This window comes from Affinundibacterium amnicola (genome assembly GCF_014284275.1).
Lineage (GTDB): Bacteria > Pseudomonadota > Gammaproteobacteria > Burkholderiales > Burkholderiaceae_D > Undibacterium > Undibacterium amnicola.
In genome coordinates, this window is sequence record NZ_JACOFU010000006.1 from 1 (window position 1) to 57,671 (window position 57,671).

A 57,671-nucleotide genomic window follows, 5' to 3' on the forward strand; every position below is an offset into this window, starting at 1 on the left:
ATAACGTTTCTATCACAGTAAAATTGATCAACCCGATCGCGATGGAAGAAGGTCTCCGTTTCGCGATTCGTGAAGGTGGTCGTACTGTTGGTGCAGGTGTTGTTGCTAAAATTATCGCTGGTTAATTGTTTTAAGTAGTAAAAATGAGCTGGATAGTAATTTAAAAATTGCTATCCACTCATTTGTAAAAGCCGTAGGGGTGTAGCTCAACTGGCAGAGCGTCGGTCTCCAAAACCGAAGGTCGTAAGTTCGATCCTTACCGCCCCTGCCACCATCAAGGCCAAAAGGCATCGAAAGTAAAAATCAGCATGTCTAACCAAACCGTTCAAACTGTCAGCACTTCTAATGATAAATATAAAATCATTTTGGCGGTGATTGCTGCCGTTGCTGGTGTCGTTGCATTTTATGTTCTCGCTGGTCAGGCGAAGTATGTGCGTTTAGGTGCTTTATTTGGTGGTCTCGCATTGGCTTTGGTGTTGGTCTTTATTTCCGAGACTGGCCGTGAGTTGGTGTCGTTTGCTAAGGAGTCGACTCGCGAGGCGAAAAAAGTTGTTTGGCCTACGCGTAAAGAGGCTGGGCAGATGACTGCAGTGGTATTCGGATTCGTTTTAGTGATGGCGATTTTCCTTTTTACTACTGATAAAGTTCTTGAATATTTGATTATGAACGTAATTCTTGGGCTTAAATAATGAGCGAACAAACCTCGGAAAAGAATATAGACGGCGCGCCAGAGCAAGACTCTGGTGTTTCTGTCCCTAAGAGTGCAAAAAAATGGTATGCCGTGCATGCCTATTCTGGGATGGAGAAGAGTGTTCAGCGAGCATTGTTGGAGCGTATTGAGCGCGCCGAGATGCAAGATATGTTTGGGCAAATTCTCGTTCCGACCGAAGAAGTAATTGAAGTAAAAAATGGTAAGAAAAGTGTGACAGAGCGTCGTTTATTTCCAAGCTATGTGTTTGTAGAAATGGAAATGACTGATGACACTTGGCACTTGGTAAAAAATACGAGCAAAGTTACTGGCTTTATCGGTGGTAAGTCAAATAAGCCTGCGCCAATTCCTCGTCATGAGATTGAGAAAGTTTTGCAGCAAGTTCAAGATGGTGTTGAAAAGCCAAGACCGAAAGTTTTGTATGAGGTTGGTGAAGTAGTCAGAATTAAAGAAGGCCCATTTACAGATTTTAATGGCAATGTCGAAGAAGTCAATTACGGCAAGTCGAAAGTCAGAGTAAATGTCACTATCTTTGGTCGTGCAACTCCAGTTGATTTGGAGTTTGCTCAAGTTGAAAAAGTCTAAAGAATATATTTAGCGGTTGCACTTTTGTTTGTGTGCCGATAAAAAAGTAATAAGTAGTAAGCGGGGCTGGCACCGCGCAGCAATGTAAAGCTCAGTGAAAAAAAGCGAGGAGCCTCTTAATTGAAATTTTAATTAAAAGGCGCTACCACTCAACCATAGAAGGAGCCATCATGGCAAAGAAAATCATTGGTTTTATCAAGCTGCAAGTGCCAGCTGGTAAAGCAAATCCATCCCCACCAATCGGTCCAGCATTGGGTCAACGTGGTTTGAATATCATGGAATTCTGCAAAGCGTTTAACGCGCAGACTCAAGGTATGGAACCAGGTATGCCAATTCCAGTTGTGATCACAGCATTTGCTGATAAGTCTTTCACATTCGTGATGAAGACGCCTCCAGCAACTTACATGATCAAAAAAGCAGCTGGCATTACTAAAGGTTCTGCTAAACCGCATACAGACAAAGTTGGCAAAATCACTCGTGCGCAAGCCGAGGAAATCGCAACAGTCAAACAAAAAGATTTGACTGCAGCTGATATGGAAGCAGCCGTGCGTACAATCGCAGGTTCTGCTCGTTCCATGGGCATCACGGTGGAGGGTCTGTAATGGCTAAGTTATCTAAAAAAGCAAAATTGCTGAAAACAAAAGTAGATCGTTTGAAGGTTTACCCATTTGATAACGCTATCGCGTTGATCAAAGAGTGCGCAACTGCAAAATTCAACGAATCTATCGACGTTTCTGTTCAACTCGGTGTTGATCCTAAGAAATCTGACCAAGTTGTTCGTGGCGCAGTTGTATTGCCGGCTGGTACAGGTAAGACAGTACGCGTAGCGGTATTCGCACAAGGCGCTAAAGCTGAAGAAGCTAAAGCAGCTGGTGCTGATATCGTTGGTATGGAAGATTTGGCTGAGCGTATCAAAGCTGGCGACATGCCATTTGATATTGTGATCGCTTCTCCAGACACAATGCGTATCGTTGGTACTTTGGGTCAAGTTTTGGGTCCACGTGGTTTGATGCCAAATCCAAAGGTTGGTACTGTGACTCCTGACGTTGCAACAGCAGTTAAAAATGCTAAAGCGGGTCAAGTGCAATACCGTACTGACAAGGCAGGTATCATCCACACAACAATCGGTCGTAAATCTTTCGCTGATGGCGATTTGAAATCGAACTTGTTGGCCTTGATCGAAGCATTGAACAAAGCTAAACCAGCAACAAGCAAAGGTGTTTACCTGCGTAAAATTTCCATCTCATCCACTATGGGTGCAGGTGTGCGCGTAGACCACATTAATTTGTCTGCTTAATTAAGAATCAAGTCCATTCATCTTTTATTTAGATGAATGGCGCATCTTTGGGCTGTTTGTTATTGCTTACTTCGGTAGGTAGTGGCGGGCAGAGTGTCAAAGACCGTTGGGCTTTTTAAATTCGTTTAGAAAGTTAATTGTTGAGAAGTGATTCTTGATGCCCAACGCAGATGGTGTACCCGAGCAAGTTTTGTAGTGACTACTGGTAATCCAGTGAAACTCCTAACTTCGGACGCCGTGTTCGAAACGATATGAGAGAAGTGCATCATTGTGGTGTGCAGACTGAATATCATTAATGGAGGTTGACCGTGAGTCTCAATCTGAATGACAAAAAGGCTGTTGTCGCTGAAGTCTCTGCAAAAGTAGCAAAAGCACAGACTATCGTCGTAGCCGAATACCGTGGCATACAGGTCGGTCATTTGACGCAATTGCGTGCGCAAGCACGTGCTCAAGGCGTATACATGCGCGTGTTGAAAAACACACTCGCACGTCGCGCTGTTGAGGGAACTGCATTTGCAAGCCTCGCTGACGAAATGACTGGTCCGTTGATCTATGCGATCTCGGAAGATGCTGTTGCTGCTGCTAAAGTCGTTAATGACTTTGCAAAAAGCAATGACAAGTTAGTCGTCAAGGCTGGTAACTACGCTGGTAAATCCTTGGATAAAGCTGGTGTTGTTGCGTTGGCAAGCATTCCTGCTCGTGAAGTATTGTTGGCGCAAGTGTTGGGTATGATGCAGGCTCCTGTATCAGCATTCGCACGTGCTTTGGCAGCACTCGCAGCAAAACAAGAATCTGGTTCACCAGCAGCACCGGCAGCAGTTGCCGAAGCAGCAGCTGAATAAGATTTTTCGTCAAATACCGAATCATAGTAATTTAAATATTGGAGTTTCAAATGGCAATTAGCAAAGACGATATCCTGGAAGCCGTAGGCGCGATGTCCGTAATGGACTTGAACGACTTGGTTAAGGCATTCGAAGAAAAATTTGGCGTTTCCGCTGCTGCAATGTCAGCTGGCCCAGCTGCTGGTGCTGCTGCTGCTGCGGTTGAAGAACAAACAGAATTCAACGTAATTCTGGCTGAAGTGGGCGCGAACAAAGTTGGCGTGATTAAAGCAGTTCGTGAAATCACTGGTTTGGGCTTGAAAGAAGCTAAAGACTTAGTTGATGGCGCACCAAAAGCAGTTAAAGAAGCTGTTTCTAAAGCGGATGCTGACGCTGCTAAGAAGAAATTGGAAGAAGCTGGCGCGAAAGTTGACGTTAAGTAATTCTATGCTATACTGGCGGACTTTCGAGTTTGCCTAAGTCAAAGTAAGGAATCTTCTTGCAAGAGAAGGTTCCTCTTTGGCTTCTCTGTCGTTCTCACGGCAGAAATATTTGTAAGTTCGTTGAAATTTCCTAAGCCGAATCCCATAAGGTGAGGGCTGAGACTTGAGGTTTCTTGATGGTTTTTCTTGTAGTGTCATTTACCTGGAAAAAAGTTTTGAAATCTGAATTCTCCATCCTTCCTTGCCACTCACGGAGTGTCCATGCACTACTCATTTACTGAGAAGAAGCGCATTCGCAAATCTTTTGCGAAACGCGCTAACGTCCACCACGTTCCGTTCCTGCTGGCGACCCAGCTCGAGTCATATCATAGTTTTTTACAGCAAGACAAAGTTGCGTCTGCGCGTAAAAATGAAGGCCTTCAATCGGCCTTTACTTCGATATTTCCGATCGTGTCGCACAATGGGTTCGCTCGTTTAGAATTTCTATCCTACGTTTTAGGCGATCCAGCCTTTGACGTCAAGGAATGTCAACTGCGCGGTTTGACATTTGCCTCTCCTTTACGTGCCAAAGTGCGTTTGGTGATTCTGGATAAAGAATCTCCAACCAAGCCTGTCGTTAAAGAAATGAAAGAGCAAGAAGTGTACATGGGCGAATTGCCGCTCATGACCAACACAGGCTCTTTCGTGATTAACGGTACTGAGCGCGTTATCGTATCTCAGTTGCACCGTTCGCCTGGTGTGTTCTTTGAGCATGATCGCGGCAAGACGCATTCTTCCGGTAAATTGCTGTTCTCAGCGCGGATTATTCCTTACCGTGGTTCTTGGCTCGACTTCGAATTCGATCCTAAAGATATTCTGTTCTTCCGTATTGACCGCCGTCGTAAGATGCCTGTCACTATTTTGTTGCGTGCCATCGGCATGAGCAACGAGCAGATTCTCGCAAATTTCTTCGTTTTTGATAATTTCGGCTTACATAGCGATGGCGCGGAAATGGAATTCGTTGCAGAACGTTTGCGCGGCGAAGTTGCGCGTTTTGATATCTCTGACAAAGCTGGCAAATTGATCGTTGCGAAAGACAAACGTATCAATTCTAAGCATGTACGTGAAATCGAATCTGCTGGTATCAAGATGATTTCCGTACCAGAAGACTACTTGCTTGGCCGTGTATTAGCGAAGAATATCGTTGATGCGGATACAGGCGAAGTGGTTGCAAACGCCAATGACGAGTTGACAGAAGAATTGTTGGCAAAATTGCGCGATGCAAAGATCACTGACATTCAAACTTTGTACACGAACGATCTTGATCAGGGTGCTTACATTTCTCAAACTCTGCGTGCTGATGACACTGCTGACCAAATGGCAGCGCGTGTAGCGATCTACCGCATGATGCGCCCTGGCGAACCGCCAACAGAAGATTCTGTAGAGGCTTTGTTCAACGGTTTGTTCTATAACGAAGACCGTTACGATTTGTCCGCAGTGGGTCGTATGAAATTCAATCGCCGTATTGGTCGTGATGAATTGACCGGTGCGATGACTTTGTCGGATGACGATGTCTTGGCTGTTATCAAGATCTTGGTTGAGTTGCGCAATGGTCGCGGCGAAGTTGATGATATCGATCACTTAGGTAATCGTCGCGTACGTTGCGTTGGTGAATTAGCTGAGAATCAGTTCCGTGCTGGCTTGGTGCGTGTTGAACGCGCTGTGAAAGAGCGTTTGGGTCAAGCAGAAGCTGACAACTTGATGCCGCACGATTTGATCAACTCTAAGCCTATCTCTGCAGCGATCCGTGAATTCTTCGGTTCCTCACAATTATCTCAGTTTATGGATCAAACGAACCCATTGTCTGAGATCACGCATAAGCGTCGTATCTCTGCTTTGGGACCTGGTGGTTTGACACGTGAACGTGCTGGCTTTGAAGTACGTGACGTTCATCCAACGCACTACGGTCGTGTATGTCCGATTGAAACACCAGAGGGGCCAAACATTGGTTTGATCAACTCTTTGGCGCTGTATGCACGTTTGAACGAATATGGTTTCTTAGAGACACCTTATCGTAAAGTTATCGACGGCAAAATCACGACGCAAATTGATTATCTGTCTGCGATTGAAGAAGGTCGTTACATCATCGCTCAGGCGAATGCGACGATTGATGGCGCAGGTATGTTGAGCGATGAATTGGTTTCTTCTCGTCAGGCTGGCGAGACAATTCTGGTTTCCCCAGAGCGCGTTCAATACATGGACGTTGCGACTGGTCAGGTCGTTTCTGTTGCGGCATCTTTGATTCCGTTCTTGGAACACGATGATGCGAACCGTGCGTTGATGGGTGCCAACATGCAACGTCAAGCAGTTCCTTGCTTGCGTCCAGAAAAAGCATTAGTCGGTACAGGTATCGAACGCACAGTTGCGGTCGATTCAGGTACTACAGTACAAGCATTGCGCGGCGGTAAAGTTGATTACATCGATGCAGGTCGTATTGTTATTCGTGTTAATGACGCGGAAGCACAAGCGGGTGAAGTCGGTGTAGATATCTACAACTTGATCAAGTACACACGTTCTAACCAAAATACGAACATCAACCAACGTCCTATCGTGAAAGTTGGCGATATCGTTGCGAAGGGTGACGTATTGGCTGACGGTGCATCAACGGACTTGGGCGAATTGGCTCTGGGTCAAAACATGTTGATCGCGTTTATGCCATGGAACGGTTATAACTTCGAAGATTCGATTTTGATCTCTGAAAAAGTTGTTGCTGATGATCGCTACACATCGATTCATATCGAAGAGTTGTCTGCTGTTGCTCGTGATACGAAGTTGGGTGCTGAAGAAATCACACGTGATATCTCTAATCTCGCTGAAAATCAATTAGCGCGTCTGGATGAATCCGGTATCGTTTATATCGGTGCAGAAGTGACTGCTGGTGATACGCTGGTCGGTAAAGTGACGCCAAAAGGCGAAACACAATTGACGCCAGAAGAAAAACTCTTGCGTGCGATTTTCGGTGAAAAAGCATCTGACGTTAAAGATACATCCCTGCGCGTGCCGTCTGGCATGGTAGGTACAGTTATCGACGTTCAAGTCTTTACACGTGAAGGCATCCAACGCGACAAACGTGCTCAACAAATTATCGATGATGAATTGAAGCGTTACCGTCTCGATTTGAACGATCAGTTGCGTATTGTGGAAGGCGATGCTTTCGAACGTTTGCAACGTATGTTGGTCGGTAAAGTGGCTAACGGTGGTCCAAATAAATTGGCTAAAGGCGCAACGATCACTAAGGAATACTTAGCTGAAGTTGATAAGTACCACTGGTTCGATATTCGTCCAGCGGATGAAGATGCAGCACGTTCTATCGAAGCGATTAAAGATTCTATCGCTGAAAAACGTCATCAGTTTGATCTGGCGTTTGAAGAGAAGCGTACTAAGTTGACGCAAGGCGATGAATTGCCACCAGGTGTACAAAAAATGGTTAAGGTTTACTTAGCTGTTAAGCGTCGTTTGCAACCAGGTGACAAGATGGCGGGTCGTCACGGTAACAAGGGTGTGGTTTCACGCATTGTTCCGGTTGAAGATATGCCATACATGGCTGACGGCACACCAGCGGACATCGTGTTGAACCCATTGGGTGTTCCATCACGGATGAACGTGGGTCAGGTTTTGGAGGTCCACTTAGGTTGGGCAGCTAAAGGCTTGGGCTTGCGTATTGGTGAGATGTTGAATGCTAAGGCAAAAGTCGAAGAAATTCGTGGTTTCTTGAAGCAGATCTATAACGAGTCTGGTAAGACAGAAGACATCGATGGTTTGTCAGATAGCGAAATTCTGGAATTGACTTCCAACTTGAAAAAAGGCGTACCTTTCGCGACACCAGTGTTTGACGGTGCGCATGAAAGTGAAATTCGTCGCATGTTGGACTTGGCTTACCCAGACCATATCGCAAAACAACTCGGTATGACGCCTTCGAAGAATCAAGTCACTTTGTACGATGGACGTACTGGTGAAGCCTTTGAACGTAATGTCACTGTCGGTTACATGCACATGTTGAAATTGCACCATTTGGTCGATGACAAGATGCATGCACGTTCGACTGGTCCTTACTCTCTCGTTACTCAGCAACCATTGGGCGGTAAAGCGCAATTCGGTGGTCAGCGTTTCGGTGAGATGGAGGTGTGGGCACTCGAAGCGTACGGCGCGTCTTACGTCTTGCAAGAGATGTTGACGGTGAAGTCCGATGACGTGAATGGCCGTACCAAAGTGTACGAAAATCTCGTTAAGGGTGATCACGTGATCGATGCTGGTATGCCAGAGTCGTTCAACGTTCTCGTGAAAGAGATCCGCTCTTTGGGTATCGATATCGATCTAGAACGTAATTGATCAGCAATTAATAAGTTTTAAATTAGTAAATTGGTAGCAAACCTTCGCCCGAATTCACTTCGGGCGTTGGTCATTCAGATGGGTCTTAATTTTCTGTGCTTTTTGTTCCCGGTAGTAGCGGAACTTGTGTCGAACACGATGTCGATCAGGCTCTCCCGTTATTGCGAACAGGGTTAAACCTAAAGTTAGTTAATTAACTCGTCAGCTTTAAGCGATTCAACTCTTCACTGGAGTGATATACATGAAAGCCCTGCTCGATCTATTCAAGCAAGTTCAGCCCAATGAACAATTCGACGCGATCAAAATTGGTCTCGCGTCTCCAGAAAAAATCCGTTCATGGTCCTATGGCGAAGTAAAAAAGCCAGAAACAATTAACTATCGTACCTTCAAGCCAGAGCGCGACGGCTTGTTCTGCGCAAAAATTTTTGGCCCAATCAAAGATTACGAATGCCTGTGCGGTAAATATAAACGCTTAAAGCATAGGGGCGTAATCTGCGAGAAATGTGGTGTTGAAGTGACATTGGCAAAAGTGCGTCGTGAACGCATGGGCCACATCGAATTGGCTTCACCAACAGCCCACATCTGGTTCTTGAAATCCTTGCCATCCCGTTTGGGTATGGTGCTCGATATGACTTTGCGTGATATCGAACGCGTTTTGTATTTTGAAGCGTATGTAGTCACCGATCCAGGTATGACTCCGCTGAAAAAATGCCAGATCATGTCTGAAGATGATTACGCAGCGAAGTACGAAGAGCATGGTGATGAATTCACCGCGTTCATGGGTGCAGAAGGTATCCGTGAATTGTTGCGCTCTATTGATATCGATCGTGATGCAGAAACTTTGCGTACTGAACTCAAAGAATCCAAATCTGAAGCGAAGATCAAAAAGTATTCCAAGCGTTTAAAAGTATTGGAAGCTTTCCAACGTTCTGGCATTAAGCCAGACTGGATGATCATGGAAGTGTTGCCAGTGTTGCCGCCAGAATTGCGTCCATTGGTACCGTTGGATGGTGGTCGTTTTGCGACTTCCGATTTGAACGATTTGTATCGTCGCGTCATTAATCGTAATAACCGTTTGAAGCGCTTGATGGAATTGCGCGCTCCGGAAATTATTACGCGTAATGAAAAGCGTATGTTGCAAGAAGCGGTCGATTCATTGTTAGACAATGGTCGTCGCGGTAAAGCGATGACTGGTGCGAACAAGCGTCCATTGAAATCTCTCGCTGAGATGATCAAAGGTAAGGGCGGTCGTTTCCGTCAAAACTTGTTGGGTAAACGCGTCGATTACTCTGGTCGTTCCGTTATCGTGGTTGGTCCACAACTGAAGTTGCATCAATGCGGTTTGCCGAAATTGATGGCTTTGGAATTGTTCAAACCATTCATTTTCAATAAATTGGAATTGATGGGCTTGGCGACAACGATCAAAGCAGCGAAGAAACTCGTTGAAATTCAAGAGCCAGTGGTTTGGGATATCTTGGAAGAAGTGATTCGCGAACATCCAATCATGTTGAACCGTGCGCCTACTTTGCACCGTTTAGGTATTCAAGCGTTTGAGCCGGTATTGATTGAAGGTAAAGCGATCCAATTGCACCCACTCGTCTGCGCGGCTTTCAATGCCGACTTCGACGGTGACCAAATGGCGGTTCACGTTCCTTTGTCTATCGAAGCACAGATGGAAGCACGCACATTGATGCTGGCTTCTAACAATATTTTGTTCCCATCAAACGGCGAACCATCTATTGTGCCTTCTCAAGATATCGTGTTGGGTCTTTACTATGCATCTCGCGAAGCCATCAATGGCAAAGGCGAGGGCATGATGTTCCCAGACGTTTCTGAAGCGATTCGTGCTTGGGATAACAAAGAAGTGGAATTGGCGACACGTATTACCGTACGTATTACTGAATATCCAAAAGATAAAGCAACTGGCGAGTTCGTTAAAACAGTTAAGCGTTACGAAACCACAGTTGGTCGTGCGATCTTGTCTGAAATCTTGCCAAAAGGCTTGCCATTCTCAGTCTTGAATCGTCCATTGAAGAAGAAAGAAATTTCTAAGTTGATCGATACGTCCTTCCGTAAGTGCGGCTTGCGCGCAACGGTGGTGTTTGCTGATCAATTGATGCAGTCTGGTTTCCGTTTGGCGACCCGTGCTGGTATTTCTATCTGTATCGATGACATGTTGGTACCACCACAAAAAGTCACATTGTTGGCAGCGGCAGAGCACGAAGTGAAACAAATCGAGCAGCAATATGCTTCCGGTTTGGTGACTGCGGGCGAACGTTACAACAAGGTTGTTGATATTTGGGGTAAGACCGGTGATGAAGTCGGTAAGGCCATGATGGAACAGCTGAAAGTTGAAGCGGTTACTCGTCGTGACGGTACAGTTGGTACGCAAGAATCTTTCAACGCGATTTATATGATGGCTGACTCCGGTGCGCGTGGTTCTGCAGCACAGATTCGTCAGTTGGCAGGTATGCGTGGTCTGATGGCGAAACCAGATGGCTCGATTATCGAAACACCGATTACTGCGAACTTCCGCGAAGGTCTGAACGTTCTTCAGTACTTTATTTCTACGCACGGTGCACGTAAAGGTCTGGCAGATACGGCGTTGAAGACAGCGAACTCCGGTTACTTGACGCGTCGTTTGGTCGACGTTACGCAAGATCTGGTTGTGATCGAAGATGATTGCGGTACAGCGAACGGCGCTTCCATGAAAGCCATCGTTGAAGGCGGTGAAGTTAACGTGCCTTTGCGTGATTTGATTCTTGGTCGCGTTGCAGCGAATGACATCGTTAATCCAGAAACACAAGAAACTTTGTATGCTGCTGGTACTTTGCTCGACGAATTTATGGTCGAAGAAATCGAAGCCTTAGGCATTGATGAAGTGAAAGTACGTACACCATTGACATGTGACACACGCTACGGCTTGTGCGCGATGTGCTACGGTCGTGATCTTGGTCGCGGCTCTATGGTTAATGCGGGTGAAGCAGTTGGTGTTATCGCTGCGCAGTCCATCGGTGAACCAGGTACTCAGTTGACGATGCGTACTTTCCACATCGGTGGTGCGGCTTCTCGTGCAGCGATTGCGTCTTCTGTTGAAGCGAAGTCCAACGGTACGATTCGTTTCACAGCAACGATGCGTTATGTGACGAATGGTAAAGGCGATCAAATCGTTATTTCTCGTTCCGGCGAAGTTTTGATCACAGATGACCACGGTCGTGAACGTGAACGTCATAAAGTACCTTACGGTGCGACATTGATCGTGAAAGACGGCATGACGATCAAAGCTGGTACAGATTTGGCGACATGGGATCCATTGACACGTCCTATCATCACTGAGTACACAGGTCAGGTGAAGTTTGAAAACGTCGAAGAAGGCGTAACAGTTGCTAAGCAGGTTGATGATGTCACTGGCTTGTCGACTTTGGTGGTAATCGATGCGAAACGTCGTGGTTCTGCTGCTGGTAAAACTTTGCGTCCACAAGTTAAATTGTTGAACGAAGCTGGTGAAGAAGTGAAAATTTCTGGCACTGAGCACGCGGTAACAATTGGCTTCCAAGTCGGCGCTTTGATTACAGTAAAAGACGGTCAACAAGTTCACGTTGGTGAAGTGTTGGCGCGTATCCCGACTGAATCACAAAAAACGCGTGATATTACCGGTGGTCTCCCACGTGTTGCTGAGTTGTTTGAAGCACGTTCACCAAAAGACGCAGGTATGTTGGCGGAAGTGACTGGTACGGTGGCGTTTGGTAAAGAAACCAAAGGTAAGCAACGTCTGGAAATCACTGACATGGATGGTCAGAAGCATGAGTTCCTGATCACCAAAGACAAACAAGTTTTGGTGCATGACGGTCAGGTTGTCAACAAGGGTGAAATGATTGTTGACGGCCCAGCCGATCCACAAGACATCTTGCGTTTGTTGGGTATCGAAGCTTTAGCACGCTATATCGTTGACGAAGTGCAGGACGTGTATCGCTTGCAGGGTGTTAAGATCAATGACAAGCACATTGAAGTGATCGTACGTCAAATGTTGCGTCGTGTTGTCGTTGTGAATCCAGGTGATGCGAACTACATCATGGGCGAACAAGTTGAACGCTCTGATTTGTTAGGTGAAAACGATCGCGTTACTGCGGCTGGCGGTATCCCTGCAACCTATGAAAATATCTTGTTGGGTATTACCAAAGCTTCCTTGTCGACAGATTCCTTCATCTCTGCCGCTTCCTTCCAAGAGACCACACGTGTTCTCACAGAAGCAGCGATCATGGGTAAGAAAGATACTCTGCGCGGCTTGAAAGAAAACGTCATCGTGGGTCGTTTGATTCCAGCCGGTACAGGTTTGGCGTATCACCGTGCGCGCAAGATGAAAGAATCTTGGGAAGCCGATGAACGTGCAGCCTTGTTGCAAGCTGAAAAGGAAATCTTCGCACCAGCAGCAGAAGTAGTTGCTACTGATGTGAATACTGATGAAGCGTAATTTGTAATTCAGAGTTACTAAGTCAGACCTGAAAACGGCACCGTGGAATTTCTGCGGTGCCGTTTTTATTTATCTGCTGTCTGTTTAGTCGGTACAAACTTAGAAGGTAGTAGAAATGACGCGATTAGAAGCGAAGCTGATTGAGCAAGCTTTGTATGGCCTTAACCAAGCTAACGATTATCCTGAAATATCGATCGAAGTAGTTGATGAAACTGGTTCGACAAATGCGGATTTAATGTGCAGGGCGAAGAATCTAAATACGCCAACTTTGTTGGTGGCTCGGCATCAGACCGCAGGGAAAGGACGCGCAGGAAGACGTTGGGTATCGACACCTGATGGTGTGCTGACTTTTTCATTGGCGTGGGAATTTGCTGTTGGTGGGCAGGCGTTGTTGGGCTTACCGCTAGCGGTAGGTGTTGCACTTGCTGAACGGCTGATACAACTCGGTGTGCCAGCCAAGTTAAAATGGCCTAATGACATCTTAAAAGATTCGAAGAAATTAGCCGGAATTTTGGTGGAGTCGCAGACGGGCAATCGAGGAACCTGTTGGGCGATCATTGGTGTGGGTTTGAATTTACGTGTTCCAGCGGAATTAGAAAAAGACATTGGGCAAGAAGTTGCGGATGCTGCCTGGCTTGCTCAGATGGATAGGAATCAATTACTGGCCGAGTTGATACAGGCCTTGCAGGTCGCTTTACATGAATTTGCGCTGCAAGGCTTTACGGCTTTCGTTGATCGTTGGAATCATCTACATGCATATGCCCAGCAAACCGTGATGATTGTCGAACAAGCTGAAGTGCTGCATCAAGGACTGGCATTGGGGGTTGATCACCAAGGTTGTTTATTGTTGCAAACGGAACAGGCGCGTTTGCTTATCCATTCAGGTGATGTCTCTTTGCGACCTTTGCCGTAAAATACGATCTCTTGCACTAAGCTGCACTGAGCTGCACTAAAAAATACTAAAGCGCACTGAAACCTTATTGGTAATTGAAAATCATGGATAAACGTCCGATGCTACTGCTGATTGATGCTGGTAATACGCGCGTGAAGTGGGCGTGTATTGATGCAGATTCTGCCAATGATCACTTGCCGTTTCCACCTGCATGGGAGGCAATTGCTTCAGTGACGCATCAAGGCTTTGATCAATTACTGCTCTCGATTCGTCATTATTCGGTGGTGCGCTGCGTGATGTCGAATGTCGCTGGCGATGCGGTGAAGCAGGAGCTCGCACAATTACTCTCGATTTCCTTCCCCGATTTACAGATTCAAAGTTTCAACTCGCAAGCGCAATGTGCTGGTGTCCGCAATCATTATCTGCACCCCGGAAAGTTAGGTTCAGATCGATTCGCATCGATGATTGCCGCACATACCCAGTTTCCCAATAAAAATCTCATTGTTGCCACATGTGGAACCGCAACGACCATCGATGCGCTGACTGCCGATGGAGACTTTTTAGGAGGAATGATTTTGCCCGGCTTGCAATTGATGGCGAATTCTCTCGCCAAAAATACTGCGCAATTACCGCACATAGAGCAACATGCACAACTATCAAATTTGTTTGCAACGGATACGGATCAGGCGATTGCGAGCGGCTGTGTACATGCGCAAATTGGAGCGATACACTGCGCTGTCAAAAATCTTGAACAGCATACTGGCGCGCCCGTGCAGTTAGTTATTTCTGGCGGTGCTGCCGTTTATCTCGTTCCTCACTTAAAGTTGATTGAGGATTTACAATGGCGACATTCTGAAAACCTGGTACTCACAGGCTTGTGGATTGCCAGTCACCTTACTCAAGCTTCCATTCCATCATAGAGACCATTGATTATGTTGCGATTTTTTTTCTGGATTTTTCTGATCTTAAATGCCTTACTGCTGGCGCTCAACTTTGGATTTTTAGGTAATTGGTCCAGCGATGTGCGCGAGCCCTTGCGCATGAAGTATGAAAAAAATGCGGATAAAATCAAGCTAATGAATGCTAATGCTGCGCAAGATAGCATTGAGGCGCATACAAAAAAGATGACACCGGTTTTGGCTTGCCTCGAACTATCCGGATTTAGCGTCGCTGATAGTAAAAGTTTTGATGAGAAAATCAAATCACTTGCGTTGGCCGAACGCCTTACGCGTACCGAGTTAGCTGAGGTGGCAAGCAATATGGTCTACCTGCCTTCGTTGGGCAGTAAAGATGCGGCAGAAAAGAAAGCCGCGCAAATCCGTAAATTAGGTGTGACTGAATTCTATGTGGTACAAGATCAAACGCCATTGCGTTGGGGTATCTCGCTAGGCGTATTTAAGACACCTGAAGCAGCTAAAGCCCACTTGGCTAATCTGGTAAAAAAAGGTCTAAAGGAAGCAAAGCTAGCGCCACGTACAGTGACTGCTGCAAAAATCAATTATCGACTTGAAAATCTTAGTGAAGAAGAAAAGCAAATTCTTGATCAAATTAAATCAGGATTCTCACAGACCCAAAGTCAAGAATGCAAAAATAGTAGCGAGTAAATAGTAGCGAATAAGTTGACGCAACATTTGCATAGTCCAAACTGTCTAATATCCTCAAAAAATCATGATGTCCGCCGCATTCCATTTTAAACAAGGACGTGTTCCTTTACTGGTTTCTATGCCGCATGTCGGTACTGAAATTCCCGATGCCGTGCTAGCGCAATTGAATCCTATTGCGCAGATTAAGGCCGACACTGATTGGCATTTACCTCTGCTTTACAACATGCTCGATGAACTCGGCGTTTCTTATATTCAGGCCAGATATTCGCGTTACGTGATTGATTTAAATCGTCCATCAGATGATGTGAATTTATATCCTGGACAAGACACTACTGGCTTGTGTCCAGTCGATACTTTTTCCAAGCAGCCTTTATACCGAAACGGTGTTGGCCCAGATGCCAACGAAGTACAAGCGCGTGTGCAACAGTATTGGCTGCCATATCATCAGCAATTACAAATGGAGCTTGCGCGTTTACGAGAATTGCATGGCGCTGTTGTTTTGTGGGATGCGCATTCGATCGCTTCGCAGGTACCAAGATTTTTCCAAGGTCAATTGCCCGATTTGAATTTTGGCACCGCCGATCAAAAATCCTGCGATCCCAGTTTGCAGCAAGCCTTATCTGAATTGATGCAGCACAGCGCAACAGCGTATTCCCATGTATTTAATGGTCGCTTTAAAGGTGGACATATCACTCGTCACTACGGACAACCAGTGCAACAAATTCATGCGGTGCAATTGGAGATGAGTCAGTGCGTGTATATGAACGAACGTGAGCCATACGCCTATCGCGCAGATTTGGCCGCTCAAGTGCAGCCTTTGCTGCAACAATTATTAGAAACTTGCCTGAAGTGGGCGCAGCAAACGACGGGAAAGTAAGATGACAGTACAAACATTATTTGCCAAGCAGGCTTTATTGCCATCTGGTTGGACTAGCGATGTCCGTTTGCATTGGGATGGTGCAGGCCATTTATCGCAAATAGAAACGGGTGTCATGCCGTTGTCGTATGAACGACAATATGGGTATGTTTCACCGGGGATGACGAATCTGCATTCACATGCCTTTCAAAGAGCGATGGCAGGTATGACCGAAATCGCAGGTGAAGGGCCTGATAGTTTTTGGACTTGGCGCGATCTCATGTATCGCTATGCGCTGGCGATCTCACCAGAACAAATGCAAGCGATTGCCGCGCAGTTGTACTCAGAATGCCTGCGCCACGGTTATACCTCGGTGTGTGAATTCCATTATGTCCATCGCGCGCCAAACGGTGAATTTTATAGCGACATCGCTGAGACTTCGCGTCAAGTCATTGCAGGTGCGCAGCAAACTGGTATGGGCATCACGATGCTGCCCGTGCTATACAGTTATGCCGATTTTAATCAACAGCCCTTGCGTGAAGATCAGCGACGATTCAATACCAATGTTGAACAGATATTGCGCATCATTGAGGCACTAGAGAAGCAGAGAAATGCACAAACAGAGATTGGTGTTGCGCCTCATTCTTTGCGAGCCGCCAGCACAGCTCAGATCAGTGAGGTTACCGCTGCTTTGCCGGCGGGACGTCCAATTCATATCCATATCGCTGAGCAAATGCGCGAAGTGAATGCTTGTCTGGCAGCGACTGGCAAGCGCCCGGTCGAATTATTATTTGATACGCAAACGGTGGATGAACGTTGGTGCTTGGTGCATGCCACGCACTTGAATCCACACGAAGTGGCGAGTATGGCAGCAAGTAAATCGATCGCTGGTATTTGTACCTCGACTGAGGGTAATCTTGGCGACGGTTTTTTTGAATTGCTTGATTACATCGCAGCCAATGGGCGTTTTGGTATTGGTACAGATAGTCATGCTTCACAGAGCGTGGTGGAAGAAATTCGCTGGCTTGAGTATGGTCAGCGATTAAAAATGCAAGGCCGTAATATTGCCAGTGTTAAGGGACAAAGACGTGTTGCCGATTACTTGTGGCAGCAATGTCTACTGGGCGGGGCACAAGCGTCTGGACGTGCAGTTGGTTCCTTGGAAGTCGGTAAGCGTGCTGATATGATTATTTTTGATGATCAGCATCCGAATCTTCAGTGCAGTGCGGTTGAAGATATTCTTAGCAGTGTGGTGTTTACGGGTAACGATAATTTAATTCGCGATGTGTTCGTCGGTGGAGTGCAGGTTGTGGAAAATGGCAAACATCGAGATCAGGCGAACATCACTGCCAACTACGTTGCTTGCATGCAGCAACTACGTCAGCTATAAAAAATTTGATTCACTTAATACCTGAGCGAATTCAAAAAAAATCATGAAATGGAGCAGCTGTGAAAACTCGTGCAACTAAAAATTTGACAGAACAATTAGCGATAAATTTGTCGACGAAATTGGCTACAGCCTTGCTTAGTGCAGGATTGTTCAGTATGCCCGCACTCGCGAATAATTTGACGGAAATGGCAACCGTCGACACCAATAGTATTGTCACTAGTAAGCTGGCAACTAATAGGCCTGCAACTAAGAGCGCAACAAGCTCGTTGGAAGCACGCTTGCGTCAGTTAGATAGTTTGTTGACGGAGCAGTGGGAATATGGATTAAAAACCAATCCAGAATACGCATCGATGCTTGGTGATAAACGATTTAACGATCAATTACGTGATTTTTCACAAGCTGCGATTGATGCGAATTTGAAGAAGAGCCGTGCATTTTTGGGTCGCTTTCAGGCAATTGATACGACAGGCTTTGACGTTCAACAAAAGCTGAACAAAGATTTGATGGTTCGTCAATTGCAAGAAGAATTGGCCACTGCACGTTTCACGCCTTGGCAAATGCCCGTATTACAAAATTCAGGCTTGCATTTGGATACGCCTGAACTGGTTTCTATGTTGAGCTTTGTCAGCGTGAAAGATTACGAGGATTACATTGCGCGTTTGAATAAGTTGCCAGTGTTGTTTGAACAAACCATGGTGCAAATGCGCAAAGGCTTGAAAAATAAATTGATGCCGCCGCAGTTTTTGTTGCCGAAGATTGCGCGTCAGTGTGAAGATATCGTCGCGATGAGTATGGACACTTCGCCATTCGCTAAACCAGTCATGCAATTTCCTGCAGAGTTTTCAGAAGCGGACAAGCAAAGATTGAAGACTGCGGTGTTGGCAGCGATTCAAAGTAAAGTTATTCCAGCCTATAAAAATTTCGCCAGTTTTGTGCGTAGTGATTATGCGCCTCACGGGCGTCAACATGCTGGTTTGTGGTCCTTGCCGAACGGTGCGGCACGTTATCAATTGCAAGTCAAAACGCAAACGACCACGAATAAAACACCTGAACAGATTCACCAGATTGGTCTGCGTGAAGTAGCGCGTATCGAAGGTGAGATGTTAACGGTTGCGAAGAAATTAGGATTTGCTGATTTGAAGTCTTTCAATGCAGCGATGGAAAAAAATCCAGATTTGCATCCAAAATCACGTCAGGAAATTCTCGATCTGTATAGCAAATATACGGACCAGATGTACGCAAAAATTCCTGAGTTATTTGGACGCTTACCCAAAGCCAAAGTGAAGATCATGGCGGTGGAAGAGTTCCGCGAAAAAGAAGCCGCTGGAGCTTCGTATAATCCTGGTGCTGCCGATGGCTCACGTCCAGGTCACGTCATGGTGAATACCGGTGACTTTGCTAATCGCATGACTTTGTCAATTGAAACCACTGCTTTGCACGAAGGTGTGCCGGGTCATCACATGCAAATTGCAATCGCACAAGAGTTAGAAGGTCTTCCCGCTTATCGCCAGCAAGGTGGCAATAATGCTTATGTCGAAGGTTGGGCTTTGTATTCTGAACGCTTGGGGCGCGAGCTGGGGTTTTTCCAAGATCCGTATAGTTTTTATGGTCATCTGCAAGATGAAATGCTGCGTGCAATCCGCTTAGTGGTGGATACTGGTTTACATTATAAAAAGTGGGATAGGCAGCAAGTGGTCGATTTTTTCCGTAAGCATTCAGGGATAGAAGAAGTCGAAATCCAGAGTGAGACTGATCGTTATATCGTGTGGCCAGGCCAGGCTTTGGGCTATAAAATCGGACAATTGAAGATTTTGGAATTGCGGGATTATGCAAGCAAGGCGCTCGGCAGTAAATTTAGTTTAAAGGAATTTCACGATGAAATTTTAGGTGCGGGTGCTTTGCCTTTAGATGTATTAGAAAGCAGGATTAAAGCTTGGGTTGCGACAAAATCATAGTTGAGAGAAAGTGAATCTGATCATTAGTTAATTTGCATATCACTTAGTAACTGCTAGATGAGTACCTGATAAATGTTAGATAGCTGCTAGATCAGCGCGAGACAAAAGCGGACGATAAGACATGTGGTTTTATCGTCCGCTTTTGTCTTGTAAGTGGGAAATAAATTTCTGCAATTTAAATTGCGCGAGTAGAATCAAATTCCGGCAATTCTTTTCTGACGAACTAGGAGGCGGTATGAATGCATTCGCAATGCCTGTGTATATGTTGGAATTTACACCTAAAACCATCGCTTCTCTGTTGTCGCAAGCCGCGATCGAAGGCTCGCTGGTTGAGTTAGATGTTTATGCCAGAAATGATCTGGCGGTGAAACTCGAAGCTAGCGGTCAACGCGTGAAAGCCACCCCTGAACTGTTTCGGATTACGACGGTGCATAACGGCGTCACCAATGAGCACGATTGGAATTTTACGATCTTACGTGAATCAGCGGATCGTAGTCGCAAGAAAAAGTAATTCCCGCTTACCCTTTCCAACTTCTCTGTAGCCCCGTATCGGTGTGAATCCAGCCACCACGGCTGCTGGCTCGGAAATAGAAACCAACGCCGCCTTGTTTAAAGCTTTGAATCAGCTCGCCTAGTACTTCTTCGTGCAAATCGCCAATTCGGATATCAGCAGCTTTGCCTTCAAGATGTAAGGATTTTCGTGCTGCGGGAATACCATCTTCACGTAATCTTTTATTCGACTCAAGCGTACGATAACCAGATAAAACTTCTAATGGCTTAGTCATGCCAAATCGGGCGATAAAGGCTTGTGTTGCCCACAATGTCTCGAGTAATTTTGGATCAATCGGGGCGGATTTTTTACCATGGACATCGCGCAAAATATGGCAGAACTGCTGATACGCAGAATCGATCATTTCGCCATCTTTCCAATACAAGAGTTTGGTGCGCTCACCACTGGCTGGACGAATCAAATCTAAAGTACGCGGCTTCAACCAAAAGTCGATATCCAGCACCTGTGCGTCAAACAAGTCTGGTGGCGGCGTAAGCTTATTCGTTTTCGTGTCACCGTCTTGCGCTAAGCTGAGTAGGGGGCGACTACCTATCAATAATCCACTCGCTGTCAGTAGCAAGGATTTCTTTAAGAACTGGCGGCGATTGTGCATGATGGTTTGATCAAAAAATTCAGATAATAAATTTTAGCTGGTATCACACACTTTGCGTACTTTACAGTCTCATTTCTTTTTACTATTTGTCCCGTGAGATTCGCGGAAGGCTTTGCTACATATCCTATAATGTGAAACTCGCCTTTTCCTTTTTATGTTTGCACTATGTTGACTTCTCACCAAATCGCTCAATTTCAGCAACAAGGATTTTTGGTTTTGCCAGCCTTTACCGCTGCGGAATATTGTCAGCAAGTGCTAAGCTTTGCGCAGCAACAATTAGACGCTGTCGTTCTACCGATAGAGTACGAAGCGGATACGCGTTATCCTGGTGCGCCAGTGTCGCGTGATGCAGAAGGTGGACAAACAGCTAGACGCTTATTGCAAGCCTATGCACGTTCACCGCTGCTAGCTGATTGGGCTACTCAAGCAGATTTAACGCAAGTGCTCACGCAACTCTTGGGTAGTGGTGTGAGAATGTCGCAAGTGCATCACAACTGCATCATGACTAAACAGGCGCGATTCTCAAGCTTGACTGGCTGGCATAGAGATAGCCGTTATTGGCATTTTCAAAAGCCAGAATTGATCAGCGCATGGCTCGCTTTACGCGATGAAAAAATTGAGAACGGTTGTTTATTGGTGCTGCCTGGTTCACACCGGTGGCAAATTGAAGCAGGGCAGTTAGACGGCGCACAGTTTTTGCGCGCGGATGTACCTGCCAATCAAGCCTTGTTGGCACAAGCGATCAGTGTGCCTTTGCAGCAAGGTGATGTCTTACTTTTTTCTAGTAACTTATTTCATGCCGCAGGGTGCAATCAAACAGGCCAAACGAAGTTTTCTATGGTGTTCACGTACCGCGATCAAGACAACTTACCGATATCGGATTCACGCTCCGCCAGCTTGCCTGAAATTCTTTTGTAAGTTTGCTTGGGTGTTGACTAAAAAAATGAGACAACACCCAATTCCATCAACTATTAGAAATGATAGGCTGCTGCTGCAACGATACTTGATGTACGGGTTTTTTCACTCAAGGGGCTTGATTTCGCATCACCAGCTAAGCGGTCACTAGTCACAATTAAGCTAAGCGAAGTCCTGTCGTTGATCATGTAAGAAACAAATGCAGACACATAGGTATTTTTTAGTCCGGCTTTCGGCGTATATATTTTGTGTGATGAACGTGCAGATTGTACCTGACTGATACCGAAAAATGACTGCATATAATTGTCGTTCGCATAGCTGGCACCAAGACTTGCACCGGCGCTTAGGTTGCGGTTCCAGGACTCGGTAAATCCGGCGCTCAGATCAAATAGCATTCCCTTGTTATCATTTCCGGCACCATAGCGAACAGAGCTGGCGAAATAGGTATCTGCTCCCGGATTGAAGGTGAAGAAAGCACCAATTTCTGGTTTTGCGTCAATGTCCCCCAAACCGCGTAATAGTTTCGCGCGTTTTTCTTTACGTCCGATGTCACCGGTCATGCGTACACCGTAATGAAACTTTGGATCGCCAGAAAAATTGTAACCCAGCCCATTGGATCCACCAGCAAACCAGCCGTTTGCCCATTGATAGTCGACAACAGGAACGATGAGTTTTCGATTTTTAGCAGAGCCTTGATATTCGGGTGTAGAAAGTGCTGCCACACCGAGCATGCCACCGCTTTGCCCGGGGGCTGCGGCATGTAATTGGACCGAGTTAAACATCTGTGCAGAAGCTTGGGTTGCGAGTACGCTAAATACAATACTGGCGGTGCTTGAGAGTAGTCTTAGAGTTTGACGTTGCATGTAATTTCCTGGTGATAGAAGTAATGAAGATTCCTGCCATGCCAGAGCGTCACTGTGTTTGAAGTAGTGTGACCAAAGTTGGCAAAGTAAATTGTAAAAAACAGCTGTGCAAATTGCATTAATAATGAGATGAACAGAATTGTTCGTGTCGTCAATTGAGAGAAAAACGGCGTGAGCTGATTCTTTGTCAGTTGGGGTTGTGCTATCAGTCTCAATAGCATCAATGTGGAAATTGCGCGCTATACATAGATCGGGGAATAGGTATTTCATGGTCAAAAAAATGCGCCATGTCGGCGCATTTTTCTTCGAATAACAGTAAAGTGACCTCACCTAACTGCAGCTATCCAGTAGACGCAAGCTTTATCATGGTGATAAGCATGGCGACTAAGCACGGCAATTGCTTGCTATTGCTGGTTACGACCGCTTCGCTATTGCAATTTCTTGAACTCCACCAAAATTTCCGCACAGTTCTTTGCGCTTTTCACCACGTAGTCTTGATCAAAGGAAATGCTCTTTTGTATCGTGTCTAGTAACAGTGCACCTTGATCATCGCCATCGGCAATTTTTCTCATTGCCAGTGCTAATCCAGCGGTGTACAGCATATGGTTGTTACGCTGAAAGCTGACCGCATCGAGCAAAATGAGATTCACAGCGTTTAAGGCTGCAAGATAAGCCATGGAATCGGCGTGTGGCGTAGTAGCCTTCAAGTCTTCTTCGTCTATTGAGTTGGACTCAGGTTCGGACTCATTGAGCGAAGTCATGTTAACTCCCAGATTTAGCCGCCTTTAGCTGCGCTAATTCTGCGGCTAAAGCATCCATTTTCGCTTGCATTTGTTCTTGCACGCTATTGCTGTTTGACTCAAAGCTCGCTGCGCCCGCCTTACTTGATTCAAACAGTTTTGTGACCCCCAAGGTTGTCGCTGCTTGATAAGTAACATTCGCTTGTTGTTGCGCGTAGACTGCATTAGCCGCGGCCATTGCGACTGAGTTGCCAATGGTTTGATAGAGACTACCCATCGCCATTGCAGGTGCTTCACCGAGTACTTTCACATTGGTTTGCGTGATGGCATCGGTGATTTGAGGATTAACGATATCGCCCATAGGAATTTCCTTTTTAGAGTTGATCTGACATCTTCATTTGCTACGGAGTTTGATTGTATGAATTATTATGAGAAATTGCACGAATTAAATGCAAACTTAAAGTGCAAGTGATTCTCTAGTTGAATATAATATTATTATTTTTACTTAATCAAAATGAAAGGTGACGTGATGACCTTCGAGATTGCTCCTGTCGGCTTGAGTGCTTATCTCGTATTAGTGGCGATTGCTGTGTTTGTTGTTTGTGTTCCTTTGTTTTGGTTGAATAAAGAAGGGATGGCATTCGCCATGCAAAAATCCCTTATCGGACTCGTACTAGCTTCCCCGGTTATTCTCGGAATTGCTTACACAATGCATGACAATGCCTTCGAATTAAGCGGAAAGAATATTCAGGTTCGAGCAGACTCTTTTTATCATTACACTCGCAGTCTTGATGAGTTTGATTTAAGTCATGCACAGATCGGTTCTTATGAATCGATTCCCACGGCACAGCTGAAATGGCGCCGGAATGGACTGGGATTGCCGGGAGTGAGTGCAGGGCATTTTTCTACGCAAGATGGAAAGGCAATTTTCGTGGCTTTGACGGATCGTTCTCAGGTACTGTATTTGCCAGCGAAGTCAGGTGCGTCATTGCTGGTGAGTGTGCAGAATCCAAATGCGGTGCTTGATGCTTTAAAGCGTGCAAAGTCAACTTCTTAGCTTCGCGTGTCAAGCTTATATTGGTGACCTCAAAATTTTTGCGCAACTCCATGAAGTGAAGTCATTTCGCAAAATGGCAACGGTCTGCGTGCGTTATTTGTGCAAGTTCAACATGTCGATAAAGTTGGTAGACGCTTGCGTAAAGAGTACATCTAGCCTTTGAAATTTACTACTAGATAGTCCACAGCTTCTGCATAGTCTGAACGGTATGATGGGGAATGGATCAATCATCAACTGAGCTGGTGTCGACATAACGCGGATGGGATTAACTTTAACAGTCTTCGCATCATCTCTACGTGTCCACAACTGTCCGGTATTTCTGATACGGACAAGTATTAGTTTTCTTGGTCGGATATATTGTTGAATGAAATCAATTGCTTACACATATCCTTTAGTTGGCACACTTTCTGCTGAAGGCTTGTATACATTCTAAGTCGAGGTAAGCAGCATGGTGATGCGTTCAACAGTAGTTCAGATTTCAATTCTGCTTTTCAGTTGCTTATTTGTGTCAGCAATTGTAATTGCTCAAACCACGGATCAAGTCTCACCTTCGACTGAGCAAATTGATGCCTATGTTCAGCAAGGGATGCAGCAACTTGCTATTCCAGGAGCTGCACTTGCACTTTTTCGTCATGGCAAAGTCACCCATGTGAAAGGCTTTGGACGTATGGATAGCACGGGCGCTATCGTCACCGCGCAAACACCATTTCAAATCGGGTCTATTAGTAAGTCATTCGCCGCGCTAGTGGTTTTGCAACTCGCTGATGAGGGGCGATTATCACTAGACGATCCCGTATCGACATATCTTTCCTACTTTCAGACGAATGATAAAACTGCTTCCGACCAAATCAGCATTCGCCATTTACTCAATCACCGTAGTGGTCTGTCTATGCTAGAAGGAAATCGTAATCAAGACACGACTTATCGTGGCGCTGATGCGATGGAGCGTGTCATCCGAGATTTTAAGGACGTGCAATTGTTTGCAAAACCCGGCGCTCGATTTCAGTATTCAAACGCAAACTACATTTTAATCGCTCAATTGATTGAATCAGTAGAGAAAATGTCGTATGAAAAAGTGGTGAAAAATAGGATTTTTGCGAAGCTTGGAATGAAAAATTCCTACATACAGATGGCTAGCGATTCTGTAGAAAGGCCGGCATTGGGTCATACGCAATGGTTTGGTTTTACTGTTGAAAAGAATTTCATAGCAGGAAGATTGATGATGGGCGCTGGTGGTGTAACTAGCAGCGCTGAAGATTTGGCCATCTATCTTGTCGCCATTTTTGAAAATGACCCACGGATCATCTCAAACACACTGGCTAAGGCATTAGCCAAGGAACGAAAAGGTGGCTATGAGTTTGGTTGGGAATTTGATACGGTCGCCGGACAAAGAATTATTTTTCATGGCGGATTAAATCCCGGTTTTCTGGCGATGGTAAAGTACAAGCCAAAAACGCGCGAGGGTGTGCTTATTTTGACCAATATGAATGGCAGTCATGAGGGCAATTTTATCTATGGCGTGACCGATTACGCTCTGGGACTTCCACCTACCGATATCGCTCCGTCAAATATGGCACTGCTAAGATTATGGGGCACGCTGGGTCTGATGTGTTTGTTAGCAGTCGGTTTTGTATACTCGGTGGTTAAATTAATTAAGCACCCATCTAAGCACCTACCCAAATCTCACTCGGATTCCGTCGTTAAACGATGGTTAAGAATAAGCGTTCCTTCACTTTTCTTAGCCGGACTAAGTTACTTTCTAGCCTTTGTCGTTCCGCAGTTAAGTGGAGTAAACCTGACTGCCGTAGGCATGTTTTACCCCGATCTTCACTTAATGATGGCTATATCGTCAGTGATCGCTTTGCTATGGGCGCTTGCTCGAACCGTGCTTCTGATACGTCAGTGAGCCACTAACCATTTTCTTTGTATTTAGTCTTGCAAAGAAAGGACCCTAGCTTATGCCTTGAATTAATGCCGTCAGATTATTGGCATAGTGTTCGGAATGCGATTTTATGATTGGCAAGGCTCGCTGCGCGCCTTGCAACATGAGTGCCTTTCCCGCATGAGGAAAAGCGAGCAGGGCATCCTCAATAATGCTCTTGGTTATTGATGACTTACGAAGAAATTGTGTTGCTGAGTTAATCTCACCGCGAATCAAGCTTAGCACTGCTTTTGATGAATAATTTTGTTTGTTTGCTGATTTTAGTCGTTAGATTTTCAATTTCATCGTGACATGAGAGAATGTATTTTTTATTATTTTTTGGAGAAATACAGTGCATTTCGTTCTTATTCTCTTGGGTATTGTAATTTCGCTTGTTGTAGTTTCGAAACTGATGAGGCAAGCCGCTGCAAACTCGCCACTTGCAGAACTAACGCCGAGTCAGCGAACTGCTCTACAAAACACCTCTCCGATTTCCATTGCTTATCTTGCCAGTGGAAAACTCTTTTATAAAGAGGCAAATGCTGGCGTTGAGCAGGTGCAAAGTCCTTATGTGCAAGAGATGATCGATAAGATGGAGCGCAATAAAGAGCGGCACGCTTGGAAAGAAAATACCAGCTTTAGTGTATCTGCGAACGGCGGCATGCGGCAGTTTGATAAAGACAATCCACACATCGTTGCGACTTCGATGTTGTTTACGAGTTCAAAGGATCTTCTTTATTTTCTAAAAGATGATGTGATGGGTGGCTTGTTTTCTATGGATTTGCAGACATACGAGGAAAAACGTATTTTGCATAAACAGAATTTGTCTTTGAGTGACCTGAGTTTAGACACCTCGGGCGAGAAAATTTTATGCACGTCCAACTGTAAAGATGGTTCAACGAACATAGCGATCATCAATCGTGACGGAGGCCAATTTACTTCACTGACGGGAGGCGATACTCTAGACAGTGCACCTGCATGGATACCCGGTGTAGAAAACCAAATTCTTTATCAATCCGCAGGTTTGGCTCGCGCGCCGAGCGGTTATATTGCCGCAGTAGGAAATTCTTGCATACAGATGTTGGATATGAAAACCAGCAAGGTGACACCTGTGATGGATGATCCGCAGTTTGATTACCTTCATCCACGTGTTTGCTTGAAAGGGAACTTGCACTTTATACGTCGACCATACGAGGGGCAAAAAACTGATGTAAGCGCTGTGATCTTGGATACGCTATTTTTCCCTTTCCGTTTACTGCGAGCCGTATTTCATTACCTGAACTTCTTTTCAATGATGTATAGCCGTAAGCCCTTGACCAGTGCTTCAGGGCCTGTAGTTAATGCCGACTTGAAAGAAATAATATTGAAAGGTAAACGCATTGACGCTGAAAAAGCCTTGCGTAGTGCAGGTATGGTACATGGCGTTCCTTCGCTCGTTCCTAATACTTGGCAATTGATTTCTCGTGATCGGCAGGGTCACGAGCAAGTACTGGCAACCAATGTGGTTGCTTACGAGATTACAGCCGATGGCAATATAGTGTATTCCAACGGCCGTGGCGTGTTCTTGCTAGCGAAAGCTAGTCAGGCGAGTTTGATTATGAAAGCAGATTTGATTGAGGAGCTGGCTGTCAATCTGATGTAGTAGTTTGTACCACTTGTACCCATCCAGAATTTCGATAATTCGAGCGGATACAAGAGTTCGAACATAATTAGGACTCTAACATCTCCAAGCTAATCAACTCCTGAATACTCTGCCGACGACGTATCAAACGCAGCTCATCACCATCGACCAGCACCTCAGGAATCAAAGGTCGTGAATTGTAATTTGACGACATGCTTGCGCCGTATGCGCCTGCGTCATGGAAGACGATCAGATCGCCGACTTCACACGAAGGCAAATCTTGATGCGTGACTACACCACCTTCTTCTTGGGTAAACACATCACCCGATTCACATAAAGGACCTGCGACCACGGTTGGGTGTAAGGAACCGGTGCGCAATTTACCGTCGGTGGTATGAGCACTGATGCGATGGTAGCTGCCATACATGGATGGACGCACCAAGTCATTAAAGCCTGCATCGACGAAGATAAAGTAATTACTGCCAACTTGTTTTTGCGCGCGTAGTTCTGAAATCAAGATGCCTGATTGTGCGACTAAAAAGCGACCTGGTTCGATTTCCATACTGATCTTGTGACCAAGGTGCGCTTCGATTTGTTGTCGTGCTTTGTCCCAGATCTCAAAATAATGTGCGGTATCGACCTCCGGTTCGCCAGCTTGGTAGGGAATCGATAAACCACCGCCAATGGAAATCGCTTGTAGGTCGAGTGGACAAGCTTTGACTTGATTGATCATGGCATCGCAGACGCTTTGTAAGTGATCGTAATCCACACCTGAGCCTATGTGCATGTGCAAGCCGACTAGCTGCAAGCCATATTGTTGAATCAGAGCATAAGCTTGCGGAAGTTCTTCATGCCAAATGCCGTGTTTGCTTTGCTCTCCACCAGTATTGGTTTTGCGACTGTGTCCGTGACCAAAGCCAGGGTTGATGCGTAACCACACAGGATGCCCCGGCTTGGCTTGTCCAAGTTGCTCCAGCATTTGAGGTGAACCGCAGTTGACTGGAATATTCAGTTCTACCACGCGTTTGAGGGCTTGGCGATCGAGTAAGTCGGCGGTGAACACAATTGGTGCATGTTCATGCTTTGTAGTTGGGTCAAAGCCTGCGACCAAGGCGCGTTCAACTTCACCAAGAGAAACCGAATCCACCAATACGCCTTGTTCCCGCATCAAACTAAGGATATGGATGTTGCTGCAAGATTTTTGTGCGAAGCGGATCACATCGAATTGGCGAAGCTGTGCAATCTGTGCACGTATCATCGCTGCATCATAGGCCCAACACGGGGTTTGATAATTTTTCGCGATGTGTTGAATTTGTTGTGCGCTGATGGCATTCGGCATGGTTGTCTTTCGAAGAATTTTGCATTTGAGAAGCATTACTGTAGCGCGTACAATGCAGAAACGACATGGGGATTTAACGGAGAAACTGGGCTTTCACCATGTATTCAACAGAAATCAAGAGGTTTGGCTTATGAATCAAAAAATTGACCAATTTGACAAAAAAATCCTGCAACTATTGCAAGAAGATGCCCGTATGTCACATGCAGAAATTGGACGGCAAGTCCACCTGAGCCAGCCAGCGGTATCTGAGCGCATCAAGCGTTTAGAAGGCAATCGCGTGATTCGCGCTTATCGTGCAGATATTAATCCCAAAGCTTTGGGGTATGACATCACAGCGATGATACGCGTTTCAACCCAACAAGGCCGCCCCTATGCCGAGTATGTGGCTAACTGTCCTGAGATTATTGATTGTTACACTGTCACTGGTGAAGATGGTGCGGTGATGCGGGTATTGGCAACCGACGTCGATCATCTGCAACGGATTATTAATGAGCTCAATGCCTTCGGATCGACTTCAACTGCCATTGTGTTGACCACGCATGTGGCGGGAAAATCGATTGCAGTGCCAAATGTGGAATGAACGGTTTTAATTGTCCACAGCTGTCCATGGGCGCATGTTTGGACAAGTGCGGACACCGCTTTGTATTGAACACATAACCGCTAAATCTATATAAATCAATGCCTTAGAGCGAAATTTTCCTGTGGCACGCTTCCTGCTAAAGAGTTAAACATTCGATTAACTTTAGGCAGGAACCACATGATTCGAGATACCTCAGGTCAAGACGCAATGATTGCAGCGCCACCAGTATGGCGTCGAAAAAAAATATGGATAATCAGCTTATGCGCTATCGCTTTCTTGATCATTTGTTTTGTCCTCTTACGTGCTTATGGCAATAGTTCCAAGTCGATTAGCAGCGCGCGCATTAAAGTAGCACAAGTTACTCGTGGTACCTTGGTGCGCGATGTCGCTGTCAATGGCCGCATGGTTGCAGCGATCAGTCCCACCTTATATTCCACCGCATCTAGTACGGTGACTTTAAAAGTCAAAGCCGGCGACATGGTGAAAAAGGGCGATATCGTCGCCGAACTGGAATCGCCAGATCTGACCAGTTTGCTCAAGCGTGAGCAAGCGATTTACGATCAACTGGAAGCCGAAGTCGCCCGTCAAAAAATCCTCGCACGCAAACAAAAACTGATTGCACGTCGTGATGCTGATCAGGCAGAAATAGAACGTGTCACCGCGGCGCGCACTTATGAACGTTTCGAAAAAGCCGGTCCGTCAGGAGTCATTTCTAAGATCGACTATATGCGGGCTCAAGATGCTTTAAAGACGGCGGAAATCCGTGCGAAACACGCAGAAGCGGCGACTGGTTTAGAAAATGAAGATGTGGATCTGAATCTAAAAACGCGTATGGCACAGTTAGAGCAGCAACGCTTACTGCGTGATGATGCCAAACGTAAGGTGGAAGAACTTAAATTGAAAGCGCCAGTAGACGGCATGGTAGGTACTTTATCTGTTGCCAACCGCAGTGTGGTTGCCGCCAACACCGCGTTAATGACCTTGGTCGATTTGTCTCAACTCGAAGTGGAATTAGAAATCCCTGAGACCTATGTCGCTGATTTAGGTTTGGGTATGACGGCAGAAATTACGATCAATGGCGTAACCACAAAAGGAAAATTATCCGCCTTGTCACCTGAGGTGGTGAAAAACCAAGTATTGGCGAGAGTGCGTTTTGATGGTGTTCAGCCGTCTGGTCTGCGTCAAAGTCAACGCGTTTCAGCACGCTTATTGATTGAAGAAAAACCGAATGTATTGATGCTAGCGCGTGGTCCTTTTGTGGAAAGCGAAGGCGGTCGTTTTGTCTATGTTGTGGAAAATAATATCGCGGTACGTCGTCCATTTAAATTAGGTGCGACCAGTATTTCTGCGGTAGAAATTGTAGATGGTTTAAAGCTAGGCGATAAGGTCGTCGTTGCTGGTACCGATCAGTTTGAAAACGCAGAAAAAGTCTCTTTGAATAATTAATCTTTACAACCGAATTGAATAAATAAAGGAACTACCATGTTACACATGAAAAATCTGAGCAAAGTTTATCGCACGCATATGATAGAAACCCATGCTTTGCGTGGCTTTGAAATTCACGTTAAGCAAGGCGAATTTGTTACTGTGACTGGGCCTTCAGGATCTGGCAAAACCACCTTCTTGAATATTGCTGGTTTGTTAGAAGATTTTACCGGCGGTGAGTATTTTTTAGATGGTGTTAACGTGACAGGTATGAACGACAACGCCCGCACGCGTTTGCGTAATGAAAAGCTGGGATTTATTTTTCAGGGCTTTAATTTAATTCCTGATTTGAATTTGTTTGATAACGTCGATGTACCTTTACGCTATCGTGGCTTTGCAGCAAAAGAGCGAAAAGAGCGGATCGAAGACGCTTTAGCGCAAGTGGGATTGGCTTCGCGCATGAAGCATTATCCCGCCGAGCTGTCAGGCGGGCAGCAGCAACGTGTGGCGATTGCGCGTGCCTTGGCTGGTTCCCCGCGACTACTACTTGCCGATGAACCAACCGGTAATCTGGACACACAAATGGCGCGTAGCGTGATGGAATTGCTGGAAGAGATTAATGCCAGAGGCACGACGATTTTGATGGTCACCCATGATCCTGAATTAGCACTACGTTCACAACGTAATGTTCATATCATCGACGGTCAGGTTTCTGATCTGGTGCGTAAAACACCGAGCTTGGTGGTAGAGCACCACAATGTTGAAACTAATTTGCATATTGCCTAAGTCAGATAGGAACCATCATGTTTCGATACTATTTTCTACTTGGCTTAAAAAGCCTACGACGCAATCCTGCACTCACGGCCTTAATGGTACTAACTTTGGCAATTGGTGTTGCTGCCAGCGTCTCAACTTTGACGATATTGCACGTCATGTCTGGCGATCCAATTCCACAAAAAAGTGATCGCTTATTTACTGCCATTCTCGATCCGGGACAAAAGGAAGGCTATACGCCAGGTGATGAGCCGAATGATCACCAATTTACCTATAAAGATATCAGTAATCTACTGCTTAGTAAGCAGGGTGAACGTCGTGCGGCGATGTATGGCATTGAAGCAACCGCAGAGCCAGCACGAAAAGATTTGGGTGCTATTTCTATGGAAGGCTTAGCCGTGACTGCGGATACCTTTGCGATGTTTGAGATTCCGTTTGTCAGTGGACAAGGGTGGCAAGCGTCGGAAGATAAAAATTCTGCTGATGTCGTTGTCTTAAGCAAAAAAATGGCAGAAAAGTTTTTTGGTGCCGTCAATCCTGTAGGACAAAAGCTCCGCATGTTGAAAGGTGATTTTACGGTGATCGGCGTCAGTGACGATTGGGCACCAAAACCAAAATTCTACATTTTCAATGGACGTGAAGGCGCCTTCACCGAAGAGCCAGATTTCATACTGCCTCTGAGTAATGCCATACGTCGCGAAGTGGCGCACTCCGGCAACATGGGCTGCACCAGCAATTCCGAACCTGGTTGGGAAGGAAGATTGAAATCCGAATGCACATGGTTTCATTTTTGGTTTGAATTGAAATCACCAAGCCAACGTGCTGATTTGCAGAACTATTTGGACAGCTATGTGGCGGAGCAATTTAAGTTAGGTCGCTTCCAACGTCAGGCAAAGAATCGTCTATTTAATGTGCGTGAATTTTTGGTTGAAATGCGCGTGATTGGTGACGATAGCCGCCTCTCAGCTTGGTTAGCATTTGGTTTCTTGATGCTGTGTTTGGTTAACACGATAGGTTTATTGTTGGCGAAATTCTCGGTGCGAGCATCCGAGGTCGGCGTAAGACGTGCACTGGGCGCTTCACGTAGAGAAATATTTACGCAGTTTTTGATTGAGACGGGGGTAGTTGGTTTGGTGGGTGCTTTGTTAGGCGTGTTGTTGGCGATGGGCGCACTTCAGCTAATTGCTTTGCAATCGAAGGCGCTCGCGGTAGTCGCACACATGGACTGGGCGATGTTGGGTTTGACCTTCTTAATGTCGGTCAGTGCGGCCTTATTGGCAGGTTTGTTGCCAACTTGGCGCGCTTGTCAGGTCACACCGGCAATTCAACTTAAATCGCAATAAGCGTCATCAAGAGGGAAGCATAAAATCATGAAAATATTATTTGAACTACGCCCCATCTTTTCCGCATTGTTGCGCAATAAGTTGGGGCCAGTGTTGGTAGCAATGCAGGTCGCATTGAGTTTGGCGATACTTGTCAATGCGATTTATATCGTTAATTTACGTCTGGAAGTTGCCGCTCGTCCAAGTGGCGTTGCCGACGAACTTGAGGTTTTTAGAGTCAATATTAGGAATCAAATTCTAGGTGGGCATGAAGATCAAGTGGCATTGCAAAAGCGCGAGACAGACACAATACGTGCTGTGCCTGGAGTCGTCTCTGTTGCGCGCACTAGCTCTTTTCCAGTCTCTCGTTCCGGCAGCAATACCTCGGTAGCGGTAGATCGGAAACAAGAGGTTCCTACTGCAGTCACTGGTATGTATGTATCTGCGGATTCGCTGGTCAAAACTTGGAAATTACGTTTGATAGAAGGCAAAGATTTTCAAGCCGATGACTTTGTTGATTTGAACCCGAATATCAGTAAAGAATTCGTGAAAAAAGTCATCATCAGTAAAGCGCTGGGAGAGAAGTTGTTTCCAGGCCAGACTAGCTTTGTCGGCAAAGAATATTTTTTCGGAACAGGTAGCGACGCCAACGGTGTCACTATCGTGGGCGTGGTTGAGACTCTACAGACCTCAGGTGCTCAGCCTGGTCAACGAGGTGAAATGACAACCTTGTTGCCAGCGCGTTTATCCGGACAAATCTGGGACGGCTACGCGGTACGTGCAGAAGCGGGACAACGTGATCGAGTCATGAAGGAAGTGGAAGAAGCACTGCGTAAAGCTTCTGCTACACCGGTGTATGTTAAAGCTACAAGTATGGAAAAATTCCGTGATGATCGCTATCGCAGCGAAAAGGGTTTGGCGTGGATGTTGCTCGCGGTAAGTGCTTTATTGGTGGTGGTGACTGCCAGCGGTATTGTCGGTATGAGCACTTTGTGGGTGGCTCAACGTCGCAAGCAAATTGGTATTCGTCGTGCTTTAGGTGCTCGTCGTATTGATGTGCTGGCCTATTTTATTGCGGAGAATTGGTTGATTACGACTAGCGGTATTGTGTTTGGTATCGCCTTGGCTTTGGGTTTAAATTATGTGTTGGTCAGCCAATTTGAATTGCCAAAGCTGCCGTTTAGCTATCTCTTATTGTCGCCAATCGTATTTTGGATTTTGGGCGTGCTTGCTGTGTATGCGCCTGCGTGGCGTGCAGCGAGTATCTCGCCCGCAACCGCAACCCGTGGCGTGTAAGCTGTGAGTTAAAATGTCATTCGTGATCCATATTATCTTCAGTAGGGTTTAATTACTGTGGCATAGCGCTGTACTTCGCTGTATATCGGCATTTCGTATTAAGCGTGTGCAGATAAACATGGATCGCGTTCCCTCGTTTTTGTTTAAAATCGAATCTCAAGTTTCAATTGCCGCATTTTTTTCTGGATCAGCATGCCTACCGTTTTAATTATTGATGACAATCCCAGTATCGCCATCGCTTTGGATGTTCTGCTGTCTTTGCACGATATTCAAAGTCTGAGTGCAGAATCGCCAGCACAGGGATTAGCGATCTTGCAGGAACAAAAAATTGACTTGGTGATACAAGATATGAACTTTACCGAAGACACCACTTCGGGTGAAGAGGGGATTGCCTTGTTTCAGAAAATTCGTGCGCAGCATCCAGATTTGCCTGTGATTTTACTGACTGCCTGGACGCATTTAGATGTGGCAGTGGATTTGATTAAAGCGGGAGCGGCTGATTATTTGGCGAAGCCATGGAATGATCAACGTTTGATTGCCACGGTAAAAAATCTGATTGAACTTGGACAGGTGAATCGCGCTTTGCAGCAGCGCGTGCAACGTGAACGCAAGCAGAAACGTGAGCTCGAAACGAAATATGATTTGCGTGATTATGTCTGGCAAGACGCTTTAACAGAGCGGGTCTTAGGGATGGCATGTCAAGTGGCAAAATCTGATGTTTCAGTTTTGATCACCGGTCCGAATGGCGCTGGCAAAGAGCGCATCGCAGAAATTATTCAAGCCAATTCAAAAGTGAAAGATGGGCCATTCGTGATACTCAATTGCGGTGCGATCCCATCTGAATTAATCGAAGCCGAGTTGTTCGGTGCTGAGGCCGGTGCGTACACTGGTGCAAGTAAAGCGCGTGAAGGCAAATTCGAGGCGGCAGATGGCGGTACTTTGTTTTTAGATGAAATTGGTAATTTACCTTTGGCGGGCCAAGTGAAGTTACTACGCGTTTTAGAGACGGGGCGATTCGAACGTTTGGGTTCAAATCGGGAACGGCAAGTCAAAGTGCGGGTGCTGAGCGCGACGAATGCGGATCTATCGGCGATGATACGCGCAGGGCAATTTCGCGAAGACTTGTTTTATCGTCTTAACGTCATTCAGTTAAATTTGCCTGCACTCGCCGAGCGCCCTGATGATATTTTACCGATTGCCCGAGAATTCTTGGAAGAGGGAAAATGCTTGAGCTTAGCCGCGCAGGCGAGTTTGCTGGCGCACCAATGGCCAGGCAATGTACGTGAATTAAAAAATGTGATGCAGCGAGCATGCTTATTAGCCAGTGGCGAAGAAATACAAGTGCAGGATTTGGGTTTGCCAGCAGCGATGCATGTTAATCCTGTCAATGATGTGGAACCAGATCGCGAGACGATTGAAGCTGCTTTGAGTAAGGCGAAAGGTGTTGTTGCACAAGCTGCAGCTGAATTGGGCTTAAGCCGCCAAGCTTTGTATCGTCGTATGGAACGTTTGAATATCTCTCGATCGTGAGATTGTCGATGTAATGAGTGCCTTCGTGCGAAACACTGATTAGTTGAATATTCGCTGACGACATCGCATAATCTGTCTTCTTTCACGCCTTCATCTTATGAATCTGCCGCCTGCAAGTAAGACTACAAGTAAGACTACAAGCCAGCTTAAAAGCCAGTCCAAAAGTACGCCATCACTTCCCGTACGCGGTTGGCGTTGTTCGCTAGCTGCACGCTTATCCATGTTGGTCATCATGATCACTGTATGTGCTTTAGCATTGGCAGTGAGCTTGATGCATTTCTTCACGAACGATGCCAGCTTGATTGTTGGCGCTTGTTTGCTATTGTTAATTCCTATCGCGATTATGTTGGTGCGAGCACAGCTACGTCCGGTGCTGGAATTGTTTCGCGCGATGAGTGGCACCGTGCTGAGTTATCAAGATCGTGATTTCTCATTTGGTTTGAATTGGCAACGCAATGACGAATTAGCCGATTTGGTCGATGCACATAATGAACTCGGCAGCGTGTTGCGTGAGCAGCGATTGGATTTGGTGCAGCGAGAATTGCTACTAGATAGCATGCTGCAGAATACCCCGGTTGCCATGGTCTTGTTGGGTCAGCGAGGACATATCGTATTCGGCAATATCACCGCCAGACAGTTGCTCAATCATGGGAAAAAATTAGAGGGGAATAGCCTCGAAACCATACTGCAACAAGTATCACCGTCTTTGCGCGAAGCAATGGCACAGGGTGGGGATGGATTATTTACAGTCAGTAAGCAAGCAGATCCACTGGATGCGGCCATCGCTAATGAATCGGATGAAGATGAAATCTATCATTTGTCACGTCGTCATTTTATCTTGAACGGAATAGAACATGAGCTGCTATTAATTCGCCATTTGACAGTGGAGCTGCGCCGTCAAGAGGTACAGACTTGGAAAAAAGTCATACGCGTGATTAGCCATGAACTGAATAATTCTTTAGCCCCAGTTGCCTCCCTCGCTAACTCCGCTGGTGCATTGATTAGTCGCGGTCAATATGAGCGCCTTCCGCAAATTATGAAGACGATAGAAGAGCGCGCCCAGCATTTGGAAAGTTTTATCCATGGCTATGCACGTTTCGCCAAATTGCCTGCGCCACGTTTAGAAAGCGCACATTGGCCTGAATTTGTTGAACGCTTGCAGTCGCAGTTACATTTTCGTGTGTTGGGCGATTTGCCGGATGCCATTGCACATTTTGATCTGGCACAGATGGAACAAGCCTTGCTCAATTTATTAAAGAATGCGATGGAATCGGGATCTCCCGCAGATGGCGTGACTTTGGAGATTAAGAACATTGTCGACGGTGTTCGGATTGAAGTGAGCGACCAAGGTGCCGGCATGAGCGATACCGTGATGTCGAATGCTTTAGTGCCTTTTTATTCCACCAAACGTAATGGAACCGGATTGGGCTTAGCATTGGCACGTGAAATTATCGAAGCACATGGCGGCCGTATTATGCTCAATAATCGTGAGGGCGGCGGTTTAACAGTGGCATTGGTTTTGCCTGTTTAGCTTTTGTTCTTGTTTTTGAGCTAGCAAAGCGCAACCCGCAATCAGTTTGATGGCTTCTTTGTCGATACCGCTCGTGTCGCTACACGCTACTCTGCGACATAATTCATAATTACCATGCCGGAATCTTTAGCATAGCCGCTGATTTCCTTTGTCCTACTTTCTCACCACTTCATATCCATGATCGTTCTTGCGTTCATCATCAATGCCTATCTGTTGGGGTGTCTGAACGCTAGTTTTTATCTGGCAAAATGGTTGGCGCGTGTTGATATTCGGACACTTGGCAGCGGTACTGCGGGCAGTCGAAATTTGTTACGCCAGTTCGGCTTCAGCTATGCGATCGTGGCATTTTTGTGGGACGGCGGAAAGGCCTTTGTAGCGATTAAGCTGGTGTCATTGTTTGGTGATCAGGCCAACTTACTCACACTCGAATTGCTTGTGCTTTGCAGCGTGATTATGGGTCACGTATGGCCAGTGCAAATGGCTTGGCGTGGAGGAAAAGGATTGGCATGTTTGATCGGCGGCTTGCTGGCGTTTGATCCGATATTACTCGTGGTGTGCGTCATTCTCTTTTTGTTGTTAGGTTTGACTTTACGCTTGTTAACGCAATGGCAGAAACCCGACATTGCAGTTTATCTCTGTCTATTTTTTATCCCATTCGTATTTTTCCTAAAACAATGGATATTCTTGTCGTCGAGTTGGCGCTCCTTGATTCTGCCGGTTGCTTTGCTTGGACTCGGTTGCGGCATCGTCTTGTTCGCGCATCGCCGAAATATTCAAATGACCCTTGACCATCATGTGGATGAGGGTTAGACGAAGGTTTAATAATCGCCAAATCTTTGCGTTTGTTCGGTAGGTAATTTTTTCAATAATTCTAACCCTATGATTTTTAGCTAGGTGAGGCCAATGACACAATCTGCATTTGAATTAAAGATCGCCGATCAAGTACATGAATTTGAACAGATACACCGTTTAAATTATCGTACTTTTGTAGAGGAGATTCCACAACACGCGGCAAATGCCGAGCGTCGCTTAGTGGATCAGTTTCATGATGAAAATATCTACTACATCGCTTTGCAAGATGGTCGCTTGGTTGGCATGTTAACAGCACGTTCCGCACGTCCTTTTTCGTTGGATAAAAAGATTGATAATCTGGATCAGTTCTTACCTGCATTAGCATCTGGTGAAAAGCAAAAAATTTGCGAAATTCGCTTACTAGCGGTTGAACCAGCTTATCGTCACACTAGCGTGTTTGCGAAATTATTTCGCTTTGTTTTGGAAACCAGTTTACGAGAAGGCTTCACGCTGGCATTGGTATCAGCAACGGTGTTGCAAAAAAAATTGTATGCGAATATGGGATTTACACCATTTGCCGATTTAGTTGGTAAGCCCGGTGCGATGTATCAGCCCATGTATTTAGTCTTGTCTAACGCATTGCATATGCAAAAGCGTTTACAGCGCAATCGTGTGCAGAATGATTGCGTACAAACAATTGCCACGCAAGCGTCCAACTTTCCCACGTCATTGAGCTTTTTGCCTGGGCCAGTGGAAATACACCCTCAGGTGCAAGCTGCATTTGCGCAAGCGCCGATATCACATAGGGCGGAAGATTTTCAAGAATTGTTGCACGCGACAAAACTACAGTTAAGTCAATTAATGGCGACGCGCGAGGTCGAGATTTTCCTTGGTAGTGGAACTTTGGCCAACGATGTTGTTGCTGCGCAGATTAAGCGTTTGGCTAGTGCCGGCGTGATTCTGGTGAATGGCGAATTTGGACAACGATTATGCGACCATGCCGAGCGATTTTCGCTTTGCTTTACGACGTTTCATGTTGAATTTGGCAGGAGTTTTGAACTCAGTAAGTTGCGTGATTATCTCAAGGCGAATAATCCGGCATGGTTATGGATGACTCATTGTGAAACTTCTAGTGGCATTTTAAATCCGCTTGGCGAAATTCAAGCGCTGTGCGATGAATTGGAAATTAAACTATGTGTTGACTGTACCAGTTCGGTTGCTTGCGTTCCGGTCGATGCTAGTCGCGCTTATCTTGCAAGTACCGTGAGTGGAAAAGCGATTGGTGCCTACCCTGGATTATCCGTCGTCGCTTATTCACATGAGATCGAGAGCGATCAACAAATTCCGCGTTATCTAGATCTTGGTTATTACCGTGCCCAGGGCGGTGTTCCTTTCACGCATTCCTCTAATTTACTGGCAGCGCTACACCAAGCTTTGTGTTTGTTGGATACCAACCGCTATGATCAAATCGCAATTGCATCAGCACATATGCGCACTCAATTGCAGGATGCGGGAATTCAATTATTAAACCCTGCGCGAGAAAGCTCCCCGGCGGTTTTGACTGTGCAATTAGATCCTAGCGTCTCGTCGATCACTTGTGGTGATGCGATGGCAGATCGAGGCTTCTTGTTGAGTTATCGTAGTGGCTATTTGGTCAAGAGAAATTTACTGCAAATTTGTTTGATGGGACATACTAATCAGGCGCAACAAGATCAATTGCTTAAGCAATTGATGGCTTGCATCCGTTCTTGTTCTGTATCTTGTTCTGCATACAGCGAAGTATAAAATGCCAATTACCATCGTCGCTGATAGTGGTATCTGACGACGGTCAAAGTTTGCCTGTTAAAATGCCATTTTTTTATTGCCATGAGTACTTGCTTCTTGGTGATCGTTTCTATTTTTGTATAAGGTGAACATATGGGCAACAGACTTTCAAAAATCGCCACGCGCACCGGTGATGCTGGCACGACTGGATTAGGTGATGGCTCTCGCATCGATAAAGATGCTTTGCGCGTGCATGCCATGGGCGATGTCGATGAATTAAATTCTCACATCGGCGCATTGATTTGTGAGGATATTCCTGAAGCGATGAAGCAGGAGCTATTTTCTATACAGCATGATTTGTTTGATATGGGCGGCGAATTGTGTATTCCTGGTTACACCATGATTACAGAGACACAAGTATTGCGTTTAGATGCCTTACTTGCCAAATACAATGCTGATTTACCACCATTAAAAGATTTCATTTTGCCAGGTGGATCGCGCGCAGCATCGATGGCGCATGTGTGCCGTACAGTCTGTCGCCGTGCTGAACGAGCAATCGTTAGTGTTGGAAAAGCGGAACAAATCAATGAAGCGCCGCGTCAATATATGAACCGTTTATCGGATTTGTTGTTTGTCCTATCACGCGTATTAAATCGTTACGCTGGTGGTAGCGATATCTTGTGGGAAAAAGAGCGTCAACGCTAGTTTAATTTTGCTGCCTGTTTTATGATGACCATGTAATGTTGATGTGCGTCGTGGGAATGTAAAGCGGAGGTCGATTATGCCAAAATGGTTAGAGCAGGCAGCTAAAAATGACTTAGAGATTCTCGAAGATGGTCAATGCCAGCTTTGTGGTTCTGATACTTTGCATGGCATTACTGAATGCGTTTCCACAGCAGGGAAGATCACGCATAAGATCAGTCAGGAAAAAGGCATACAACATATGACGATTTTCTTATGTGTTGATGCCCACGCTTTACAGCACACGCTAATACATGGGCGTTGGAATAATCACTTTCATCTGGCGCGTTTGCATTTAATACTGCATGATCAAATTCAATGGAATTACGATCTCACTAATGTGTTGAATGAAGTCTTAGATGCCTACAAAACACTGCATCCTGATGAACGTATTATCGATCCCGACGAGATTCACCGTTCCACAATCACAGTCATTGATGTTGATGCTAGTCATGATGAAGACGAATATATTGCATTGGTCTGGCAATGGGCAGAGCAAGTGTATACATCTTTTGCTGACAGTCATCCGATAGCACAGCGTTTAGCGGATTTGTTTAGGGATAGATGCGCAGAATCCGTCAGCAGCCAGATTGTTAATCAAGAGGCCTCATGATTGACTTTTTTTGCACGGGCACATCTGATGTTTCTTATATTCTGAACTCTTTTTGCATTAAGCAATTTCTCTTAAATCTGTCGCTTGATTAGCGGCAGGCATTCCTATTTTGCATACTGGTATTCATGCGTTTTTTTAAACCTCGTAGCACCTTTCTCGATCTTCCGGCGCATAGTTTATCGCCAGACGCAATTCAAATTCTTACGCATGCGGCAGACTTTAAGGCCTGTCTGTTAGAGCGTATCGCCGCGGCGAAACACAGAATTTACTTATGTAGCCTCTACCTGCAACACGATGAAGCTGGGCAGCAAATATTGGATGCTTTATACGCAGCAAAACAGGCGAATCCAGTACTAGAAATCGCGGTTTTTGTCGATTGGCATCGAGCACAGCGAGGGCTGATCGGAGAACAAAAAATTCCAGGTAAAGTCGCTGGCAATGCAGCATGGTATCAATCGCAAAGTGCTTTGCATGATGCCAGCATTCCGATTTACGGTGTGCCGATTCAAACTCGCGAATTGTTTGGTGTCTTGCATTTAAAAGGCTACGTGATTGATGATAGCGTGATCTACAGTGGTGCCAGTATTAATAATGTGTATTTGCAGCAGTCGGACAAGTATCGGCATGATCGGTATTGGGTGATTCAACATGCCGCATTGGCGAACAGCATGCTGTCTTGGATGCAGCAATACTTTTTGTCGTCTACTGCGGTTCATCGTTTAGATCAAAAAACACTGCCAGCCACGCGCGCGATCCGCGCTGATATCAGAAATCTACGCGAGCAATTGAAATCGGCTCCGTATGTGCTTCCGGGTGATACGACGGTGAAAGCAGGTCAGCAACTGAATGTGACGAGCTTAGTGGGTGTCGGTAAAAACAATTTTCTGAATCGTCAGATTTGTCATTTACTCGCTGCCGCGCAATCGGAAATTATTATCTGCACACCTTATTTCAATTTTCCTATCGCCATTACGCGAGAAGTTAATCGCGCACTCAAGCGCGGTGTGAAAGTACGCATCATCATCGGTGATAAAACTGCGAATGATTTTTATATCCCGCCTGAACAAGGATTCAAAGCGATTGCCTGTCTACCATACTTGTATGAAATGAATTTGCGTCGCTTCGCCAAGAAACATCAAGCCGATATTGATACGCACCGTTTGCAAATTTGTTTGTGGAAGGATGTCGAAAATACCTACCATTTGAAGGGTATATGGATCGATGATTTGTATACGCTAGTGACCGGAAACAATTTAAATCCACGGGCGTTTCGTCTTGATTTGGAAAACGCTTTGCTATTGACCGACCCGCAAGCAGAGTTACTGCCACAACGTCAAGCGGAACTGGCTAGCATCATGCAGCATACTAGCCAAATTCAACATTATCGTGATTTAGAAAAATTGGCAGACTATCCCCCCAAAGTACGTCAATTACTCGGACGTCTAAGCCGTGTGCGTTTGGATCGTCTGGCTTATCGGGTGCTTTAATGATTGCATTGAGTTAGTTTTTTTCGAGCCCGATGATTTCATAATGAAATACTTTGGCGATAATTTGCCAACGTTCATCTAAAAAAATTAAACTCAAAAAATCACTATAAAACTTTTCTGCAATTGCACATTCCACATGCGCGACAGCAGTGGCGTGGCCTGCGGTTGTGATACTGATGATGCGATCATGTCTTGCCTCATCACGGCTGGCGGGTGAGATGCGCTGTGCGACTATCGGAAAGTACTTTTCCATATCCAGATGCAGTAAGCTTCCGCTGGTAGCGCAGTAATAATTAGCCGCTGGATGAAACACCGCCTTTAGTTTATCTGTATCGCAAAAATACAGTGCATCAAAATAATCGTTAAGGCATTGGATGATCGCTGTGTGTGCTATGTGTGCTGTTTGCATATGTGCCTCACAATCAATTCGGCTTCTTTCTAAGCTCAGTGACCGGAATGCCGCCTACCCCCCAGTTGTCTGTGTGGACTTCCTCAATAACGACAAATGTAGTGGCCGGATCTTTATTCAGGATGTTAACCAGTAACTCGGTTGCACCATGGATGAGAGCAGTTTTTTGGGCGACGCTGACGTTTTCATCGGTAACTTGTATCAGTACATACGGCATGTTGACTCCAGTTGCATAAAGATTGGTTTAGTGGGATTGAAAGAAACCGCGTTTGCTGAATATCGACTATTTATCTCAAACCCTCAGCCTGAAGGGCAGCACTTACATGAGGACGTTGTTTGACTGTATCTAGGAAATGTTGTAACGGAGCTAGATCTGCCAGCTTGATATCGACAAATTGAGCCCAGCCACACACCACAAATAAATAGGCATCTGCGATTGTGAATTGCTCGCCAGTCAGGTAACTGTTGTCTTTTAGTTGTGCCGATACCCATTCCATTTTTTTGCGTAAGCCATTGCGGACGATATCCTTATTGACTGTGTCGATGACTGGATGAAACAAAATCGAAAATGATTTATGTAACTCTGAGGTGATGTAGTTTTGCCACTCTAATACGCGATAACGTTGCAGTGTGTTTGTTGGCGGGAGAAGGCTGGTGTTTTGCGCTTGTTCAGCAAGATATTGTGCAATGATCGGACCTTCGCTTAGACGCTGTCCGTTAGCGAGCTCAAGTAAAGGTACCTGTCCCTTGGGGTTAATTTCATAATAGCTTTGTCCATCTGTGGTTTGGTGGCTGGCAAGATCGACCTTGTGTAAATCAAATGCTGTGCCAGTTTCACGTAAAATGATATGCGAGACCAAGGAGCATGCAGCTGGTGAGTAATAGAGTTTCATAACATTCCTTTTCTTGAAGAGTTCTTTTAGATCATCTGTGTTTCTATCAACATGGATAACTGACGCAGATCGTAAGTGAAAAAGAACAGTGCTTGAACTGTCTTCATAGAAGGACTGTTGTTACATCGTGTAACTCTGCTTAAATGTAAACTACAGGTACTCGACTTGAATAATCGGAGCAAATGATGCCCTTACAATTTAGTGATGTGATGCTTGGTAGCATAGAGTTGTTTTGTTTAGCGGCGGAATACGAGAGTTTTACGGAGGCGGCAAACCATGCAGGCTTAACGCCTGCAGCAGTGAGTCGTAATGTATTACGCCTAGAACAAAGGCTAGGTGTGAAATTGTTTGTTCGTACCACGCGCAAAATACGCTTAAGTGAAGCAGGTCGTAATTATTACCTACAGTGCAAGCACGCCTTGCAGCAGATTGTCGATGCAGAGAGAGAGGCTAGTGGTCAGCAGGTTATTCCAGCTGGCATATTGCGAGTTAGTATGCCGACACCGTTTGGGCATCATTTTCTTTTACCTTTAATGCCAGCTTTTCTTCAAGCATATCCGCAAATCCAGTTAGATCTGCAATTGAGTAATTGGAATGTTGATTTCACTTCAGAAGGTTTTGATCTGGCTATACGAGTAAGAGTGCCACCTGATTCTGGCATGATTGCGCGTAAATTAATCGACGCAGAACTGGTCGTTGTGGCTGCACCTGCGTATTTGCAACAACATGGTGCACCAACTAGCTTAGAGCAATTGGCACAACATCAATGCATACAATTTATCTTGCCAAGTATAGGTCAAAATGTGATCTGGCAATTTAAGCGCGATGGTCAAGAATTAGATTGGCCTACGACCGGTTCGTATTCAATTTCTGATGATATTCTTGGAACGGTGAGCTTAGCCAAGCACGGTGCTGGTTTAATTCAAACTTATCGGTTCGTGGTAGAGGCTGAATTACAAAGCGGGCAGCTTTGCGAAGTCTTGCAGGAGTTTGGAGGACGTTCGCGTCCATTCTCTTTACTCTATCCACGCCATCGACATATGCCAGCGCGATTAAGAGTATTTATTGACTTCTTGATGAAGGCATGTGAGACGCTAAGAAAGGAAAACACCAGCACTTGACACGCAGGTGCTGGCGTATGGCTTGAATCGCTTGAAGCTTAATTGACTAAGCAATGCAAGTTCAATTTAATTGCGCAAAGTACGATTAAATAATTCCAGAGTTCTCGACCACGCTAATGCAGCAGCAGTTTGATCAAAGCGCGGTGTCGTATCGTTATTAAAACCATGTTCTACACCTTCGTAGACAAAGCCTTGATATTTCACGCCAGCGGCTTTTAGCGCTTCTTCATGTTTAGGCCAGCCAGCAACCAAACGTGTATCCTTGCTCGCATGATGCACTAATACTTCGGCTTTAATGTTTGGCACCGCATCCAATGCTGGAGCGCCGCCATAGAAGGGAACCGCAGCGGCCAGATCAGGAATTTTAGTCGCCAAAAAGTTAGCGATAGCACCGCCATAGCAAAAGCCAACCACGCCGACTTTACCGTTACCGCCAGCGATGGTTTTCAAGATGCCAGCCGCGGTGATGAAATCTTCACGCGTTTTCGCTTGATCGAGTTTTGGAAACAGTTCGCGCGCTTTATCTTCGGTGCCTGGATAGCCGCCCAATGGAAATAAAGCATCTGGCGCAAAGGCGATAAAGTTCTCTAATGCGACGCGACGTGCAACATCTTCAATGTGTGGATTCAAGCCGCGATTTTCATGCACTACCAACACTGTCGGCAGTGGACCTTTGGCGTTGGCAGGTTTGACTAAATAACCGCGTAAAGTACCATAGCCATTCGGCGATGGATATTCAACATAAGTCGCAACGATACGCGCATCATCAGGTTTGATTTGTTGCGCCATGGCGAAGTTTGGACTTAATGCCAGCAATAAGCCTTCCGCGGTAACCGCGCCCGCTGCATATTTACCGGCTGAACTTAAGAAACCACGGCGGCTGATTCCACCATGCACATATTGATCAAATAATTTCAGTACTTCTGGGTGAAAATCTTTGGCACTTTGTTTGGGAAATTCTTGTGACATTCTTACTCTCCTCTTCAGTATTCGCATGGTTTGTTGAACGCGAAATTGGGTTCGCGCTCGTTACAATACACAGAAACATCCAAGCTTGCTTGGGAGTATGTGGAAATTGTTGACGAATATGAACAAGTCGACATCATTTCTCTGGATTGGATGTCGACTTCTGATCTGGCTTCCCAAACTTTACTGAATGCTAAGGAAGTTGTAGTGCCTTCGCAATTTGTTTCCAATCGAGATATTTGAAATTTTGTGCACCATCAGGCAGACGCTTATGGCCGTCTTGTACGATCAAAATACCATCTTCATAGTTTGTCCCGAAATTCGCTGAACTCACTTCTAAACCATCGGTCTCTGAACTACCATCGATATCTTTTTCGATATTGAAACCAAGTCGAAATTTTCCACGATAGCGAAATGGTGCCTGTGCATCATAGATGATATAGCTATTGTCGCCTTGACTGGAAACGATGAGGTAAGTCGCGCGCTTGCCGTGATATAGCGCTAGCCCTTCGACATCTGCGTGTAAGCGGTCGCCAACTTTGGCGATCAATTTTAGTGGGCTAGCTTGCGTAGCGTCGGCATTGGTCAACCACACGCCACGTTTTTCTTCACCGATAAATAGTCGCGCATTTTTGTCGTCCACAACGCAGCCTTCGGGTTGAGTTGCAAGCTTCAATTGACGCAATTTCGTGCCTTGGTATGTGCCGTTTTTTCTCTCGATGCGCCAGTGTTGAACTAGACCGTCTTTGTCATTGACAAAGGCTTCTAGTCCTCCGTGATTCGGTTGATAGAGGCAGGTTCCGTAAATATTTTCTAGACCTGTCGCGATGCGGCTTACTTCGCTCACCGTGCCGCGACTATCGATATCGAAGATGACCAAACTAAGGTCGTCCCTTTGTGTAGCGATAGCGATATCACTAACGCCATCGTGCCACTGAATTTGTTGTCGCACATCGACGTTGTTCAAGCGTCCAACTTCCAGTAATTGTGTTTGCTTACCTTGTAAGTCATACACTAGTAAGCCTTGTTTTTTATTGGTGCCAAGTACACGACTTAGTTGACTATCGACCGGATGGCGCCAGATTGCGGGATCATCCGCTGCGTCACCTAGACGTTGCATTTCTTCGGTTTGTGCCTGAGGAATCAACACTGGAATAATCTCTTGTGAAGTTTCTTTTTTGCGCGATAGGCTAGTGACGTGCATCCAAGTTTTCTTGTTGTCATCGCGTAGGTAGAAGTTAGTTTTGCCGCCTAATTCAAGTGCGCGCAAATTGCCTGTTTGTTGTGGCCAAGCCGCAAGTTTTTTGTTTGAAAAGTGCTTTGTGATTTTCCAACCTTGTTTGATTGGCGCTGATAAAAAAATGTTTTTCCCTGCTTCATCTAAGACGGCGATTCCACTGGAGAAAACATGCATCGCTTGCGCACCCTGTTGCAATTGACCGTGTGGCTGGCGTAATTGCACTGCTTGACGTGCGGCACTGCTTTCTGATTGCGCTGAGTAAGCCCAGACGCCAAAATCTTCTTCGTTCACGAATAAAGTTTCGGTTTGATCGTCAACTTCACAAGATTTCGCATTTGCAGGCAAAGCCAGATTGCGCACTAAACGTGGCTGGCTGCCCTCCAGTAGCCACTGTTGTGCATGGCCACTTTTCGCAATCAAGAATAGGTGCATGAGTTGTTGTTGATCGCGAAACAAGCAGCTTGCATCGAGTGCAGCAGTCGCTACTGGTAAATTCGTTTGCAATTGAAACTGGCCTTGTTGAATCCGAATCGGCAAGGCATTTTGAGTATCGCTATTGATTAATACTGCTAAGGCATGATCGTTGTTTTCGCGCAGATCAAAATGTTTCGCACGCACTTTCATATTCGCACGTTCCATGCCGGTTGGTGATAATAGACGTAATGTTTTTTTGTCTAACACCAACCAATCACCGTTCGCGAGGGAGCGGAAATCAAGCGAGCTTTTCACAAAATCTGGTAATTGTTTTACTTGTGTGCTTGGATTGGCGCTAGCGAAGTTACTTATTAAGGCAAATCCTGCTAAGACACTAGCTTGCACAGCGCGCCGCCATTGTGTCTGAAAAAAAATTAAGTTTTGCATAGATGTACTGTATTCGAAAAATAGGTTAATCGCCTATTCAAAAAATTAGTGAATAGGCTGTGGCTCACTTGAGATGGCAGTTTAGAAATTGATCTTCAAACTTGCCTTGTAAGTGCGGCCATACTGCTCATATTGGGCATTCAAAGCTTTCGTTCCCAGATATACATAGTAGATTTCATTGTTGAGATTATTCGCTTCAAACACGATCTGATAGCGACGATTGATTTGATATGACAGTGAGAAATCAACTTGCTTTTGCGTATCGACCATACGATCCTGATCGGCTGCCAAGATGTCTGATCCTACTTCTAACAAATACGGTGATTTGTAGTTAAGCGCCAAACGTGTGCTGATCGCACCGTCTTCATAGCCGAGCATCAGATTGCCAACGCGATCTGATTGCCCTGGTAATTGAATGCTGCGGGTTTTGTAACTATTGCTGGCTTTGTCGAATCGTCCAATGCTAGCGTCGGATTTACTCATGCTCAAGTTGGCAGAGAAGATCAAATGATTGAACGGTGCTGGTAACATGCGTAAAGACTGGCTATAGCCGAGTTCCAAGCCATGCACTTTTGCTTTATCACCATTGGCATAACTAATCGCACTGGTATAGCCAGCCCATGGTGCCGTGCCCGCCAGATTGGTGGTGTAAGTAAAGTTCTTAATGTCTTTGTGAAATAGATACGCAGAGACGCTGCCATCGTCTTGCAAGCGGCGTTCGATACCAAAATCGAGATTGCTTGCTTTCATAGGATTGAGCAGAGGATTACCAATTTGTGCCTCGGTACTACTGATTAAATTAACTCCTGGTGCTAGCTGACTAAAGTTGGCACGTACCACGGCATTCGTCCACGCAGCACGCAAACTTGTTTTGGCATCGACATCGTAGCGACCTTGTAGAGTCGGCAACCAATTATTGTAAGAACGTGAACTTTGATTTGGCGTGGCGACACCAGCGACAATCTTATTCCCCGAAGCATCGAATTGCGTGCGTTCTAATCGTGTTCCGATCAATAGGCTAAATTTGTCAGAATGAAAACCGTTTTGAATATAGGCAGCATCGATGTTTTCATCCATAGAAAAGTCATTGATCGCTGATTCCACAGTAGAACGGGCGGCGGCGCGATTAGCATTCGCCACACGCGCACGTAAGGCAACAGGATCTAATCCTAAACCGATGCGTCCGAGTGGATAAGCTAATTCTTGTCCAACAAAAGACGACATCGAAGTTGCACCTGCACCCCAATAATTCGCTGCGCTTGCACTACTACTGTAGGCAAATTGCTCCGTATCATTTTTCTTATTGCGCTGACTGGTTTTGAGACCGAATTTTAGCTTCGCATCCCAATCGCCTAGATCGAAGGTTTTGCCGAGATCAACGCGAGCATGATGTTCTTTGTCATCAGAAAAACGCGTTTGAAAAGTCAGTGCATTCAAAGCGAATTTGCTAGGATCGTAGGCACTGGCTGGCGTATTGAGTTTCGGTAAATTCGTTTGTGTAAAACTGATGTCATTGAAGTTAGACGTGCCGCGGAAGCGTGCATCGTTCAAGGCATCTGGCGTGTCATCAGAGGCGGTGCTTTGCGCAATATTCGCTTCGAGTTTCCAATCTTGAATATGCTGTTCAGTGCCCAATAAGAATGAGTTAATTTCTTGTGCGTACTTGCGTTGACGCAGACGGCGTTCTAACCGCGCGGTGGCAGGCACACCTTCAGTTAAGGCACCGCCGCTGACATTACTCACCGTTAGGCGATCACGTACTTCGTCATCACTAAATTTACTTATGAAACTGCGCATGAAATAATTGCTCTCAGTATTTGGTCGCCAATCTAAATTGAGTGCAAATGCTTGACGTTCACGCACTGGCAAATAGTCGCGTAATTCGAGGCCAGACAAACGACCATTACTCCATGCGCCGCCAGTCTCCAAATTGTCGGAGCCGAATTCGCGCTTCTCCATGCTCAAACCAGCGGCAATGCCGAACTTGCCATCGAGCAGTCGATCGGTAAATAAGAGTCCGACGTTGGGACTAGTTTTTTTGATGTTTTCGTCATAGCTGACACCCGCATTCAATGACATCACTTGTTGTGGTAAGTCGAAACCGGTGAGTGCTTTCACCTCGACCGTGGCACCGAGTGAATTGGCATCCATATCTGGGCGCAAAGTTTTGATGACTTCCAAAGTGCGGATAATTCCTGACGGCAGCACGTCGAGCGCAACCGCGCGGCGGCTTGCTTCTGGTGAAGGTACCAGTGCACCATTGATCGTGATGGCATTCAAATCCGGTCCCAGACCTCGCACGGTAATGTAACGACCTTCGCCTTGGTCACGTTGTACGGATACACCGGGTAAACGTGCTAATGCTTCCGCGGCATTTTTATCAGGTAAAGCACCGATATCGTCGCTGCTAACCACACTCACGATGTTGTCGGCTTTTTCCTGTAATTCTAATGCTTTGCGCAGACTGGCACGTTGCCCACTGATCGTGATGCTCTGTGGTTCTGCACTGTTGTTCGTGCTGACTTGGGTTTGTGCTTGTGCGTGCATCATGCAGAGCACGCCGAAAGAAATCGCGCTGAGTTTGCCTGCTATTGCGACATGATTGGAGGTGTTTGTAAGCTTGGTTGTGCGAGCTGTGGAGGCTGAATATGGGCTAGTTGTTTGTTTCATGATGAGCGGGCTGGTTGATAGGATGGAAAAGCCCGCAGTCTAGAAGCCAAATATGTCAGTTGCGTTACAGCAGATTTTTGTGTGCAGTTGCAAGTCCGATCGATAGGGTATTACGCGATATTCAAGCAAGTTTCTGAGCTGAAATGACCAGCCGCTAATGGGCCTTTTTCTATGCGTGATTCTTGGGGCAGGTAGCGACTGACACAGTTTTGCGTCATTCCTAGCGATGTCACAATCCCATACAATTTTCTGTGAGCTGTTTGCACCTGTGTTGTTTTTGTTGTGTAGATTTTCAAGCGATTAAATAATTTCGACGCAATTTCCGACGATGTCATTTTCTCGTCATACACAAGGTTTAGTCTCGCGCGATTCGTCCAGATTGGATGCTGATTGCCCCTCATTGTCCCTCATTGTCCCTCATCGTCACTCATTGCCATTAAGATGCTATCTCTCCATAAAACACCACTTGCCCTATTATTGTTCACGACATTCGTGACATTTTTTGCTTATAGCAGCATTGGCATAGCAAAACCCATCGATACGATACAGTGGCTTGATGTCATTGCCGAAGGCGGCACTGCCTTGATGGCGGGCTTGTGGCTATTGATGACCTTGAGCAGCAGACCACGCGGCAAGGTGACGTACTTATTAGCCGCTGGCATGGGATTGATTATGCTAGGTGCCTGGGCTGATTGTATGGATGAATTTTATCGGGTCGGCAAAGAGCAGGGCTGGGATCACTGGTTAGAAGCGGTATTCACTTTAGGCGGGATGTTGGTACTAACAGCTGGATTGTACTTTTGGCGACATGAGCAGCTTTCACTGAATCAGCATTTACAAAAACGTGAACGGCTGTTCCGCGATCATCGAGCTTTTGATCGGCTTACGCAGCTCGTGGATGCAAATTATCTTCGTCGTCTGATTGCGATGGAGCAGGAGCGTCATTCTCAGGTGTCGAATTGCGTCGCGCTGCTGGATATTAATTCCTTCCATGTATTGAATCGTGATCACGGTGTAGAGGAAGGTGACCGCGCCTTGCAAGCGGTCGCTCATATGCTGTTGCTCAATTTATCGAATCAAGATGTGTTGTGTCGCTACGCTGGCGATCGTTTTGCGATTTATATGCCAGCGACTCAGCTTGCCGATGCACAGAAAAAAATAGACCATTTATGCACGATGGTAGCGCAAATGCATTTTTACACGCATAACCAACAAGTTCAGATCAGCTTACGGGCGGTATGCAGCGAGGCGCTTGAAGAACTTGATGTGTTGCTGGCTCGTTTAGAACCATTAGATCAAAAAGCTATGTTTAGTGAAGCGACAGAAACGGTCGTTAGCTTGGCACGCACCACGGTCTTTAGCTAGATAGCAGACATTCACGTGCGCTATTTTTCTAGTAACGACCCCTGCCTATTTGCCCAGCATCATACGATGCAGGCATGGCAGAGCGCCCAGCGTTTTGAAGTGGATTTAGATGGCGCGCGTAAGGTGAGTAAGTTGTGTGCAGAAGACTTTGTCCGGCAAGAACGCAAGGTCAGTCCTGAACAATATTTAGCGTTATTACAGTATCTAGCACGCTCTTCGCAAAGTAAGGATATTAGCTTTGCTTTAGGTCAGCACATGTTGCCCGGGCATTTTGGTAGCGCTAGTCAAGCGCTATTGCACGCCCAAAATTTACGTCAGGCCTTGCAGATACTCGTGCAATTCAAGTCAACTTTATGCCCACTGTTAACACCCAGAGTGAAGGAAGAAAATGGGCAAGTGATTTTGTATTGGATGGATCAATGGGGCGCACCTGGCATGTTGCCGTTTTTGGTTGAAATGCACATGACCGCAGTGACGGCGATGTGTCGCTGGTTAAGCGAGCAACGTCTGCCGTGGCGATATTGCTTCAACCGTAGTCGCGCAGCGCATATTGAACAACATCAAGTACATCTTGGACATGATCTGCGTTTTGATTGTTACCTCGATGCGATGATTATTCCCAGTGATTTTTTAGATATCCCATGGCCGCGCGCCAATGCTATCGGCGCTGAACTGGCAATTGCGCAAGCGAATGCAGAATCGGTGCAACGGGCACCAGCACAAAGTATTATCCCGCAACTGTATGACTACCTCGCGGCGAACCTACGATGTACACCCAGTTTAGAAAAATCTGCCCAACATTTCGATTGCAGTATTGCGACCTTCAAACGTCATCTCGCCCGACACGGTACACACTTCCAAGCGGAGTTAGATCAAGTTCGCACGCACATGGCGCTGTATCTGTTTCATTTTCAAGCAATGGATAACGAAGGTGTTGCCACTTATCTTGGCTTTCATGACGCGACGAATTTCCGACGATCATTTAAACGCTGGACAGGGCAAACACCTAGTTTGTTGCGATTGGCGTTGGGGTGATGGATTGAAGCGGTAAAGCGTCTGCAAAATTCTCAGGTTAGTGACATGGGTCTATTGCTTGGATTTTGCCACTAACCTGATTCTTTTCAAGTTTAGCTTACAATTTTCCACTCAAAGTAACACCTATCCAACGTGGTATCGCAGGAGTATAACTATTCCAAGTGCGCAAAATATCCGTCTTATCGTTGAAGGCATTTTTGACGACCAGACTGACATCAAAGGATTGGTTTTTGCTGCCAATGCCGATGGCCAAATCTGTCAAATAGCGCGCGGGAATTACGCTATAGCTGGATAAGGCATTGTCTGAGTTGTACTTGCTGCTGTATTGGGTGTTGGCACTGGCGTGAAATTCTTTGTTGCCAAAAATGGGCAAGCGATAATCAACACCGATATTGAAACTCAGTTTAGCCGCGCCAGGCAAGGTTTCGCCGCTGAGGCTGCGGTAAGCCGCGGCACCGCTGTAGCCATTCTCTGCTGGTTGGGCAGAGTTAGGGAAATCTTTAAACTTTGCGTCATTGTAGGCGGCAGAGAATCGGAGTGTGGTGTTTTGTATGCCGGAGTAAACCCCGTCAATTTCCAATCCCTGCGCTCTGACTTTGGGGGCATTGCCAGTGGCAGAGGTGTAGTAATTTTGTCCGTCATTATTCAAGTTGGTGGTGTAGACATCGAGCACGCGCACACCTTGTTGATAGTCTTTAATGTCCATCACAAATAAGGCCGCGTTCAAGATTAAATTGCCATCGAATAGAGAAGATTTTGCACCTAGTTCAAAGGCATTGGTTTTTTCCGCTTTGACTTTGTTGGAAACGCCATTAGTGACCTGTGAGATACCAGCTTTTTCACCGTACTGCCATGAAAAGTACGAAGTCAGATTGTCGTTAACGCGATAGGATGGGCTCAACACGAATGAAGGCAAGCCACCTTGGAATGGCTCAGCATCGATCTCGTTAAAAATGACGCCGATCTGCGATTGACGGATAGCCTTTGCTGCTGCGATTTGCGCTTTTTGCGTCGCGCTCAAGTTGTTATAAGTTGCGCCCGCATCACCAGCGATCGTGCTACCAAAGTATTTATTCGCGACTCGGTCAGCCAATGCCAACTGGGCTGCGCTGTTTCCGCTTGCTAATACGCCAGCGCTATTTGAATTGAAACCACCTAACTGCACGCCGTTCACCGCGACAGGATTGAGTTCTGGCGCATTGCCTTGATCGCGAATAAAGGTACTGGCTTTATTACGACGTTTTTCATAGGTATAGCGCGCACCCGTGGTGACGGTCAACGCCTCATTAATATGCCAATCCGCTTGAGAGAAGAGTGCGGAACTCTTATTCTGAATTTTTTGTAAGCCGGTAGGGCTGTTAAACGCCATTTTCAGACCAGCCAATGAGTTTTGCAAAAGATAGCGTCCAGCGCCATCTTTATCCAAAGTCGTATATTGCGCATTCGAAGCAAACCAAGCACCGGCGTCATTGCCCCAAATTTTTTGGTATTCAGAGCTATTATCAACCTGCAGCAAAAATACGCCGGCCTGATAGTCAACGAAGCCACCTGGTTGTGAGGTCAAGCGAATTTCTTGACTGCGTTGTTTATAGTCATTCCAGAAACCACCCGAGTTGCGATGGATATCGAATGGTGTACCTTCATCATTGACGGCGTTGAAGTGATAATCCTTGTAAGCGGTAATCGAGGTCAGCGTATGGGTTCCCAGATTCCAATTTAATTCGGCGGTGGCACCATTGCTTCCGGTAACCAAGGCGCGCGCAGCATCATTAGAGACTGCACCCTGACCAGCGCCGTACAAATAAGTATTGTCGTAAGTGTAGAGTGGATCTTGATTGAACCAGCGGCGATTGAGTCGTGTCTTCGCATCGGTCGCTAAAGTATTCACACTGCCATTTGCATAGGTGCTTGGCGTTGGTGTGTTTAATACACGTCCGTTGGTCGCTTCACCACCGCGTGGCTGGGCATCAAACGCAAGGCGTGCGCTAAAGTCTTTGTTCGGTGTGATGAGGAATTGCGCACGCCCTGAAACTCTATCTTTATTCGTATAAGTGAAGTCTCTGTTGTATAAATTGTCGACATCGCCACGCGCCTTGCTGACACTTAAACTACCGCGCCAAGCCAGCAGTCCATCAATAATGGGACCACCCGCTGAGAAGCGTCCCTGTACCGTGTCTAATTGACCTAACGTGACTGCGTAGCTGGCGTCAGGTGTAAAGGAAGGGCGACGGGTGCTGACGTTAATCACACCTACGCTGGTATTTTTTCCTAACAGCGTACCTTGTGGACCACGCGTAACCTCGACAGCTTCCACATCAGTGAAATCATAGCTAGAGGAAAGTGCATTGTAGGCATAGTTAACGCCATCGACGATTAGACCGACGCTAGGATCTTGTGCTTCGGTTTGACCTTGTTTGCCAATACCACGAATCGACAAACTACTGGTACGTTGATTCCCTTGATTCCACGAGACATTCGATACCCGTTGTGAGATAGCGCCGATATCGGTGGCTTGCAAGCGATCAAGTTCTTTACCAGTCACCACGGAAACGGACAGCGGAACATCTTGTAGTCGCTCGAGGCGGTTGCGGCTGCGCACGGTGACTGCACCCAAGAGTTCAGGTTCTTCCGCTTCTGCTTTGGTATTGGTATTCGGTGGCGTCGTCGTTGTGCTTGGCGATGTGTTTGCCAGATTGTCAGTCGTGCTGTTGGCGGTTTTGTTGAGTGCTTGCTTTGCGATGATTTCTTTCAAGCGCGCGATTTCCGCTTGTAGTTCGGCCACGCTTGCTGTGCTTTGCTGCGCAAAGGCGCTACCGCTGCTGAGCAAGGCCAAACCGGCAAACACAGCGGCGATAGGTCTTAAGGTAAATGGCGCTCGCTTGCCTAGCGATGTTCGTGGGGATGCAATGGATGTGGTGGTGATAATGCGGGAAGACATAAATACTCCAGTTGAATAAATAAGATACGCTTGGATAAGTGCTAAAGAAAATCCTAAGTATTGCAACTAGCATGCCACCTAGCTTCCTACCTCAGTTTTTGGCGAAGAGTTCGACTGCCTATTTCCGTCGATTTTTATCTATGAGATACAGTCAATTTGATGGTGTTGAATTAAGCTGGATAGTTGGCAATCTTCTGTTGTGGTTGGTGCTCGATACGCCATATTGTTTGATTGAATTTGAACAGTTTTTTCTGTTGAGTTTTGCACACTTAGATAAGACATGTTTGGAAAACGACATAAGAATTGCGTTTGTCATTTGATTTCTAAATATGCTTTTCTGTATTTGGCAACACTAAAAATTGTTGACGTTGAAAAAAGAATGCACCTTGAGCTTATTTGAAAATCACCCATCGATAACAAAAAAATCGTGGTGCTTGGTCACGCTGCGGATTCTCGCGCAGGTCTAGAATTTTCCTGTGGAGAATGCGCCATGAATTTTCATTTCTTATTTTATTCATGACATTACGCTGTTGCGTTTTCAACAGAAAATGCGTGAAACGTGCTGGCATACTTTCTGCTAAAGCTCCTCTTACACAAGTTGTGCAAGTTTTTCCATATCGTTGAGAGGATGCCCCATGAGCAGTTTAACTTTTGAAAGTGCCGGTGTTTATCATCGCCGCGCTGTCGTCAGACGCCAATACCAGGCCCATCAAAAAGTGGCGACGAAACAGAATGTCACAGCGGCAGCAGTTGCTCTGATTGATGCATCCACTGCACGCCGTCAAGCGGAAGCTGATGTGGCAAGCAAGTCCAAGCGCTCGCTCGCTATCTTAACAAGCGCAATCTTCGCTTTGCATGCGTATGGCTACTATTGGATCAGTCAGCCAGGTAATAAAGAAGCCTTGGCAAAGTTTAGTCCGATGACGATAGAGATCGCACCACCACCGCCAGTCGAGAAGCCCAAACCACCGGAGCCAAAGTTGGTCAAAGTCGTGCCACAAAAAGCATTGCCGATTCCAGATCATGTACCTGTCGTGAATACACCCGCTGAGACTGTTTCTAGCTCAGCAAATACGGTCGCCGTGGCGGTAGCGCCACCGCCTGCACCACCCGCGCCTCCGCCAGCGCCTGAGCCTGTTACAGAGCCACGTGGCTTCGCTGGCTACAAGAATAATCCTGCACCGAATTATCCAGCGGTCGCACAGCGCCGTGGCTTGGAAGGCACAGTCGTGTTGCGCGTCAAAGTATTGGCAACGGGTTTTCCTGATGATGTGCAAGTGTCGAAATCAAGTGGGCACATCGTGCTCG

Annotated in this window: 49 protein-coding genes and 1 tRNA gene (1 of these 50 running past the window's edge); 37 read left to right on the forward strand and 13 right to left on the reverse strand. The window is 46.0% G+C overall.

Features of this window, described 5'->3' with window-relative positions:
• The 17 genes from H8K33_RS14175 to H8K33_RS14255 form a co-directional block, all read left to right on the forward strand.
• Positions 1–125, forward strand: a 125-nt coding sequence (locus H8K33_RS14175; protein ID WP_463315754.1) for an EF-Tu C-terminal domain-related protein, incomplete at its 5' end; no start/stop codon positions are given.
• A 70-nt stretch (positions 126–195) separates the two neighbouring features.
• Positions 196–271, forward strand: a tRNA-Trp gene (locus H8K33_RS14180).
• Positions 272–308: 37 nt separating this feature from the next.
• The gene (gene secE, locus H8K33_RS14185) at positions 309–689 is read left to right on the forward strand and encodes a preprotein translocase subunit SecE (protein WP_186891707.1); all 381 of its coding nucleotides are present in this window, start codon (positions 309–311) and stop codon (positions 687–689) included.
• Positions 689–1,294, forward strand: a complete 606-nt coding sequence (gene nusG, locus H8K33_RS14190; protein WP_186891708.1) for a transcription termination/antitermination protein NusG — start codon at positions 689–691, stop codon at positions 1,292–1,294. The genes secE and nusG overlap by 1 nt, the downstream gene beginning before the upstream one ends.
• A gap of 170 nt (positions 1,295–1,464) precedes the next feature.
• Entirely contained in the window at positions 1,465–1,896 is a 432-nt protein-coding gene (gene rplK / locus H8K33_RS14195; RefSeq protein WP_186891709.1) for a 50S ribosomal protein L11, read from the forward strand.
• On the forward strand, positions 1,896–2,591 hold the full coding sequence (gene rplA / locus H8K33_RS14200) for a 50S ribosomal protein L1 (RefSeq protein ID WP_186891710.1): 696 nt from the start codon (positions 1,896–1,898) through the stop codon (positions 2,589–2,591). The genes rplK and rplA overlap by 1 nt, the downstream gene beginning before the upstream one ends.
• A 308-nt stretch (positions 2,592–2,899) precedes the next feature.
• A complete protein-coding gene (rplJ, locus tag H8K33_RS14205; RefSeq protein ID WP_186891711.1) occupies positions 2,900–3,433 on the forward strand; it encodes a 50S ribosomal protein L10 in 534 nt (177 codons plus the stop codon).
• A 50-nt stretch (positions 3,434–3,483) separates the two neighbouring features.
• Complete coding sequence (gene rplL / locus H8K33_RS14210) at positions 3,484–3,855, forward strand: 50S ribosomal protein L7/L12 (protein WP_186891712.1); 372 nt, start codon at positions 3,484–3,486, stop codon at positions 3,853–3,855.
• A 261-nt stretch (positions 3,856–4,116) separates the two neighbouring features.
• Positions 4,117–8,223 (forward strand): DNA-directed RNA polymerase subunit beta, encoded by a 4,107-nt coding sequence (gene rpoB, locus H8K33_RS14215; RefSeq protein WP_186891713.1) that lies wholly within the window; start codon positions 4,117–4,119, stop codon positions 8,221–8,223.
• Between the two features lie 241 nt (positions 8,224–8,464).
• Complete coding sequence (rpoC, locus tag H8K33_RS14220) at positions 8,465–12,694, forward strand: DNA-directed RNA polymerase subunit beta' (RefSeq protein WP_186891714.1); 4,230 nt, start codon at positions 8,465–8,467, stop codon at positions 12,692–12,694.
• Positions 12,695–12,809: 115 nt separating this feature from the next.
• Positions 12,810–13,607 (forward strand): biotin--[acetyl-CoA-carboxylase] ligase, encoded by a 798-nt coding sequence (locus tag H8K33_RS14225; protein ID WP_186891715.1) that lies wholly within the window; start codon positions 12,810–12,812, stop codon positions 13,605–13,607.
• Positions 13,608–13,690: 83 nt separating this feature from the next.
• Positions 13,691–14,506: a type III pantothenate kinase gene (locus H8K33_RS14230; protein WP_246443625.1), complete on the forward strand. Its 816-nt coding sequence runs from the start codon at positions 13,691–13,693 to the stop codon at positions 14,504–14,506.
• Positions 14,507–14,518: 12 nt separating this feature from the next.
• Positions 14,519–15,190, forward strand: a complete 672-nt coding sequence (locus tag H8K33_RS14235; protein WP_186891716.1) for an SPOR domain-containing protein — start codon at positions 14,519–14,521, stop codon at positions 15,188–15,190.
• A 64-nt stretch (positions 15,191–15,254) separates the two neighbouring features.
• A complete protein-coding gene (hutG, locus tag H8K33_RS14240; RefSeq protein ID WP_246443627.1) occupies positions 15,255–16,067 on the forward strand; it encodes an N-formylglutamate deformylase in 813 nt (270 codons plus the stop codon).
• Position 16,068: 1 nt separating this feature from the next.
• Positions 16,069–17,436, forward strand: a complete 1,368-nt coding sequence (locus H8K33_RS14245) for a formimidoylglutamate deiminase (protein WP_186891718.1) — start codon at positions 16,069–16,071, stop codon at positions 17,434–17,436.
• Between the two features lie 59 nt (positions 17,437–17,495).
• Positions 17,496–19,391 (forward strand): DUF885 domain-containing protein, encoded by a 1,896-nt coding sequence (locus H8K33_RS14250; protein ID WP_343043828.1) that lies wholly within the window; start codon positions 17,496–17,498, stop codon positions 19,389–19,391.
• Positions 19,392–19,626: 235 nt separating this feature from the next.
• Positions 19,627–19,902 carry a hypothetical protein gene (locus H8K33_RS14255; protein WP_186891719.1) on the forward strand — a complete coding sequence of 92 codons (276 nt, stop codon included), beginning with the start codon at positions 19,627–19,629 and terminating at the stop codon, positions 19,900–19,902.
• Between the two features lie 7 nt (positions 19,903–19,909).
• On the opposite strand, the gene H8K33_RS14260 is transcribed toward H8K33_RS14255, so the two are convergent.
• Positions 19,910–20,554 carry a YcbK family protein gene (locus H8K33_RS14260; RefSeq protein WP_186891720.1) on the reverse strand — a complete coding sequence of 215 codons (645 nt, stop codon included), beginning with the start codon at positions 20,552–20,554 and terminating at the stop codon, positions 19,910–19,912.
• A gap of 165 nt (positions 20,555–20,719) precedes the next feature.
• Between H8K33_RS14260 and H8K33_RS14265 the strand changes: the two genes are divergently transcribed.
• Positions 20,720–21,472 (forward strand): phytanoyl-CoA dioxygenase family protein, encoded by a 753-nt coding sequence (locus H8K33_RS14265; protein WP_186891721.1) that lies wholly within the window; start codon positions 20,720–20,722, stop codon positions 21,470–21,472.
• A 53-nt stretch (positions 21,473–21,525) separates the two neighbouring features.
• Here H8K33_RS14265 and H8K33_RS14270 read toward each other — a convergent pair whose 3' ends face one another.
• The 3 genes from H8K33_RS14270 to H8K33_RS14280 all read right to left on the reverse strand — a co-directional run bounded on the left by H8K33_RS14270 (position 21,526) and on the right by H8K33_RS14280 (position 23,433).
• The gene (locus tag H8K33_RS14270; protein WP_186891722.1) at positions 21,526–22,332 is read right to left on the reverse strand and encodes a MipA/OmpV family protein; all 807 of its coding nucleotides are present in this window, start codon (positions 22,330–22,332) and stop codon (positions 21,526–21,528) included.
• A 428-nt stretch (positions 22,333–22,760) separates the two neighbouring features.
• A complete protein-coding gene (locus H8K33_RS14275) occupies positions 22,761–23,093 on the reverse strand; it encodes a hypothetical protein (RefSeq protein WP_186891723.1) in 333 nt (110 codons plus the stop codon).
• 1 nt (position 23,094) lies between these two features.
• Positions 23,095–23,433 (reverse strand): RebB family R body protein, encoded by a 339-nt coding sequence (locus H8K33_RS14280; protein ID WP_186891724.1) that lies wholly within the window; start codon positions 23,431–23,433, stop codon positions 23,095–23,097.
• 168 nt (positions 23,434–23,601) lie between these two features.
• On the opposite strand from H8K33_RS14280, the gene H8K33_RS14285 reads away from it, so the two are divergent.
• The 3 genes from H8K33_RS14285 (at position 23,602) to H8K33_RS14295 (ending at position 27,692) form a co-directional block, all read left to right on the forward strand.
• Positions 23,602–24,129 carry a PH domain-containing protein gene (locus tag H8K33_RS14285; RefSeq protein ID WP_186891725.1) on the forward strand — a complete coding sequence of 176 codons (528 nt, stop codon included), beginning with the start codon at positions 23,602–23,604 and terminating at the stop codon, positions 24,127–24,129.
• 454 nt (positions 24,130–24,583) lie between these two features.
• Positions 24,584–26,035, forward strand: a complete 1,452-nt coding sequence (locus H8K33_RS14290) for a serine hydrolase domain-containing protein (protein WP_186891726.1) — start codon at positions 24,584–24,586, stop codon at positions 26,033–26,035.
• 427 nt (positions 26,036–26,462) lie between these two features.
• Positions 26,463–27,692, forward strand: a complete 1,230-nt coding sequence (locus H8K33_RS14295; protein ID WP_186891727.1) for a TolB-like translocation protein — start codon at positions 26,463–26,465, stop codon at positions 27,690–27,692.
• Positions 27,693–27,759: 67 nt separating this feature from the next.
• Here the strand turns inward: H8K33_RS14295 and lysA are convergent, their stop codons facing one another.
• Entirely contained in the window at positions 27,760–29,010 is a 1,251-nt protein-coding gene (gene lysA / locus H8K33_RS14300) for a diaminopimelate decarboxylase (RefSeq protein WP_186891728.1), read from the reverse strand.
• A 130-nt stretch (positions 29,011–29,140) separates the two neighbouring features.
• Here lysA and H8K33_RS14305 point away from each other — a divergent pair, with 130 nt between their 5' ends.
• The 12 genes from H8K33_RS14305 to pssA all read left to right on the forward strand — a co-directional run bounded on the left by H8K33_RS14305 (position 29,141) and on the right by pssA (position 42,865).
• Positions 29,141–29,590: an Lrp/AsnC family transcriptional regulator gene (locus H8K33_RS14305; protein ID WP_186891729.1), complete on the forward strand. Its 450-nt coding sequence runs from the start codon at positions 29,141–29,143 to the stop codon at positions 29,588–29,590.
• 177 nt (positions 29,591–29,767) lie between these two features.
• Positions 29,768–31,036 carry an efflux RND transporter periplasmic adaptor subunit gene (locus H8K33_RS14310; RefSeq protein WP_186891730.1) on the forward strand — a complete coding sequence of 423 codons (1,269 nt, stop codon included), beginning with the start codon at positions 29,768–29,770 and terminating at the stop codon, positions 31,034–31,036.
• Between the two features lie 36 nt (positions 31,037–31,072).
• Complete coding sequence (locus tag H8K33_RS14315; RefSeq protein WP_186891731.1) at positions 31,073–31,801, forward strand: ABC transporter ATP-binding protein; 729 nt, start codon at positions 31,073–31,075, stop codon at positions 31,799–31,801.
• 17 nt (positions 31,802–31,818) lie between these two features.
• Positions 31,819–33,132, forward strand: a complete 1,314-nt coding sequence (locus tag H8K33_RS14320; RefSeq protein ID WP_186891732.1) for an ABC transporter permease — start codon at positions 31,819–31,821, stop codon at positions 33,130–33,132.
• A gap of 27 nt (positions 33,133–33,159) precedes the next feature.
• Positions 33,160–34,407 carry an ABC transporter permease gene (locus tag H8K33_RS14325; protein ID WP_186891733.1) on the forward strand — a complete coding sequence of 416 codons (1,248 nt, stop codon included), beginning with the start codon at positions 33,160–33,162 and terminating at the stop codon, positions 34,405–34,407.
• A gap of 192 nt (positions 34,408–34,599) precedes the next feature.
• Positions 34,600–35,937, forward strand: a complete 1,338-nt coding sequence (locus tag H8K33_RS14330) for a sigma-54-dependent transcriptional regulator (RefSeq protein ID WP_186891734.1) — start codon at positions 34,600–34,602, stop codon at positions 35,935–35,937.
• Positions 35,938–36,034: 97 nt separating this feature from the next.
• Complete coding sequence (locus tag H8K33_RS14335; protein WP_186891735.1) at positions 36,035–37,468, forward strand: sensor histidine kinase; 1,434 nt, start codon at positions 36,035–36,037, stop codon at positions 37,466–37,468.
• Between the two features lie 177 nt (positions 37,469–37,645).
• Positions 37,646–38,278 carry a glycerol-3-phosphate acyltransferase gene (locus H8K33_RS14340; protein WP_186891736.1) on the forward strand — a complete coding sequence of 211 codons (633 nt, stop codon included), beginning with the start codon at positions 37,646–37,648 and terminating at the stop codon, positions 38,276–38,278.
• A gap of 93 nt (positions 38,279–38,371) precedes the next feature.
• Positions 38,372–40,045: an aminotransferase class V-fold PLP-dependent enzyme gene (locus tag H8K33_RS14345; RefSeq protein ID WP_186891737.1), complete on the forward strand. Its 1,674-nt coding sequence runs from the start codon at positions 38,372–38,374 to the stop codon at positions 40,043–40,045.
• 132 nt (positions 40,046–40,177) lie between these two features.
• Positions 40,178–40,729, forward strand: a complete 552-nt coding sequence (locus H8K33_RS14350) for a cob(I)yrinic acid a,c-diamide adenosyltransferase (RefSeq protein WP_186891738.1) — start codon at positions 40,178–40,180, stop codon at positions 40,727–40,729.
• Positions 40,730–40,805: 76 nt separating this feature from the next.
• Positions 40,806–41,378, forward strand: a complete 573-nt coding sequence (locus tag H8K33_RS14355; RefSeq protein WP_186891739.1) for a DUF5946 family protein — start codon at positions 40,806–40,808, stop codon at positions 41,376–41,378.
• A gap of 125 nt (positions 41,379–41,503) precedes the next feature.
• The gene (gene pssA / locus H8K33_RS14360) at positions 41,504–42,865 is read left to right on the forward strand and encodes a CDP-diacylglycerol--serine O-phosphatidyltransferase (protein ID WP_186891740.1); all 1,362 of its coding nucleotides are present in this window, start codon (positions 41,504–41,506) and stop codon (positions 42,863–42,865) included.
• A 13-nt stretch (positions 42,866–42,878) separates the two neighbouring features.
• On the opposite strand, the gene H8K33_RS14365 is transcribed toward pssA, so the two are convergent.
• The 3 genes from H8K33_RS14365 to gstA all read right to left on the reverse strand — a co-directional run bounded on the left by H8K33_RS14365 (position 42,879) and on the right by gstA (position 44,167).
• Positions 42,879–43,274 (reverse strand): nuclear transport factor 2 family protein, encoded by a 396-nt coding sequence (locus tag H8K33_RS14365; protein ID WP_186891741.1) that lies wholly within the window; start codon positions 43,272–43,274, stop codon positions 42,879–42,881.
• Between the two features lie 13 nt (positions 43,275–43,287).
• A complete protein-coding gene (locus H8K33_RS14370) occupies positions 43,288–43,491 on the reverse strand; it encodes a tautomerase family protein (RefSeq protein WP_186891742.1) in 204 nt (67 codons plus the stop codon).
• A 70-nt stretch (positions 43,492–43,561) separates the two neighbouring features.
• Complete coding sequence (gstA, locus tag H8K33_RS14375) at positions 43,562–44,167, reverse strand: glutathione transferase GstA (RefSeq protein ID WP_186891743.1); 606 nt, start codon at positions 44,165–44,167, stop codon at positions 43,562–43,564.
• Between the two features lie 185 nt (positions 44,168–44,352).
• Here gstA and H8K33_RS14380 point away from each other — a divergent pair, with 185 nt between their 5' ends.
• The gene (locus H8K33_RS14380) at positions 44,353–45,288 is read left to right on the forward strand and encodes a LysR family transcriptional regulator (RefSeq protein WP_186891744.1); all 936 of its coding nucleotides are present in this window, start codon (positions 44,353–44,355) and stop codon (positions 45,286–45,288) included.
• 66 nt (positions 45,289–45,354) lie between these two features.
• On the opposite strand, the gene H8K33_RS14385 is transcribed toward H8K33_RS14380, so the two are convergent.
• The 4 genes from H8K33_RS14385 to H8K33_RS14400 form a co-directional block, all read right to left on the reverse strand.
• A complete protein-coding gene (locus H8K33_RS14385) occupies positions 45,355–46,257 on the reverse strand; it encodes a dienelactone hydrolase family protein (RefSeq protein ID WP_186891745.1) in 903 nt (300 codons plus the stop codon).
• Positions 46,258–46,447: 190 nt separating this feature from the next.
• Positions 46,448–48,355, reverse strand: a complete 1,908-nt coding sequence (locus H8K33_RS14390) for a phytase (RefSeq protein ID WP_186891746.1) — start codon at positions 48,353–48,355, stop codon at positions 46,448–46,450.
• Positions 48,356–48,436: 81 nt separating this feature from the next.
• Positions 48,437–51,025: a TonB-dependent receptor gene (locus H8K33_RS14395; RefSeq protein WP_186891747.1), complete on the reverse strand. Its 2,589-nt coding sequence runs from the start codon at positions 51,023–51,025 to the stop codon at positions 48,437–48,439.
• Between the two features lie 110 nt (positions 51,026–51,135).
• The gene (locus H8K33_RS14400; protein ID WP_186891748.1) at positions 51,136–51,360 is read right to left on the reverse strand and encodes a hypothetical protein; all 225 of its coding nucleotides are present in this window, start codon (positions 51,358–51,360) and stop codon (positions 51,136–51,138) included.
• 106 nt (positions 51,361–51,466) lie between these two features.
• Between H8K33_RS14400 and H8K33_RS14405 the strand changes: the two genes are divergently transcribed.
• Both H8K33_RS14405 and H8K33_RS14410 read left to right on the forward strand, forming a co-directional pair.
• Positions 51,467–52,390, forward strand: a complete 924-nt coding sequence (locus H8K33_RS14405; RefSeq protein WP_186891749.1) for a GGDEF domain-containing protein — start codon at positions 51,467–51,469, stop codon at positions 52,388–52,390.
• 15 nt (positions 52,391–52,405) lie between these two features.
• On the forward strand, positions 52,406–53,425 hold the full coding sequence (locus H8K33_RS14410) for an AraC family transcriptional regulator (RefSeq protein WP_343043829.1): 1,020 nt from the start codon (positions 52,406–52,408) through the stop codon (positions 53,423–53,425).
• 97 nt (positions 53,426–53,522) lie between these two features.
• On the opposite strand, the gene H8K33_RS14415 is transcribed toward H8K33_RS14410, so the two are convergent.
• Positions 53,523–56,363, reverse strand: a complete 2,841-nt coding sequence (locus H8K33_RS14415) for a TonB-dependent receptor (RefSeq protein WP_186891750.1) — start codon at positions 56,361–56,363, stop codon at positions 53,523–53,525.
• A gap of 635 nt (positions 56,364–56,998) precedes the next feature.
• Between H8K33_RS14415 and H8K33_RS14425 the strand changes: the two genes are divergently transcribed.
• A protein-coding gene (locus H8K33_RS14425; RefSeq protein WP_186891752.1) for an energy transducer TonB crosses the window boundary here: on the forward strand, positions 56,999–57,671 show its 5' portion. Its footprint extends 107 nt past the window's final position; 673 of the gene's 780 nt are visible here — the first part of the coding sequence; it begins with the start codon at positions 56,999–57,001; its stop codon lies off the right edge, out of view.

Bases quoted from the DNA above. Each gene is read 5' to 3' on its own strand.
- secE (WP_186891707.1), top strand. From the start codon at position 309: ATGTCTAACCAAACCGTTCAAACTGTCAGCACTTCTAATGATAAATAT.
- nusG (WP_186891708.1), top strand. From the start codon at position 689: ATGAGCGAACAAACCTCGGAAAAGAATATAGACGGCGCGCCAGAGCAA.
- rplK (WP_186891709.1), top strand. From the start codon at position 1,465: ATGGCAAAGAAAATCATTGGTTTTATCAAGCTGCAAGTGCCAGCTGGT.
- rplA (WP_186891710.1), top strand. From the start codon at position 1,896: ATGGCTAAGTTATCTAAAAAAGCAAAATTGCTGAAAACAAAAGTAGAT.
- rplL (WP_186891712.1), top strand. From the start codon at position 3,484: ATGGCAATTAGCAAAGACGATATCCTGGAAGCCGTAGGCGCGATGTCC.
- rpoB (WP_186891713.1), top strand. From the start codon at position 4,117: ATGCACTACTCATTTACTGAGAAGAAGCGCATTCGCAAATCTTTTGCG.
- rpoC (WP_186891714.1), top strand. From the start codon at position 8,465: ATGAAAGCCCTGCTCGATCTATTCAAGCAAGTTCAGCCCAATGAACAA.
- H8K33_RS14225 (WP_186891715.1), top strand. From the start codon at position 12,810: ATGACGCGATTAGAAGCGAAGCTGATTGAGCAAGCTTTGTATGGCCTT.
- H8K33_RS14230 (WP_246443625.1), top strand. From the start codon at position 13,691: ATGGATAAACGTCCGATGCTACTGCTGATTGATGCTGGTAATACGCGC.
- H8K33_RS14235 (WP_186891716.1), top strand. From the start codon at position 14,519: ATGTTGCGATTTTTTTTCTGGATTTTTCTGATCTTAAATGCCTTACTG.
- hutG (WP_246443627.1), top strand. From the start codon at position 15,255: ATGATGTCCGCCGCATTCCATTTTAAACAAGGACGTGTTCCTTTACTG.
- H8K33_RS14245 (WP_186891718.1), top strand. From the start codon at position 16,069: ATGACAGTACAAACATTATTTGCCAAGCAGGCTTTATTGCCATCTGGT.
- H8K33_RS14255 (WP_186891719.1), top strand. From the start codon at position 19,627: ATGAATGCATTCGCAATGCCTGTGTATATGTTGGAATTTACACCTAAA.
- H8K33_RS14260 (WP_186891720.1), bottom strand. From the start codon at position 20,554: ATGCACAATCGCCGCCAGTTCTTAAAGAAATCCTTGCTACTGACAGCG.
- H8K33_RS14265 (WP_186891721.1), top strand. From the start codon at position 20,720: ATGTTGACTTCTCACCAAATCGCTCAATTTCAGCAACAAGGATTTTTG.
- H8K33_RS14270 (WP_186891722.1), bottom strand. From the start codon at position 22,332: ATGCAACGTCAAACTCTAAGACTACTCTCAAGCACCGCCAGTATTGTA.
- H8K33_RS14275 (WP_186891723.1), bottom strand. From the start codon at position 23,093: ATGACTTCGCTCAATGAGTCCGAACCTGAGTCCAACTCAATAGACGAA.
- H8K33_RS14280 (WP_186891724.1), bottom strand. From the start codon at position 23,433: ATGGGCGATATCGTTAATCCTCAAATCACCGATGCCATCACGCAAACC.
- H8K33_RS14285 (WP_186891725.1), top strand. From the start codon at position 23,602: ATGACCTTCGAGATTGCTCCTGTCGGCTTGAGTGCTTATCTCGTATTA.
- H8K33_RS14290 (WP_186891726.1), top strand. From the start codon at position 24,584: ATGCGTTCAACAGTAGTTCAGATTTCAATTCTGCTTTTCAGTTGCTTA.
- H8K33_RS14295 (WP_186891727.1), top strand. From the start codon at position 26,463: ATGAGGCAAGCCGCTGCAAACTCGCCACTTGCAGAACTAACGCCGAGT.
- lysA (WP_186891728.1), bottom strand. From the start codon at position 29,010: ATGCCGAATGCCATCAGCGCACAACAAATTCAACACATCGCGAAAAAT.
- H8K33_RS14305 (WP_186891729.1), top strand. From the start codon at position 29,141: ATGAATCAAAAAATTGACCAATTTGACAAAAAAATCCTGCAACTATTG.
- H8K33_RS14310 (WP_186891730.1), top strand. From the start codon at position 29,768: ATGATTCGAGATACCTCAGGTCAAGACGCAATGATTGCAGCGCCACCA.
- H8K33_RS14315 (WP_186891731.1), top strand. From the start codon at position 31,073: ATGTTACACATGAAAAATCTGAGCAAAGTTTATCGCACGCATATGATA.
- H8K33_RS14320 (WP_186891732.1), top strand. From the start codon at position 31,819: ATGTTTCGATACTATTTTCTACTTGGCTTAAAAAGCCTACGACGCAAT.
- H8K33_RS14325 (WP_186891733.1), top strand. From the start codon at position 33,160: ATGAAAATATTATTTGAACTACGCCCCATCTTTTCCGCATTGTTGCGC.
- H8K33_RS14330 (WP_186891734.1), top strand. From the start codon at position 34,600: ATGCCTACCGTTTTAATTATTGATGACAATCCCAGTATCGCCATCGCT.
- H8K33_RS14335 (WP_186891735.1), top strand. From the start codon at position 36,035: ATGAATCTGCCGCCTGCAAGTAAGACTACAAGTAAGACTACAAGCCAG.
- H8K33_RS14340 (WP_186891736.1), top strand. From the start codon at position 37,646: ATGATCGTTCTTGCGTTCATCATCAATGCCTATCTGTTGGGGTGTCTG.
- H8K33_RS14345 (WP_186891737.1), top strand. From the start codon at position 38,372: ATGACACAATCTGCATTTGAATTAAAGATCGCCGATCAAGTACATGAA.
- H8K33_RS14350 (WP_186891738.1), top strand. From the start codon at position 40,178: ATGGGCAACAGACTTTCAAAAATCGCCACGCGCACCGGTGATGCTGGC.
- H8K33_RS14355 (WP_186891739.1), top strand. From the start codon at position 40,806: ATGCCAAAATGGTTAGAGCAGGCAGCTAAAAATGACTTAGAGATTCTC.
- pssA (WP_186891740.1), top strand. From the start codon at position 41,504: ATGCGTTTTTTTAAACCTCGTAGCACCTTTCTCGATCTTCCGGCGCAT.
- H8K33_RS14365 (WP_186891741.1), bottom strand. From the start codon at position 43,274: ATGCAAACAGCACACATAGCACACACAGCGATCATCCAATGCCTTAAC.
- H8K33_RS14370 (WP_186891742.1), bottom strand. From the start codon at position 43,491: ATGCCGTATGTACTGATACAAGTTACCGATGAAAACGTCAGCGTCGCC.
- gstA (WP_186891743.1), bottom strand. From the start codon at position 44,167: ATGAAACTCTATTACTCACCAGCTGCATGCTCCTTGGTCTCGCATATC.
- H8K33_RS14380 (WP_186891744.1), top strand. From the start codon at position 44,353: ATGCCCTTACAATTTAGTGATGTGATGCTTGGTAGCATAGAGTTGTTT.
- H8K33_RS14385 (WP_186891745.1), bottom strand. From the start codon at position 46,257: ATGTCACAAGAATTTCCCAAACAAAGTGCCAAAGATTTTCACCCAGAA.
- H8K33_RS14390 (WP_186891746.1), bottom strand. From the start codon at position 48,355: ATGCAAAACTTAATTTTTTTTCAGACACAATGGCGGCGCGCTGTGCAA.
- H8K33_RS14395 (WP_186891747.1), bottom strand. From the start codon at position 51,025: ATGAAACAAACAACTAGCCCATATTCAGCCTCCACAGCTCGCACAACC.
- H8K33_RS14400 (WP_186891748.1), bottom strand. From the start codon at position 51,360: ATGACATCGTCGGAAATTGCGTCGAAATTATTTAATCGCTTGAAAATC.
- H8K33_RS14405 (WP_186891749.1), top strand. From the start codon at position 51,467: ATGCTATCTCTCCATAAAACACCACTTGCCCTATTATTGTTCACGACA.
- H8K33_RS14415 (WP_186891750.1), bottom strand. From the start codon at position 56,363: ATGTCTTCCCGCATTATCACCACCACATCCATTGCATCCCCACGAACA.